Below are 57,187 nucleotides of genomic sequence, written 5' to 3'. Positions count from 1 at the left end.
AAGCCAAAACCCTTGGTTTCGTTGAACCATTTTACCTGGCCGGTGCGAATGTCAGACATGTGCTAAATCCTATCAATAACAAAATGAAACTAAGCCCGTGCTGGGCTGCATTTGCCTTGCAAGCAGGGGTTGGCTCATGACTGACCACGTCTCTTTGTCCCAGTAGCACGTAGAACAATCCCTGTCTAAAGCACAAACGATTGTACGTTAGCGCCGATCCTTGTCAATTTGACCCCTTTCGTTTTTTGAACAAGCTAAAAATATTGTGAAGTCAGTAGCTTATTTGAAGATATTTGACTGAAAAAAACGGGAGGCCAGCGCCTCCCGTTTTTGTTATTCCTTGAGGGCGAACCCTTCTCCCTGCCTGTCGTAGCGGTAAACCGCCTGACCGTAGGAGCGGATCTCCACCCGCTGGATGCGGCGGGTGTCGTCCACCAGGATGAAGATAGAGCGGCCCGATTGCAGGCGGGTCAGGGGGCGATCCGGCCCCTCGATGGCGATCAGGCGGCTCAGCTCGGCACCCGGCAACTCGAATTTACGCCAGATGGAGTAGAGGGTCTCACCCGCCTGCACATCGTGTTGCAGCCAGGTGCCGTTGACCTTCTCTTCGACCGGCTTGGCTGCCACGGGCGCACCGCCTGCCGCGCCATTACCGACAGTTAGAGCTTGAGCAGGTACGGCCAGCGGCACTTCCAGCGAGCCGGAAGGGGCTGCTTTGGGAGCGGATGGTGCCGGCTCCCAGGCCAGTACCAGCAACCAGAGCGGGATCAGGATCAGCAGACCTATGGTGTTTTTGTGGGGCAGCGGGCTGGACAGCTTGAATTTGCCTGCTTTGGCATCCTGGCGACGTTGGCCGAGGTTGCTCATCCCTTGGCCAAAACGTTGGCGCAGGGACAGGGTCGCGGCATTGATGCGATGGAGCAGGGATCCTTGTGATTCGTCTTGGCGACGCTGCTGGGCTCGTCTGTTATGGCCTCGTGGGCGACGGTCCGGGGTGGGCACGGCATTTACCTCTCACTACATTGCCTGCCATCAGGCAAATTCGTCGCCTATGGTAAACGGACTCGCCCCCGAGGGGGAGAGTCCTGAGGCGGAAAATTATCAACTGAGACGAAATTGACCCAATAATTGCTGCAATTTGTCGGCAGCCTGACGCAAAGCCTGACTGGCTTTGGCCGTTTCGGTCGCATCCTGAGCAATGTCGTTGGCCAGTGCGTTGGTTTTTGACAGGTTGCCGGAGACGGTTTCTGAGACAGAGCTCTGCTCTTCGGCGGCGGAGGCGATCTGATAGGTCATGTCGTTGATGGTGGAGATGGCCTGGTAGATGCTGCCGAGCGCTTCTTCCGCCAGATCCGCTTCGCTCACCGCCTGATGGGTCAGCTGCTGGCTCTGGGTGATGGCGTTGACTGCATTGGTGGAGCTCAAGCGGATTTTCTCGATCAGCTCCTGGGTGTTCTGTACCGCCTGCTGGGTGTTGCCCGCCAGTTTGCGCACCTCGTCGGCAACCACCGCGAAACCGCGTCCCTGCTCACCGGCCCGCGCTGCCTCGATGGCGGCGTTGAGGGCAAGCAGGTTGGTCTGATCGGCAATCCCCTGAATGACGGTGAGGATGCTGGTGATCTGGGCGCTGTCGTGGGCCAGCCCTTCCACCACTTCGGCCCCTTTACCGGCTTCTGCCGCGACCTTGTGCATCGACTGGATCACCTGCTGGAAGCGCTCCTTGCCCTGATCGGCAGCGCTTTGCGCCTGTTTAGCCGAGTCGGCGGTATTGTTGGCGTGGGTGGCGACCTCCTGACTGACGTAGGACATCTCCTGTACCGCGGTCAGCATCTGCTCCATCTCGGCCTGATGATGCTGCAGATTGTTGTCGGTCTGACCGGCAATGCGATCGGTGTCACCGGCGTAGCGGTTCACCTCGCTGGCAGTCTTGAGCACATCCCCGAGCAACCCTTGCAGCTTGTCGATAAAGCGGTTGATCCCCTTGGCGAGATCCCCCAGCTCGTCCACCGAGCGAGTGTTGAGGCGCTTGGTGAGATCCCCTTCGCCATCAGCGATATCATCCACCAGGCTGACCATCTGACGGATGGGGCCAGTGATGCTGCGGGCAATCATCAGCATGGTGACCAGCGCCAGCACCAATACGATAAAGGCACCCACCAATTGCTGGGTCACCGCGGCCCGGTTCATCTCATTGAGCTGGCTCTCCAGCTGATCGGCCCCCGCCAGTACCACCTTGTAGGGCAGGGTGACGATGATGGCCCAGTTGCGGCTCATTCCCGGCACCATGATGGGGACGGAAATACGGAATGACTCGTCCAGCTCCTGACGCTGAACTTCCGGTTTCAGATACTGCTGCCACTGGCTGCCCAGCACCTTCTCGGCGCTGCTGCCAAGCAGGCTGGCATCGCCGCTGGTACCGGTGATAACGCCGGCGGCGCTGACGATCAGGGTTTCGCCCTTGCCGTCATAGATGTTGCTGTTGAGGCTCTTGGCCTGACGGCTGATGGAGTCCACCGCCAGATCCAGTGCGGCGATCCCCTTGAACTGACCATCCACCAGAATGGGGGTGGTGATGGTGCTCACCAGCACCTGTTGGCCGTTGATATCCACCTTGAAGGGATCGATCAGACAAGAGCGCCCTTCCCGTTTCGGGCAGGCGTAGTAGTCGTTGGCGGGATTGCCGAATTCGTCCGGGTCTGTTTTTTCGATGGAGAGCAGCAGATCGGTACCGATTTGATCCTTGTCGCGATAGAAGTAGGGCACGAAGCGCCCTTTGTCGTCACTGCCCAGCGCACTCTGGCCAGCAAAGCTGGCATCCTGACCGTCGAAACCGTTGGGCTCGAAGCCGGCGAAGGCGCCATAGAGCTGGGGCTCCAGCGCCAGTTGTGCCTTGAGCAGGTCGGTGGCCTGCTGGCGATCCAGCGGCAGTTTGCCCTGTTGTTGCAGGGCGAGGGCGCTGGCCATCTGCTGGGTGTAGGAGAGCCCTTTTTGCAGCAGCTGGGTGATGGTGGCCGCCTCGGCGCGGGCATTGGCGCTGACCTTCTGCCATGCCTCCTGCTGCAGCGCTTCACGGCTGGAGCTGATGGTCAGTTGTTGGGTCTGTTGGCCGGAGTATTGGTTGAGCAGGATCAGGATGACCAGGGCTGCGGTCATGGCGATCCCGGCCATCACTAGAATGCGATTCTGGATAGAACGGAACTGCATCGTCTCTTCCTTGTTCGTGAGAAGTGTGGTGAGCGTTATCTGGGTATCGACCGGAGGAGGCAGCTCTCCAGTATTGTGCATAGCAAATCGGAAACGGGGCTTCTGTTTTGCGATCCTCTTCAAATATCGGGCTACAGATGCAAATGGCGACAGATTTAACCCCCTACTTTAGCCCGCAATGGCGTCATGGTTTTCCCATCCGTGATTGTCGGTGCTAAAATGCGACGGTTTTTTCTAACGAATTGGCCCAAGGCCCTCTACACAAGGCTTAAAGATGAAAGTCAAAACCCGTTTTGCTCCCAGCCCGACCGGCTTTTTGCATGTCGGCGGTGCCCGTACCGCACTCTATTCCTGGTTGTTTGCAAAGAACCAGGGCGGTGAGTTCGTGCTGCGTATTGAGGATACCGATCTGGAACGTTCCACTCAGGAGGCAATCGACGCCATCATTGAGGGCATGGAATGGCTGGAGCTGAACTGGGATGAGGGCCCCTACTACCAGACCAAGCGCTTCGATCGCTACAACGGTCTGATCGACGAGATGCTGGCCGATGGCCGCGCCTACAAGTGCTACTGCTCCAAAGAGCGTCTGGAAGCACTGCGCGAAGGCCAGATGGCCAACGGCGAGAAGCCACGTTACGACGGCAAGTGCCGCGACCACGCCCACGATCACCCGGCCGATGCGCCGCACGTGATTCGCTTCCGCAACCCGACCGAAGGTTCCGTGGTGTTCGATGACCACGTCCGTGGCCGCATCGAGTTCGCCAACACCGAGCTGGACGATCTGATTATCCGCCGTACCGACGGCGCGCCGACCTACAACTTCTGCGTAGTGGTCGATGACTGGGATATGGAGATCACCCACGTGGTGCGTGGTGAAGACCACATCAACAATACCCCGCGCCAGATCAACATCTACAAGGCGCTGAACGCGCCGGTACCTGAGTTTGCCCACGTATCCATGATCCTGGGTGACGATGGCGCCAAGCTCTCCAAGCGCCACGGTGCAGTCTCCGTGATGCAGTACCGCGACGACGGCTACCTGCCGGAAGCGCTGTTGAACTATCTGGTGCGTCTGGGCTGGTCCCACGGCGATCAGGAGATCTTCAGCCTGGACGAGATGATCAAGCTGTTCAGTCTGGATGCCATCTCCAAGTCCGCCTCTGCCTTCAACACCGACAAGCTGCTGTGGCTGAACAACCACTACATGCGCAGCCTGGATCCGGCCTATGTGGCCAAGCATCTGGCATGGCACATGGAAAACCAGAAGATCGACACCAGCAATGGCCCGGCACTGGCCGAGGTAGTCACCCTGCTGGCCGAGCGCTGCAACACCCTGGTCGAGATGGCCGCCCAGAGCCGCTACCTGTTCGAAGAGTACGAGGCCATCGACGAAGCAGCTGCCAAGAAGCACCTGCGTGGCGTCGCTGCCGAGCCGCTGGCTCTGGCCAAAACCAAGCTGGCTGCACTGGATAGCTGGACTACCGAAGCGCTGCACGAGCTGATTGAAGCCACTGCCGCCGAGCTGGGTCAGGGCATGGGCAAGGTTGGTATGCCGCTGCGTGTGGCCGTCACCGGTCTGGGCCAATCCCCTGCCATCGACGCCGTAATGGCGCTGGTGGGTAAGGAGCGTGTTCTGGCGCGTATCGACCGCGCACTGGCTTACATCGAAGCCCGCATGGCTGCCGAGTAAGCTCTGCCGATGTGGCAGGCGAGGGGATAACCCCGCTTTGCCACATGCTGAATAGCAAAAATCCGAAACCACTGGTTTCGGATTTTTTTATGGCCGGGAGCGGCGGCAGGGCACAACGCGGTCATGCCCGACCAGGGCGAGCAGTCAGGCGAGCTTGAAGGAGTGGATCTGGCTGTCGAGCTCCTTGCTGTGCTGTTCGACCAGCTCGGAGGCCTCTTGCAGCTCGCGCAGCACCACGACGGAGCCTTCGGCAATCTGCTTGACCTGTTCCAGATTGCCGCGCATCTCTTCGGCGACCGAGCTCTGCTGCTCGGAGGCGGCGGCGATGTGGCGGTTCATGTCGGCGACACCCTGTACCCGCTGCACTATGGTGGCGAGCTGGGTACCGGCCTGGGTCACCTGTTCCACCCCCTTGTCGGCCTGGCGCACGCTCTGGGCCATCAGTTCGGCGGCCTGACCGGCATTGCCCTGCAGCTGTTCGATCATCTTCTGGATCTCGACGGTGGCGGCCTGAGCCCGGTTGGCCAGCTCGCGCACTTCGGAGGCCACCACGGCAAAGCCACGACCCGCTTCACCGGCGCGAGCCGCTTCGATGGCGGCGTTCAGTGCCAGCAGGTTGGTCTGCTCCGAGATGCCGCGAATGGTGTCGACCACAGAGCCAATGCGCTCGACCCCCTGCTCCACCTCGTTGACCACGGTGGCGGAGCGCTGGATGTTGCCGGAGAGGGTGTCGATGGTGCTGACGGTATCGGCGACGCAGCGGCTTCCCTCTTCCGCCAGCTGGCTGGTTTCGGCGGTGGCGTGAGAGGCCTGATCCGCATGGGCAGCCACTTCGCGAATGGCGCCGACCATCTGGCTCATGGCGCTCGCCAGCTGTTCGATCTGGGTGAACTCTTCGTTGATCGCTTCGTTGGCCTCCTCCATGCAGAGGGTGACCTGAGAGGCGATGTCGTTGAGCTCCTTGCAGGCGGCGCGCTGGTTGTTAAACACTGCTTTGAGGTTCTCCTGCGAGTGGGAGACCGCCTTGGCGATGTCACCGAATTCATCCCGAGATTTGAGCAACACCTTGTGACTGAGATCCCGCTTGGCGAAGCGCTCCAGCAGATCCACCAGATAGTGCACCTGCTTGACCATCAGGCGGGAACCGGTCATCAGCAGGATCACGAACAGCAGCCCCATGATGGTGGTCTCCATCAGGCCGCTCCAGAGCAGGCGGTCGGCAATGGCGTTGGCTTTGTCCGGATCAAGCCCCTCGCTGAGCAGGGTGGTCTCCAGATTGTTGGTATCAAACCAGAGTTTGGTCAGTAGCAAAATGGTACTCACCACCATCAGCAACACCACTTTCGGCACCAGCCGAATGTTGCTCATCCGCTTCTCCAGCAGGTTCAACTGCATCGTAAAATCTCCTTTGAATATCGCTTTTCCTTTGCCCTCAAGGCTATCGGCATTATCTTCTCTTTTATTAATTCGCACTGTGCTTAAAGTTGGAAAATGTATGCGACATCACTTAACTCATCTACGGGCGATGGATCTGCTGATGGCATTTCTGTCGATTGTCTCGGTTCTGCTGGTGACGGCCCGCTGGTGGGGCCACGAAACCCTGACTCCCCAGACCCTGCAGCTCTTCTATGACCTGGACAGTCTGATCTGCTACTTCTTCCTCGCGCATTTTGCTTATGGCTGGATCCGTGCTCCAGACCGCAAAGCCTACTTCAAGGCAAACTGGTTCTATCTGCCGGGTAGTCTGCCGATGGTGGAGCAGCTGCGTTGGGCCCGACTGCTCCAGTTGTGGCGGGTCTATCAACTGTTCAAGGAGCACCCGGATCTCTGGGCCATGTTCCGTCGCGAGCGCAACGAGACCACCCTCTCCGGCATCCTCTTCCTCTTCGTCCTGCTGCTGGGATTGGGCTCCGGCGTCATGTACTGGATTGAGTCGGGCCAGCCCGGCAGCCAGATTGAGACCCCCTATGACGCCTTCTGGTGGACGCTGGTGACCCTGTCGACCGTGGGCTATGGCGATCTGGTACCCAAGACCGAGGAGGGGCGTTTTGTCGCCAGCCTGCTGATCCTGTTCGGGGTCGGTCTGTTTGGTGCCATAAGCGGTTTTATGGCCAGCATCTTTTTGCAGCCTGCCAAGGAGAGCGAGACCGACAAGTGGCGTCATCACTACAACAACCAGCAAGAGGAGTTGCTGCGAGAGATCCGCGCCCTGCGCAGCGAGGTGCGGGAGCTGAAAAACAAGTGAGGCCAAGGGCGGGCAAGTTGCGAGGTGACTCGCAACTCCGCGCTTTATATCCGGGGGGAGCTGCTTTTTCTTTGCTTGTCCTTTAGCCTGCTGGCGGCTTAACATTCAACCTCTTGTCCACACCAGAAAAAGAGAACCGATCGACCATGCGCGCCCTTCTCGGGATTTTGATCTGCTTGTGTGCCCAACAGGCACTGGCCGATACCCGTTATGTTTCAGACAACATCTTTACCTATATCCACAATGGCCCGGGTACCCAGTACCGGATCCTTGGCAGCGTCAAGGCTGGTGAACCGCTGGAGGTAAAGGCGGTGAACGGCGAGGCCGGTTTCACCCAGGTGGTGGACGGTCGTGGCCGCGAGGGGTGGATCAAGAACAGCGAACTGCAGAGCCAGATCAGCCTGCGCGAGCGTCTGCCCCAGGTGGAAAAAGAACGCGATGAGCTTAAAGATCGCCTGCAGAACCTCAACGGTGACAACGAGAAACGCTTCACCGAGAAGGATGGCCAGATCGCTGCCCAGAGCAAGGAGATCGCCGCCCTCAAGGCCCAGCTGGTCAGTCAGGGTGAGGAGATGAGCAATCTCAAAGAGCAGAATGATGCCCTGACCCAGAGCTACGACAACCAGGAGCACGACATGCAGATGGACTGGTTTATCCGTGGTGGTGCCATGGTGGGGGCCGGTATCCTGCTTGGCATCCTGTTGCCCATGCTGCCCCGTCGTCGCAGCCGTGGCGATCGCTGGATGAACTGACAGCATCTGGCTGAATGAATTGTTGAGAAGGGTCGCCGTGGCGGCCCTTCTTTTTTGGGGCGCATTGGCGACATCCGGTATTGGGCGGAATGCGTGGCTGCTTTGCGATAGAGCGGCGGCAGATCGTATACAAAATGAAGTCAGATGACCCTCACGCTTGCTGGCGTATTGGCTTCAAAAGGGAATTCATAGGGGGAATGAGCGATCTTTGTTAAAGATTGGCAACAAATTCATTTCATATAGGGTGCAACATTGTATACATTATCGGCGTTTCGGCGGCGCGTCCGCCTTCGTCGATATCAGCCCTAGGGCGTACAGGAAGACCCCATATGTTCAAAGCTACCCAAGTGCTTGCCGCTGACTATGTTCCCTCCGATCTGGCCGCCCTGCGCGAAGCCATCACACAGAACTACGTGGTGGATGAAAATGCCTATCTGGCCGAGCTGTCGGCCATGCTGCCGGGGGACGGCGCCTCGCTGGAACGGGTGACCCAGCGTGCCCGCACCCTGGTGACCAAGGTGCGCAAGGAGAGCGGCTCCGGCGACGGCATCGACGCCTTCTTGCAGGAGTACAGCCTGGATACCCAGGAGGGGATCATCCTGATGTGCCTGGCGGAGGCGCTGCTGCGCATTCCCGATGCCGAGACTGCCGATGCCCTGATCAAGGACAAGCTCTCCGGCGCCAACTGGTCGTCCCATTTTCGCAAGAGCGATTCCACCCTGGTGAACGCCTCCACCTGGGGGCTGATGCTGACCGGCAAGATCATCAAGCTGGACAAGAAGCTGGACGGCAACCCGGCCAACCTGCTGGGCCGCATGGTCAACAAGCTGGGGGAGCCGGTGGTGCGCTCCGCCATGTACGCCGCCATGAAGATCATGGGCAAGCAGTTCGTGCTGGGGCGCGACATGAAGGAAGCCCTCAAGGCGAGCCGCAAGTCCCGCGAGAAGGGTTACACCCACACCTACGACATGCTGGGGGAGTCCGCCCTGACCCTGGCCGATGCCGACAAGTATTTCGGTGACTACCAGCGCGCCATCGAGGCGGTGGGCAACGAGCGCATCAGCGACGGCGGCCCGGCCCCTTCCATCTCCATCAAGCTGTCGGCGCTGCATCCGCGCTATGACGTAGCCAACCGCGAGCGGGTGCTCGGCGAGATGTGCGAGCGGCTGGTGGGGCTGGTGCGCCTCGCCCGCGACAAGGACGTGGCCATCAGCATCGACGCCGAAGAGATGGACCGCCTCGAGTTGTCGCTGGACTTGTTCGAGCAGCTCTATCGCTCCGAGGCGAACCGCGGCTGGGGCAAGCTCGGTATGGTGGTGCAGGCCTACTCCAAGCGCGCCCTGCCGGTGCTCTGCTGGCTGACCGGGCTGGCCCGCGAGCAGGGCGATCTCATTCCGGTTCGCTTGGTAAAAGGCGCCTACTGGGACAGCGAGCTCAAATATGCCCAGCAGGCAGGCCTGCCCGGCTACCCGCTGTTTACCCGCAAGGCGGGCACCGACATCTCCTACCTTGCCTGCGCCCGCTACCTGCTGAGCGAGCCGACCCGCGGCTTCATCTCGCCCCAGTTTGCCACCCACAACGCCAATACCGTGGTCAGCATTCTGGAGATGGCTGGCGATCGCCAGTTTGAATTCCAGCGTCTGCACGGCATGGGGGAGGAGCTGCACAACGCCGTACTGAACGAACATCCCGGCCTGCACTGTCGCATCTATGCGCCGGTGGGAGCCCACAAGGATCTGCTGCCCTATCTGGTGCGCCGCCTGCTGGAGAACGGGGCCAACACCTCCTTCGTCCACAAGCTGGTGGATCCCAATACCCCGGTCGACTCTTTGGCCGAGCACCCGCTGCGCACCCTCAAGCGCTATTCCAGCCTGGCAAACGATCGCATTCCGCAGCCGGTGAACCTGTTCAGCGACCGCAAGAACTCCAGCGGCGTCAACATGAACATCGTCTCCATCCAGCGCCCCTTCTTCGCCAAGCTGAAGGAGCTGGAGAGCAAGCAGTGGCTGGCAGGCCCCATCGTCGATGGCGAGACCCTCAAGCGCAACGAAGCCCGCGTGGTGCTGAGCCCGCAGGATGTGAGCCAGCTAGTGGGCAAGATCCACTGGGCTGACGAGCAGGCGGTGGAGCAGGCGCTGGCCTCGGCCCATGCCGCCTTCCCGCGCTGGCGCGAGACCCCGGTGAGCGAGCGTGCCGCCGCCCTTGAGAAACTGGCGGATCTGCTGGAAGCGAACCGCGAGCAGTTCATCTCCCTCTGTACCCGCGAGGCGGGCAAGCTGTTGCAGGACGGCATCGACGAGGTGCGCGAGGCGGTGGACTTCTGCCGCTACTACGCGGTGCAGGCTCGTAGCCTGATGGGGCAGGCGACCCTGCTGCCCGGTTACACCGGCGAGATGAACGAGCTGTTCCTGCAGGGGCGCGGCGTGTTCGTCTGCATCAGCCCGTGGAACTTCCCGCTGGCGATTTTCCTGGGACAAGTCGCCGCGGCGCTGGCTACCGGCAACACCGTCATCGCCAAGCCGGCCGAGCAGACCGGTCTCATCGCCCACCTGGCGGTGACCCTGGCCCATCAGGCCGGCATTCCGGGCGACGTGCTGCAACTGTTGCCGGGTGACGGTGCCACCGTCGGTGCCAAGCTGACGGCGGATGCCCGCATCGGCGGCGTCTGCTTCACCGGCTCCACCGAGACCGCCAAGCTCATCAACATGACCCTGGCCCAGCGCGATGGCGCCATCCTGCCGCTCATCGCCGAGACCGGCGGCCAGAACGCCATGATCGTCGACTCCACCGCCCTGCCGGAGCAGGTTGTGCGCGACGTGGTGAGCGCCGCCTTCCAGAGCGCCGGCCAGCGCTGCTCCGCCCTGCGGGTGCTCTACCTGCAGGAGGAGATTGCAGAGCGGGTGCTGGAGATCCTCACCGGCGCCATGCAGGAGCTGAAAGTGGGCAACCCGGCCGAGCACAACACCGACGTAGGCCCGGTGATCGATGCCGATGCCAAATCCGGTCTCGATGCCCACCTCGCCTACATGATCCCTCGTGCTCGCCTGATCGCGCAGGCGCCGATGCCGGCCGCGACCATGGAGGGACACTTCGTTCAGCCGACCGCACTGGAGATCGGCTCCATCCGCGAGCTGGTGAAGGAGCAGTTCGGTCCCATCCTGCACGTGGTGCGCTACGCCACCCGGGATCTGGACAAGGTGATCAGCGACATCAACGGCACCGGCTACGGCCTGACGCTGGGGATCCACAGCCGCAACGAATCCCACGCCGAGGAGCTGGCGAGCCGCATCAACGTCGGCAACGTCTACATCAACCGCAACCAGATCGGCGCCATGGTCGGGGTGCAGCCGTTCGGCGGCCAGGGGCTCTCCGGCACCGGCCCCAAGGCGGGTGGCCCCCACTATCTCGGGCGGTTTGTCACCGAGAAGACCCGCACCATCAACACCACTGCGGTGGGCGGCAACGCCTCCCTGCTGGCGATGGGTGATGCCTGATCCGCGTCGATAGAGGCCGGATACTGGATGCCGGATAACAGCGGGCCGCCTTCGGGCGGCCTCTTTATTTGCACCATCCGTTTTTTACGAATGGGACAATCGGCCACGGCGGGGTCGTCAGCGACCCGTGCTGGTCGTAAGATGGGAGCCATTCGCGCGGCGTTTGCCCCTTGCTCGGCCAGCCGTGGTCAGGGTTCTGTTTTAACGAGAGTGTTTATCTGATGTCATTAACCGAACAAGCCCGCTGGTTCGTGCTGGGGGGCGATCATCTGGTACTGCTCGATCAGCAGGGAGAGGTGCCACAGGGCAGTAAAGCGTGCCTGCCCGCAGCGCTGGCTGACGCCCATTTCGAGCGTTTCGACGAGTGGCAGGGGCTGCCCTGCTATCTGCTGGATCTGGGGGCTGAGGCCGACACGAGCGCCATGAGCCCGCTGCGCCAGCTGATGGTGGCGGGTGACGAAGAGGGCTTTCGTCTCGCCGGTCGCGCCTGGCAGCTCGCCACCTTCCGCCGCACCCACCGTTTCTGCGGCGAGTGCGGCGCCCCCATGACCCCGAAGGCGGGGGAGTGGGCGCAGGTGTGCCACCACGGCCATACGGCCTATCCGCGCATCTCCCCCTGCATTATCGTGGCGGTGCGCAAGGGGCCGGAGATCCTGCTGGCGGCCCATCGCCGTCACTATCAGGCGGACGATCCCATGTATACCGTGCTGGCCGGCTTTGTGGAGGCGGGAGAGAACCTTGAGCAGTGCGTGGCACGGGAGGTGTTCGAGGAGAGCGGCATCCGGGTGCGCAATGTGCGCTATGTGGCGAGCCAGCCCTGGCCCTTCCCCCACAGCCTGATGATGGGCTTTACCGCCGACTACGAGAGCGGCGAGATCAAGGTGCAAGATGACGAACTGGTGGCCGCCGCTTTCTTTGCCGCCGACTGGCTGCCGCGCTTGCCGCCCCACGGCACCATTGCCAGGCGGCTGATCGAGTTGTCACTGGCTGGCGAGGGGTAACGGCGCTTATCTTTTCGCCAACCTTTTTGCACTTCTTTTTAAAAACGGGGCGCTCTGGTTTGCGCCCCTTCACATCTTTGCAACCGATCACCCATTTGCCACGTTTTGGGCAGTCCGATCCGGTGGGCAAAGTGGTATTATGGCCGCCATTTTATGCGTGATACGAACTCGGGAACTGGGATGAAAGAGCTGAAGAACGATCGATACCTGCGCGCTTTGCTGCGTCAGGATGTAGACATGACGCCGGTATGGATGATGCGCCAGGCTGGCCGTTATCTGCCGGAATACAAGGCGACTCGCGCCAAGGCGGGGGATTTCATGTCCCTGTGCCGCAACGCCGAGCTGGCCTGTGAAGTCACCCTGCAGCCGCTGCGCCGCTACCCGCTCGATGCCGCCATCCTCTTCTCCGACATCCTCACCGTGCCCGATGCCATGGGGCTGGGGCTCTACTTCGAGCAGGGGGAAGGCCCGCGCTTCGAGCGTCCGATCACCACCATGGTCGACGTGCAGGCGCTGCCCATTCCGGATCCGGAAGATGAGCTGGGCTACGTGATGAACGCGGTGCGCACCATCCGCCGTGAGCTCAAGGGCGAAGTGCCGCTCATCGGCTTCTCCGGCAGCCCCTGGACCCTGGCCACCTACATGGTGGAGGGGGGCAGCTCCAAGGCATTTACCAAGATCAAGCAGATGATGTACGCAGAGCCGCAAACCCTGCACCTGCTGCTCGACAAGCTGGCCGACAGCGTGATTGCTTACCTCAACGCCCAGATCAAGGCGGGTGCGCAGGCGGTCATGGTGTTCGACACCTGGGGCGGCGTGCTCACCCCGCGCGATTACCGCGACTTCTCCCTGCAGTACATGCACAAGATTGTCGATGGCCTGATCCGCGAGCACGACGGTCGCCGCGTGCCGGTCACCCTGTTCACCAAGAACGGCGGTCAGTGGTTGGAGCAGATCGCCGCCACCGGTTGCGATGCGCTGGGTCTGGACTGGACCACCGACATCGCCGACGCCAAGCGTCGGGTCGGCGACAAGGTGGCGCTGCAGGGCAACATGGATCCCTCCATGCTCTACGCCACGCCGGCTCGCATCTGTGAAGAGGTGGCCTCCATTCTGGCCGGTTTCGGCCACGGCAATGGTCACGTATTCAACCTCGGCCACGGCATCCATCAGGATGTGAACCCGGAACACGCTGGCGTGTTCGTCAACGCGGTACACGAGCTCTCTGCCCAGTACCACGGCCGCTAAGGCCGGGGCGAGAGAAGAAGAGTTTGTTTGATATCCGGGGCCGCAAGGCCCCGTTTTACATTAAAAAATGGCGCTGCGACGACGAGCGCGTGGCGTCAGTGCAGGAGGCAAGATGAGCAGCAAGTCACTGGATTGGGGTATCGATCTTGGCGGTACCAAGTGTGAATGCGTGGTGCTGGATGGCGACGAGGTGCTGCTGCGCCACCGCATCCCCACCGAACGGGCGGGCGGTTATGAGCATATGATCGGCCAGATCGCCAAGCTGGTAGCTGAGTGCGCCGAGAAGATTGGCCAGCGCCCGATCGTCATCGGCATGGGCACGCCGGGGGCGCGGGATCCGCAGACCGGTCTGATGAAGAACTGCAACACCACCGAGCTCAATGGCAAGCCGTTCAAGGAAGATCTGGAGCGCCGGCTCGGCGTGCCGGTACTGATTGCCAACGACGCCAACTGCTTCGCGCTGGCAGAAACCCATCTGGGGGCGGTGCGCCAGCACCATCCCAATGCGAAAGTGGTGTTCGGCATCATCATGGGCACCGGGGTCGGCTCCGGCATCGTCATCAACGGCCAGATCCTCAACGGCCATCACGGCATCGCCGGTGAGTGGGGCCATAACGTGCTTTCCCCTGATGGCCCCGAGTGCTACTGCGGCAAGCGTGGCTGCGTCGAGACCCTGATCAGCGGTCCAGCGCTGGAGGCTTGGTACGAAGCCAAGGCCAAGCGCCACCTCTCGCTTGCCCAAATCGCGGCTGCCACCGCCCACGATCACATCGCCAAGCTCACCATCGACCGGCTGCACCTGCTGTTTGGTCAGGCGCTGGCCAATGTGGTCAACATTCTCGACCCGGATGTGATCGTCATCGGTGGTGGAGTGGGCAATGTGCAGAGCCTTTACAGCGCCGGACGACAGACAATTTTGCCCTTCCTCTTTAATCCCCGCTTCGCAACCCCCATTATTGCTCCTGCCCTTGGTGACAGTGCCGGGGTATTCGGGGCCGCACTGCTGGCCCGCGGTGAATTCAAGGAGGCCCTGCTGTCGTAGCCGGGGCTCCCGGGCGGCCGGTGCGCCGCCCTGTTGCTGGTTCAAGGAAACGGATTCTCGATGATCAAGATTGCCATCAATGGTTACGGGCGGATCGGTCGCAACGTGTTGCGAGCCCTCTATGAAAGCGGGCGCGACAAGACCATCAAGATCGTCGCCATCAACGAGCTGGCGGCCCCCGAGGCCATGGTGCACCTGACCCGTTACGATACCAGTCACGGTCGCTTCCACCATCCGGTGCAACTGGCGGGTAACAGCATGCTGGTGGGGGAGGATCTCATCTCTCTGTTTGCCGAGCGGGATCCGTCAAAGCTGCCGTGGCGGGCGCTGGGGGTGGATGTGGTGCTCGATTGCACCGGGGTATTCGGCTCGCGGGCCGATGCCGAGCTGCATCTGGCGGCGGGGGCGGGCAAGGTGCTTTTCTCCCACCCGGCGGATGCGGATGTGGATGCCACCGTGGTCTACGGGGTCAACCATCATACCCTCACCGGAGCGGAGCGGATCGTCTCCAACGCCTCCTGTACCACCAACTGCGTGGTGCCGGTGATTGAAACATTGCATCGAGAATTTGAGATAAATTGTGGTACTATTACGACAATTCATTCGGCCATGCATGATCAGCAAGTCATCGATGCCTACCACAGTGACTTGCGCCGAACCCGCGCTGCCAGTCAGTCCATCATTCCGGTGGACACCAAGCTGGCAAAGGGGCTGGAGCGTATCCTGCCCCACTTCGCCGGCAAGTTCGAGGCGATCGCGGTGCGGGTGCCGACCATCAATGTAACAGCGATGGATCTCAGTATTACTGTTCGTAAAAAAGTGACAGTTACTGACGTAAATCAAGCCCTGCAACGGGCATCCAGAGGTACATTACACGGTATTCTGGATTACACGGAAGAACCGCTGGTCTCCGTAGACTTCAATCATGATGCACACTCCTGCATCATTGATGGTACCCAGACCCGGGTGAGCGATGCCAACCTCGTCAAGATGTTGATGTGGTGCGATAACGAATGGGGCTTCGCGAACCGGATGCTGGATACCACCCGGGCCATGATGGCCGCAGGCTGAGCCTGCCCCGGGCGAAAGGTTACTGTTTTTAACATTACCTGGAAAATATAGAGGACTGAATATGTCTGTTATCAAGATGACTGACCTGGATCTGGCGGGTAAACGCGTTCTGATCCGTGCTGACCTGAACGTACCGGTAAAAGACGGCAAGGTCACCTCCGATGCACGTATCGTTGCGACTCTGCCGACCATCAAGCTGGCTCTGGAAAAGGGTGCCAAGCTGATGATCACCTCCCACCTGGGTCGTCCGACCGAGGGTGAATACAACGAAGAATTCTCCCTGGCTCCGGTTGTCAACTATCTGAAAGACGCTCTGTCCTGCCCGGTTCGCCTGGCCAAGGATTACCTGGATGGCGTAGAAGTCGCTGCCGGTGAGCTGGTTGTACTGGAAAACTGCCGTTTCAACAAAGGCGAGAAGAAGAACACCGAAGAGCTGGCCAAAAAATACGCCGCCCTGTGTGACGTCTTTGTAATGGACGCGTTCGGTACTGCTCACCGCGCCGAAGGCTCCACTTACGGTGTGGCTCAGTTCGCTCCGGTCGCCTGTGCCGGTCCGCTGCTGGCGGGTGAACTGGAAGCGCTGGGCAAAGCCATGCTGAAGCCCGAGCGCCCGATGGTTGCCATCGTTGGCGGCTCCAAGGTCTCCACCAAGCTGACCGTTCTGGAATCCCTCTCCAAAATCGCTGACCAGCTGGTTGTCGGTGGTGGCATCGCCAACACCTTCATCGCTGCTGCCGGTCACAACGTCGGCAAGTCCCTGTGCGAGCACGATCTGATCGACACCGCCAAGAAACTGGCTGCCGAGACCAACATTCCTGTGACCACCGACGTGGTTGTAGGTGCCGAGTTCTCCGAGTCCACTCCGGCCACCATCAAGTCTGTTAACGATGTGACCGACGGCGACATGATCTTCGACATCGGCCCGGATTCTGCCAAGGCTCTGGCTGACATCATCATGAACGCCAAGACCATCCTGTGGAACGGCCCGGTTGGTGTGTTCGAGTTCGACCAGTTCGCTGAAGGCACCAAGGTTATCGCTGAAGCCATCGCTGCTTCTCCGGCCTTCTCCATCGCTGGCGGTGGTGACACCCTGGCTGCCATCGACAAGTTCGGCATCGCTGACAAAGTCTCCTACATCTCCACTGGCGGCGGCGCCTTCCTGGAGTTCGTAGAAGGCAAGGTACTGCCGGCTGTTGCGATTCTGGAACAGCGCGCTAAAGCCTAATTGACCCGGAACGGGGGGCAAAAGCCTCCCGTTTCGTTTATCATGTGCCCGCTGTGCCGGTTCATGATGAACCCCCCATTTTTTATTAACGGCATACGAGACAGGACGATTAAACATGTCTAAGAAAATTTTCGACTTCGTAAAACCCGGCGTGATCACTGGTGATGACGTTCAGAAAGTGTTCGCCATCGCTAAAGAGAACGGCTTTGCTCTGCCGGCCGTAAACTGCGTTGGTACCGACTCCGTTAACGCCGTACTGGAAGCTGCCGCCAAGGTTAAAGCGCCGGTTATCGTTCAGTTCTCCAACGGTGGTGCCGTGTTCACCGCCGGTAAGGGTCTGAAGCTGGAAGGTCAGAAAGCTGCCATCCTGGGTGCCATCTCTGGTGCCAAGCACGTTCACGCTGTTGCCGAAGCTTACGGCGTGCCGGTAATCCTGCACACCGACCACGCTGCCAAGAAGCTGCTGCCGTGGATCGACGGTCTGCTGGAAGCGGGCGAGAAGCACTTTGCTGAAACCGGCAAGCCGCTGTTCTCCTCCCACATGCTGGATCTGTCCGAAGAGTCTCTGGAAGAGAACATCGACATCTGCTGCGAGTACCTGACCCGCATGGCCAAGATGAACATGACTCTGGAGCTGGAACTGGGTTGCACCGGTGGCGAAGAAGACGGCGTCGACAACAGCCACATGGATCAGTCCGCTCTGTACACCCAGCCGGAAGATGTTGCCTACGCTTACGAGCGTCTGTCCAAGATCAGCCCGCGTTTCACCATCGCAGCCTCCTTCGGCAACGTACACGGTGTATACAAGCCGGGTAACGTCAAACTGACCCCGTCCATTCTGGACGCTTCCCAGAAGTACGTTTCCGAGAAGTTCGGCGTTCCAGCCAAGTCTCTGGACTTCGTATTCCACGGTGGTTCAGGTTCCACTCTGGAAGAGATCCGCGAGTCCATCTCCTACGGCGTAGTGAAGATGAACATCGACACCGACACCCAGTGGGCAACTTGGGAAGGTCTGCTGAACTTCTACAAGAAGAACGAAGCTTACCTGCAAGGCCAGCTGGGCAACCCGGAAGGCGCCGACAAGCCGAACAAGAAGTACTACGATCCGCGCGTATGGCTGCGTGAAGGTCAGACTTCCATGATCGCTCGTCTGGAGAAAGCATTCTCCGACCTGAACGCCATCGACGTACTGTAATTCGTTACAGCACCTTGATTGCATGAAAAGGCGCCCTTCGGGGCGCCTTTTGCATTTCTGTGATCCGCACAGGTTGGTGAGTGGAGGAGGAACTGGGTATTATCGAAACAACTTTGCTTATTTTATTAAACAATTTGCAACCAAGGCAGGATGCTGAGTATGCAGGCAGGAAAGCACAACGGATATCAGGAGCACGTCGCCTCCTACTACGCGGCCACCCGTAACGACCCGCAACAGTGGCCCGAGCTGGAGGGGGAGCACAAGGCTGACGTCTGCATTATCGGCGGCGGTTTTACTGGCCTCAACACCGCCATCAATCTGGCTGATGCGGGCTACAAGGTGGTGCTGCTGGAGGCCAACCGCATCGGCTGGGGGGCGTCGGGGCGCAACGGCGGTCAGCTTATTCGCGGTATCGGCCACGATACCAGCCAGTTTGCCCGCTGGATTGGTGAGGATGGGGTGCGCGAACTCGACCTGATGGGGCTGGAGGCGGTGCAGCTGGTGCGCGAGCGGGTCGAACGCTTCAATATCGACTGCGATCTTACCTGGGGCTACTGCGACCTCGCGACCCGTCAGCGTCATCTGGCCGGCTTCGAAGAGGAGCTCGACCATCTGGCGAGTCTGGGGTATGAGCACGAGTTGAAGCTGGTGCCGCGTGAAGATATCCATAGCGTGGTGGGGTCGGATCGCTATATCGGCGGCCTCATCGACATGGGCTCCGGCCATCTCCATCCCCTCAATCTGGCGCTCGGCGAGGCACGTGCCGCCGCCAGCCTCGGGGTCTCCCTGTTTGAACACTCCAGAGTGACCCATATCGAGTACGGCAAGCAGGTGGAGGTGACCACCGCCCACGGCCGGGTCACTGCCGATTATCTGGTGATCGGCTGCAACGCCTATCTCAACGACCTCAATCCGGAGCTGGGGGGGCGGGTGCTGCCGGCCGGCTCCTATATCCTCGCCACCGAGGTGCTCGATCGCCGCTTGCGCCAGCGCCTGCTGCCGCAAAACATGGCGGTGTGCGATCAGAACGTGGCGCTCGACTACTACCGTCTCTCCGCCGATGGTCGTCTGCTGTTTGGCGGCGCCTGCAACTATTCGGGGCGAGACCCGAAGGATATCAAGGCCTTTATGTTGCCCAAGCTGCTGCGGGTATTCCCCGAGCTGGCTGGCACCGCCATCGAGTTTCAGTGGGGCGGGATGATCGGGATTGGCGCCAACCGGCTGCCGCAGATTGGCCGCTTGAAGGCTCACCCCAACGTGCTCTATGCCCAGGCCTACTCGGGGCATGGCCTCAACGCCACCCATATGGCGGGCAAGCTGGTAGCCGAGGCGATCCGCGGCGAGAGCCGGGGTTTCGATCTCTTTGCCAGCGTGCCTCACATCACTTTCCCGGGTGGCCCGGCGCTGCGCTCTCCGCTGCTGGCACTGGGAATGTTGTGGCACCGGATGAAGGATATCTTCTGACTCCGATTGTCAGCCTGTGCAGTGATGGCTGAACTAAGCCCCCTTGCCAGCCCTTGTTTATAGCGGGTTAGCACTATCGTTCCGCCCGATAGACCAAAAGATGCATTCGCGCCAATCTCGTCCGGTTGGCGCTATCTTTTAGGTGTGAGAGCGGTTATCTGCCAAGGGGCAAGGGGTTGTCAGATTGCCGGAATATTTGCCGAGAAAGGGCCGAGGACGGGGAGAGGAGGGCCAAGATGGAGATAAATGTGGTCGCGTCAGGCGGGCTCAGCCCGCTGGCGCAACGGCAGGGTTCTCCCGCCGTGCAGGCACTGGAGCGGGCTGTGACCTCACCATCAACGGGCAGTGACAGCCGTATGGTGCGCGACCTTGGCGCTGTGCTGGACGAATTGGGGCTGTCACCGCAAGGGGAGAGCCGCGGCGGGGGCACTGTTTCAATCAGGGATTCGCTGGAAGCGTTCATCAACACCATGATGGGCTCCCTGCAACAGCAGCAGGAGCAACAGTTGGCATTGCAGCAACAACAGCGGCAAGAGCAGGAACAGCGTAAACTCGCCATCGCCGACAGCAGCGAAAACCCGCTCAAGCGGGATCTGGAGCGCCTGCTGGAGATGCTGGATCAGCAGGGCGGACAGGAAAAAGAGAGCGAGCAAGGGGCCGAAAGCGAAGCGGTGAACCCCTTGCAGAGCCAGCTGACCAAGCTGCTGGAGAGCAGTGGTGCGGCAGAGAGCGGGGTCACCCTCAAGGAGGTGCTGTCAGGGTTGGCCAGCAAGTTGCCGAGCGACCCCGACGAGCGAAAAGGGTATCGGGTCGATACCCAAGTCTGAGGTGGTTGGCAACGGCAGTCCAGTCGTTGCAGTGCGTAAGGGGCGGGCAGCCCTTTATTGGGCCGGTTCCGCCAGCCGCCACCCCTGTTCGTCCTTCATCATCCACACCTCTGCCTCTTGCGGCAGCACCTGGCCGGCCTCGAACTCGCCATATTTGCGCTCGAGTTCCATCAGCCCCATCTCCTGCTGGAAGGGGCCAACCCGGTCGTAGACCAGGTCCTCGTCGTGCAACACCTGCAACTGATCGAGCCCCTGCTTGAAGTGGAGCTGGTAACTCACCTTGACCAGATAGACCCCCTCCATCCGCTCCTCCTTGCCGAGGATGGTGAAGTCGCTGATATCGAACAGGTTGGCGTCTGTCTCGGCCAGTAGCTTGGCGGTGACCTGCTGGCGGATATCCTCTTCACCGGGCCCTGCACTGCAGCCATAAAGCCAGAGGGCTAGCAGGGGGATGAACCACTTTTTCATCAAAACTCCGGACAAGTGCAAAACGAGAGGGGCGATTGTGCCACGCGAATGCGCGGCGGCAAACCTCGGCTCACGGTTCCAGTGAACGTTCCAGCACGATGGCCTCGGCCCGATAATCAGCAAGCTCGCGGCGATAGCACTCGGTGAAGCCTCTGCGCAGCCAGAAGGATAGAGCACTCTCATTGCTGGCAATCACTGACAGGCGAAGCCGGGTAGCCCCCCATGAGCTTGCCAGCGTGCAGGCGTGAAGATAGAGCGACTGACCACGGCCACTCCCTTGCCAGGGTTCCCCCACCAGTAACAGACCCAGATAGGCGGTGTCTGGATTGGGGTAGCCGCGCAGCAGATCAATGACAGCGGTGAGCTCTCCCTGCTCCCAGCGGCCGATGAGATGTTTGTCGGAGAGAGGCAGGCCGGGTGGGCAGGCGACAAGTTCCTCTTCTCCTGCCTGTGCAGAGAGAGGGTCATTGCTCACCGCCGCCTGATAGGAGGGGGCCTGCTCGAACAGCCGCTGCAAGGCAGGTGCATCGCTTGTCTGCAGCCGACGCAACTCAGTGTGCATCACTTACCATCTCGAGATGTTTGGCAAAGGGGATAGGCCCCATAAAACCGGTGACCCGCTGCCCTGTCAGCTCCTTGCCCTCGCGGTCGAAGAAGATCAGGGTCGGCAGCCCCAGCACATTGAGACTGTTGAGCAGCTCCACATCGGCATCGTCGTTGGCGGTGACATCCGCCTGCAGCAGCACCATCTGGCCGAAGCGCACCCTCACCGCCGGGTCGCTGAAGGTCTTGTGCTCGAACTCCTTGCAGGCGACGCACCAGTCGGCGTAGAGGTCGAGCAGCACCGGCTTGCCGCGGGCGGCGGCCAGCTGCACCTTGAGATCATCCAGCGTCTTGACGCGGATAAACTGCGGCGCCGTTTGACTGGCATCCGCCGTGGCGGCAGCAGGACCGGCCGGTTGCAGCAGATCCTTGCCCACCACCACGGCGCTGATCATCGCCAGCAACAGCACGAAGCCGCGCACACTTCTGGCCACCGAGTGGGGCTGGTGCTGGTTGTGGTGATAGAGATAGCCGCACAGCAGCAGCCCCCAGCCGAGCCAAGCGAGAGTAGCAATCTGATCGCTCCAGAGCCGTGACAGCAGCAGGATCGGCACTGCCAGCAGGGCAAAGCCAAACAGCTGCTTGATCACATCCATCCAGGCGCCCGCTTTTGGCAGCAGCTTGCCACCCGAGGTGCCGAGCAGCAGCAGCGGCAGACCCATCCCCAGTGACAGCGCATAGAGCGCCGCCCCGCCGAGCCAGAGATCGCCGCTCTGGGCCACGTAGATCAGCGCCCCCGAGAGCGGCGCCGTGGTGCAGGGGGAGCAGACCAGCCCGGAGATCATCCCCATGATGGCGACCCCGACTACAGAGCCGCCCTGCTGGCGGTTGGAGAGACCGGAGAGCCGGGTTTGCAAACTGCTCGGCAGTTGCAGGGTGTAGAGGCCGAACATGGAGAGGGCCAGCAGCACGAACATCACCGAGAGGGCGATCAGCACATAGGGATGTTGCAGCGCCGCCTGGAATTTCAGCCCTGCCGAGGCCACTACCAGCCCCAGCAAGGTGTAGGTGACCGCCATCCCCTGCACATAGACAAAGGAGAGCAGGAAGGCGCGACTGGTGGAAAGGCGATGGCCGGCACCGGCGATGATGCCGGTCAGAATGGGATACATGGGGAAGACGCAGGGGGTGAAGGCGAGCCCCAGCCCCAGCGCGAAGAAGGCGACGATGCTGAGCCAGAATCCCTGATGGCCGAGGGCGGAGGCCAGCTGATCCTGCTGGCTAACCGGTGCGACGCTTTGTGCCGTTTCAGCAGCGGATGCGGTGGTTGCCGTGACCAGCGGAGCCACATCGATCAGTTTGTCGGTCGGTGGATAGCAGAGGCCGTCGGTACAGCCCTGATAGCGCACCCGCAGGGTGGCATTTTCCCCCACCTCCTTTAGCGGCACCGCGATGCTCACCTGCTGGTAGTAGACCCGGGTCTTGCCGAAGAAGTCATCCTCGTGCTCTGTGCCTTCCGGCAGGGTCGGCTCGCTGAAGGTGAGGTTGTTCCCCTTGAAGCGCAGGCTGTGGCGATAGAGGTAGTAATCGTCGGCGATATGGAGGGTCAGCAGCAGCTGATCGCCACGCTGTTCGCTCTCGATCTGAAAGGCCTCATCGACCTGCAAAAATTTGGGTTTGGCATTGGCCTCAATGCCCAGCGAGCTGAGCAGATCGGCGCCGCTGGCGTGGGCAGGGGCGCTGCCCGCCGCTGTCGTCAACAGGGCACAGAGCAGCAACAGGGGAGAGAGCAAGCGGTTGAACGTCATGCGGTCTCCCCATTGAGCCAGTCGAGATAGGCGGGTAGTCCGGCACTTACCGGCAGGGCCAGCAGCTCGGGCACCTCATAGGGGTGATGGGCTTGAATACATGCCTGCAACTCGGCAAAGAGTGGCTGGCGGGATTTGATGATGAGCTGGATCTCGGTGGCGCGCTCCACCTTGCCTTGCCAACGATAGACGGAGGTGACGCCCGGCAGTTGATTGATGCAGGCGGCCAGTCGCTGGTTCAGCAGCTGTTCGCAGAGAAGGTCGGCACTGGTTTGATCTGGGCAGGTGCAGAGCACCACAATGGCGTCGGTCATAAAGCGGATCTTCACCTCGTTGGGGTAAACCGGGCAGGCGCCCTTGCCGTCTCATCCCTGTTTGCGGATGAGGGTGAAAAAAGCGCCTGAAAATCAGCGGCTACTATACCCCAGAGCCACTTCAAATAGCATCTGTAGCCATTTGTGAGCCAGCGCCAAAAATTTGTGGGGGGCATGAGATAGACGCTGTCATGGGGACAGGGCAGAATGAGCGGGCTTGTTCCCAATTGACGTAAGGAAATGTATGACCCAACAGAATGAGCAGCAGAGAAACCGCATGTTGAGCCTGCTGCGCGAAGGTGAGCGCCGCATGTTGGTTCAATTGGCCGGGCTGCTGCGCACGACCGCCGATGAAATCAATGCCGAGCTGGAGAAAGAGGAGCTGATGGCCACCCTGGAGCAGCCCATCACGGTGGAGTATCTCAACGGCGTGGTGCAGCACCATCTGTTCGAGCGCAAACACAAGGGAGATATGGCGGTTGCCCAGCAGATCCTGAGCGATTATCAGAGCGAGCTAGAAGCGCTGCAGGCCGCTCAGGCACAGCCTGAAGAGGCTGCCGCTGCCGACGAGAGCGGCGAAGAGCTCAAAGCCCAGGCTTGAGCGACGGGCAGGCCTGAATCCTTACCTCTGAATCAGCCGGCCTGCCAGCGCTGATCCCTGTTGCGGCCCCATCATGTCTGCCATGGTGGGGCCGTGTCGTTTCTTCTGTTGCCTTCCCTCGTTGACCTTCACTTCTCGGTTTCAATCCAACTGATTCGTGCCTTAGCGCGCCTCTTGTGGCATGCCGTGCGGCACTTCGCCGGGGATGGGGAACACCTTGTCATAACCCCAGTTGTAGACGAAGGCATAGATCAGATAGAAGACGACGAAGCCCAGATCCAGCACCAGCGCCTCCAGCAGGCTGACGCTCAGCCACCAGGACATGACCGGCAGCGCGACGATCAGCAGACCGCCCTCAAAGCCGAAGGTATGCAGCACCCGTTGCCACAGGGTTTTGTGGGTATGGCCCTGATATTTGAGCAGCAGCTTGTCGACCCCGATGTTGTAGATGTAGTTCCAGACCGTGGCCAGCACCGAGAAGAACAGTGCCAGCGGGCCCATATGGTTGAGCCCGACCCCGGTAACCCAGCTGGCCAGCGGGGCGGCAATCAGCAGGCCAATGAATTCAAAGCCAATGGCATGGCGCAGGCGATCGTTACGGGTACGCATAAGTCACTCTCTCAATCAGATTTATTCACGGATTGCTGGTTAATCTATAGATCTTTAGCGATAGATTCATGTTGGTATCCATCGCTAAAATAGATGGATGAGAGAGCTTGCCGGAGGGCCATAAGATGACGCCATCACTGGAACAACTGAGGATCTTGCTGGCGGCCGCCGAAACCGGCTCGTTTTCCGCTGCCGCCCGCAAGCTGGGCAAGGCGCAGTCGGTAGTGAGCAGCGCTATCGCCAATCTGGAGATCGATCTGGCGCTCACCCTGTTTGACCGCAGCGGCCGCTATCCGCAGCTGACGGAGGCGGGGGCCCGCATGGTGCAGGAGGCGGGGATCCTGCTGGCGCAGAGTGAACGATTGCAATCTATTGCCGGGGAGCTGGCGGCCGGGGTGGAGACGCGGCTCACTCTGGCCATCGATGATGACTCCCACCTCCCCTGGCTCGGCACCCTGCTGGAGGAGTTCGCCACTCGTTACCCGACCGTGGAGCTGGAGCTGCTCTTCCCGCTGATGGAGGATGTGACCGAGATGCTGGTGACCGGCCGGGCCCAGCTCGGCATCAGTTATCAGAAGGTGCACCCCCAGAGAGAGATTGTCGCCCATTCGCTGGGGGAGGTGACCATGCCGCTGGTGGTGTCACCGGATCATCCGCTGGCCCGCAAGCAGCCGCTGCGGGAGGTCGATCTGCAGGGGGCACGCCAGCTGATGGTCACCGGCCGACGGGAAGGGAGCGAGCGCCAGCGTTTTCGCATCTCGGCTCAGGTGTGGTGGGTCGAGGGGGATCTCGGGGTGCTGGAGCTGGTCAAGCGGGGTCTTGGCTGGTCCGCGATTCCGGAATTTCTGCTGCATCAACCGCTGAAGCGGGGCGAAGTGGTGGTGCTGGAGCCCGATTTTATCGCCAGCCATGCGTTGGCGCTGGAGCTGCAGTGGCATCGCGCCCGCCCGCTGGGGCAGGCGGGGCGCTGGCTGAAGGAGGCCCTGCTGGCGCGGGGGCCTCGCTAGCCGACCTTACTCGGTCAGTTCGTAGGGGAGGGGTTGCAGGGTGAGCTGGGAGCTCTCCTCCTGCTTGAGGCGAAAACGGGCGTCAGCCTCGGTGTCTTTCGGCAGTACGGCGGTGAGCCACACCTGACCCTGATGTTGCCAAGCGTTGAGCACCATGCCGCTGCGACGCCAGTTGTCACCGAGCTGGATCTCCAGGGTATCGCCCGCATTGACCGGCTCACTGGCAGTGCCCGCCAGCAGGAACAGGGCGCGGTTGTTGGCGCCGCGATATTTGGCGCGAGCCACCGTCTCCTGCCCCATGTAGCAGCCCTTGTTGAAGCAGATGCCATCGAGCGCCTGCAGGTTGAGCATCTGCGGGATGAACTCCCCCTGATGCACCGCCTCCATGTGCGGCAGGCCGGCCTTGATCTCGAGCCCCCACCAGAGGGATTCGTCACCCGCCGGCAGCGCGTCGGCTTGCTCACTGCTTACCAGCAGCCAGCGATCCTGTTCGATCTTCACCGCCATGCCGTCAGCGATAAGGCCGCTCTGCTCCAGACCAAACTGCGCGGCGAGCCACGCATCTGTGCCCTTGCCTGCCAGACCGGTGGCGTGGCGTTCGTCGGCAGCAATCTCCACCTTGGAGAAGACGGCAAATTTTTTCAGCTCCGGCAGCTGGCGATCCAGCACCGAAGGGGTAGTCAGCAGCAGCAGGCTTTCTTCAAGGCAGAGCAGGCGAAAATCGCTCCACAGCTTGCCCTTGGGATCACAGTGACCACCCAGCGTGCTCTGCCCCGGTTGCAGGGCGTTGACGTCGCAGGTGACCTGACCTTGCAGATATTTGACGCGATCCTGACCACTCAGTCGGGTGATGGCTATCTTGGTCAGGGCGAAGCGGGTCGGCTCGGCAGGAAAAACAGGGGGTTGCAGGCTCACGATGGTATTCCAGAGAGAAAGTATGTGACCTGCATGGTAAAGACGTAACTAATGTTTGTCAGCCGGAAAATCCAGCTGGTACCATCCTCGGGTCTTTGTAAGGAGAGTTCCATGTTGAGCCCAGTTGAAAAATCCCGCCTGAAGTGGGCCTGCCGCCGTGGCATGCTCGAGCTGGATGTTGTTTTTATGCCCTTTTTCGAACACGAGTTCGACTCCCTGAGCGAAGCCGATCAGCAGACCTTTATCCGCCTGCTGGCGAGCGACGATCCGGATCTGTTCAAATGGTGCATGGGTCATGGTGTCCCTGCCGATCCCGCATTTGCCGCCATGATCCCGATGATCCTGGAGCGCAATCAGGCGCGCCACGACCGCCAGGGGTAATACCGTGGAGCGGGTGATCATGACGGTTCACCCCTCCCGCCATCAGCAATGTTTGCTGGTGGCCCTCTTTTTGTTGCTGCTCTGGCCGGTGGCTGGCCTGATTGCCGGTTGGCAGTGGGCACTGTGGCTGCCCGTCTGGCTGGCGGCGCTCTGGTTGAGCTGGCGGGCGCTCGCCGAGCCCCCGTTCGAGCTTGTTTGGGATGGTCAGTGGTTGCAGTGGCAAGGTTGCCGCTATCAGCTCGACAAGAAAAGCCGCATTCTGCCCGGCGTGCTCAGGCTGGTGCTTTGTCCCGATCCGCAAGAGAGTGGAGCCGTGTCGCCACGGCAACTGTGGCTCTTCTCCGATGCCCTTCCCCCCGAACATTACCGCCTGCTGGCGCGAGCCATCCACTTTCTGCCGTCTCGGCGCTGACACCTGCTTCCCTGATAACCATGCGCTGAGTTATCGCGATAAGCTGTTGCCATGTGGCTGGCGACACTCTTTTTGTGGCTGAAAAGCGGCTGAAAACAAGTGACCCCGCCATGGCGGGGTCACTGATTGCTGCAAAGCTTTACGGGACGGGGGATTAATCCCGCTCCGGGGTCAGCACGGTCGGTTTGGAGTCCGGCAGCATATCCGGATAATCCAGGTTGTAGTGCAGGCCGCGGGACTCCTTGCGCTGCAGGGCGCAGTTGACGATAAGCTCGGCCACCTGCAGCAGGTTGCGCAGCTCCAGCAGGTTGTTGGAGACACGGAAGTTGGCGTAGTACTCCTGCACCTCCTGCTTGAGCAGGTCGATGCGGCGTTTGGCGCGGGCCAGGCGCTTGTTGGTACGCACTATCCCCACGTAGTCCCACATCATCAACCGCAGCTCGTGCCAGTTGTGCTGGATCACCACCAGTTCGTCGGAGTCTTCCACCTTGCTCTCGTCCCACACCGGCAGGCGCGGCGGCTCCACACTCATCGGCAGCTTGGCCAGAATGTCGGCCCCCGCCTGATGGGCATAGACCACACATTCCAGCAGGGAGTTGGAGGCCATGCGGTTGGCGCCGTGCAGACCGGTGTAGGTCACTTCGCCGATGGCATAGAGGCCGGGGATATCGGTCTGGCCGTTGTTATCGATCATCACGCCGCCACAGGTGTAGTGGGCGGCCGGCACTATGGGCATCGGCTCCTTGGTGATGTCGATGCCGACCGCGAGGCAGCGCTCATAAATGGTCGGGAAGTGCTTGATGATGAAATCGGCCGGTTTGTGGCTGATATCCAGATACATGCAGTCGGCGCCGAGTCGCTTCATCTCGTGGTCGATGGCGCGGGCGACGATATCCCGCGGTGCCAGCTCGGCCCGCTCGTCAAACTCCGGCATAAAGCGGCTGCCGTCCGGGCGGCGCAGATAGGCCCCTTCGCCACGCAGCGCTTCGGTCAGCAGGAAGTTGGGATCGTCCGGGTGGAACAGACTGGTGGGGTGGAACTGGTTGAACTCCAGGTTCGCCACCCGGCAGCCGGCCCGCCATGCCATGGCGATGCCATCGCCAGAACTCACATCCGGGTTGGAGGTGTACTGGTAGACCTTGGAGGCACCTCCGGTCGCCAGCGCCACGAAACGGGCGCGGATCACTTCGACCTGCTCGGCGTTGCGGTTCCAGACGTAGGCGCCAAGCACCTTGTTGCCCGGCAGGTTGAGCTTGCGGGTGGTGATGAGGTCGACCGCGTTGAAGCGCTCCATCAGCTGGATATTGGGGTGGGCACGAACCTGATCGATCAGGGTGAGCTGCACCGCCTTGCCGGTGGCATCCGCCGCGTGGAAGATGCGGCGATGGCTGTGGCCCCCTTCCCGGGTGAGGTGGTACTGAGACTCGCCGTCGGCGTTCTCCTCCTGATCGAAGGGGACCCCTTGCTGAATGAGCCACTGGATGGACTCGCGGGCGTGGCGAGCGGTGAACTCCACCACTGCCGGGTCACACAACCCGGCGCCCGCGTTGAGCGTGTCGCTCACGTGGGATTCGATGCTGTCGGTTTCGTCGAAAACGGCAGCGATGCCTCCTTGCGCATAGAAAGTGGCCCCTTCACTGATGGGCCCCTTGCTCAGAACCAGGACTTTGGCGTGGTCTGCCAATCGCAACGCGAGGGACAAACCAGCGGCACCGCTGCCAATGATCAGTACATCGCAAAGGTATTCAACACTTGCTTTCATAAGTATCATTGGCCTGGATTAAGAACTGGCACCATGGTAGCCCAAGCGAGGGCGAGGATGCAGCCTGCATCACATTTTTTTCAATTGAAGCGAACTTTCTCTGATTCTCCCTGTCTGAACTTGTGCGCTTAGGAAGGGCCGGAAAAGAAAAACGATAACCTGATGGGGGTTTTACGGCTCTGATGAGCGACCAGAATCTACTGGACGAACAACTGGTTGAACGGGTCCAGCGCGGCGATAAAGCAGCTTTCAACCTGTTGGTAAAAAAATACCAGCAAAAGGTGGTCAACCTGGTTGCCAGGTATGTCAACAATCCCGGCGATGTGCCCGATGTGGCACAAGAGGCCTTCATAAAAGCCTACCGGGCATTGCCGACATTCCGTGGCGAGAGTGCTTTTTACACCTGGTTGTACCGAATTGCCGTGAACACGGCGAAGAATTATCTGACCTCCCAGGGGCGCAGGCCGCCCAGCAGTGATGTGGAGGCTGACGAAGCGGAGTCTTATGGCGGTGGTGAAGCCTTGCAAGAGGTCTCAACCCCCGAAAACCTGGCGCTGACTGACGAGATCAAACGCACCGTGTTTTCAGCCATAGAGGCATTGCCGGAAGACCTGAGGACAGCTATCACTCTTCGCGAACTGGAAGGGCTGAGCTATGAAGAGATTGCCGAAATCATGGATTGCCCTGTGGGTACGGTCAGATCCCGTATCTTCCGGGCGAGGGAAGCAATCGATAAAAAGCTGCAACCTCTGATCGAGAATTAACTGGGGAAAGACGGGTTAACTTATGGCAAATAAAGAGCAAATCTCTGCCCTGATGGATGGTGACCTGAGTGACGCAGAGGTACTGAACGAGCTGGAGATGGACTCCGACTTGCAAGCTACCTGGGGTCGTTACCACCTGATCGGCGATGCCATGCGGGGTGACCTGCCGGTCAATCTGCAACTGGATCTCAGTGACAGCATCATGGCTGCACTGGAAGATGAGCCCACCATACTGGCACCCAAGCCTGTTGAGACTGCGTCGGTGGTACAACCGGTCGTTGCACCGATCAAGACAGATTCCAACAATGTGGTGCCCCTGTTTCGTCGGGTCGGCCAGCAGCTGGGACAATATGCCATCGCAGCCTCTGTGGCCGCGGCCGTGATTTTCGGGGTGCAACAGTACCAGGGTCAGGACGGCGTACCGAACAACCCTGTGCTCAATACCATACCTATCGGTGGCAGTGCTGCGCCAGTGAGCGTCCACTATCCGCAAGAGGGTAACCGCGTTCGGCCGCAACAGGGAATGACCGAACAGCAGATGCAGGAGCAGCGTGAACGTATCAACGCCTTCCTGCGAGATCACCAGTTACAGCAGCGCCTGTTGCAAGACAGACAGATCCAACAATAACGAGTTGTCAGGGATATAAACGTGCGCCAGTACAGCCGTATTTTGCTGGCCTCTCTCCTGCTGATCAGCGCCAAGGCCTCGGCCGACGACAAGTCGGCCGAGGCCTTGTTGCAGCAGATGCAGAGTGCCGTGCAGCAACAGAATTTCGAGTTGTCTATGGTCAAGGCCCGTCAGGGGCGTCTTGAGCCGATCCGGATCAGCCATGCCGTGATTGATGGTAAGGAGGTAGCCCACCTCAGTTACCTTGACGGCAAGGCGATCGAGTATCTCCAGCGTCAGAACGAGTTCACCTTCTTTGAAAACAGCCACGATCCCTACACCCTGAAGGATGCCCGCTTCCCCGGCATCTGGTCGACGTTGGTTAAGATGCCGCTGGCGCAGGTGCTGGAGAGCTATGATCCTGTGCTGGCCGGCCGCAGCCGTGTCGCCGGTGTGGTGGCACAGGTGGTGAGGCTGGTGCCTAAAGAGGCCGATAAATATGGTTTCGTGCTCTGGATTGACGAGCAGAGCCACTTGCTGTTGCGGATCGACATGGTCGAGCGGGAAGGCAATCTGGTGGAGCAGGTACTCGGTGTCGAGCTGGATCTGCAGAGCAAACCGGCCCCCTGGCTGGTGAAGCTGGCCAACAGCAAGCAGCCACCGGCGCTGGCGCTGGAGGATGCCTATCCGGCGCCGCAACAGCAGTTGAACTGGCAGATCACCTGGTTGCCCGATGGCTTCAAGGTGCTCTCGCAAGACCGGCACCAGCTGGTGACCACCAGTATGCCGGTGGACTATATGATGCTCTCCGACGGGCTGGTGGATCTCTCGGTCTACGTCTCCCGGGTCGATCCCAAGCAGGCGGTGCGCCAGCAGCTGATCCGCCAGGGGGCGACTTCGCTGGTGAGCTATGTCAACGAGGTGGGGGTCGAGATCACCGTGGTCGGTGAGGTGCCTGCCGAAACCGCCAAGCGCATCGCCGAGTCGGTCCAGCCGCTGGCCCGCAACGAAGCGGTGCAGTAACGGGGGATGCGGGGTTGTTTCCCGCTTGCCGAGCGTGGCGAGTCGTGGTCAGATCCCCTGATTGTGTGAACCCGAGGTGTTGCCGTGAATGAGATGAGTGAAGAGCTGGCGACCGTGGTGGCCATTGAGGGTGACCATGCCTGGGTGGAGTGTGAGCGTCGCTCCGCCTGCAGTGGTTGTCAGCAGCAATCCAACTGCGGTACCGGCACCGTGGCCAAGGCGTTTCCCCTGAAAGCTCCCCGCTTGCGAGTCAGGCTGACCGCCGAGGTGCGGGTTGGCCAGCAAGTGAGGCTCGGTATCCCGCAGGAGAGTCTGCTGCGCGGGGCGGCGCTGGTCTATGTGCTGCCGCTTTTCTGTCTGTTGGCCGGCGCCTTGCTGGGGCAGCTCTGGCTGGCGCCGCTGCTCTCGGGCGGGGAGGGGATTACCATTCTCTGCTGCCTGCTGGGAGGCGTGCTGGGCTTTTTACTGGTTCGTTACTTTTCCAACCGCCTGGATCAGGGGCGCTACGGCCCGCAGATGCTCGGCGTGGTCGTCCCTGTCCGCATCCTCCCCTGACTGAACAGGCGCTATTTCACTGGCGCTGGCGACTAAAGAATGGCCGTCAGCCGGGTTATCCAGTAAAATCGCGCCTCCATAACTGACCTTAACTAATTTTGAGTGACTCTTGCTCGATGAAACACATTCGTAACTTTTCGATTATTGCGCACATCGACCACGGTAAATCGACCCTGTCGGACCGTCTGATCCAGACTTGCGGTGGCTTGTCCGACCGCGAGATGCAGGCTCAGGTGCTTGACTCCATGGATCTGGAGCGCGAGCGCGGCATTACCATCAAAGCACAGAGTGTGACCCTGAACTACCAGGCACAAGACGGTAACACCTACCAGCTGAACTTTATCGACACCCCGGGCCACGTGGATTTCTCCTACGAGGTCTCCCGCTCTTTGGCGGCCTGTGAAGGGGCGCTGCTGGTGGTGGATGCCGGCCAGGGGGTTGAGGCACAGACTCTGGCAAACTGCTATACCGCCATGGAAATGGATTTGGAAGTGGTGCCGGTGCTGAACAAGATTGACCTGCCGGCCGCAGAACCCGAGCGGGTTGCCGAGGAGATCGAAGACATCGTCGGTATCGACGCGGTCGATGCGGTGCGCTGCTCCGCCAAGACGGGTCTGGGTGTTGATCTGGTGCTGGAAGAGATCGTCGCCAAGATCCCGGCGCCGGAAGGTGACCCGGATGCCCCGCTGCAGGCGCTGATCATCGACTCCTGGTTCGACTCCTATCTGGGCGTTGTCTCTTTGGTGCGGATCAAGAACGGTTCCCTGAAGAAGAACGACAAGATCAAGGTGATGAGCACCGGTCAGGTGTGGGGTGTCGATCGTATCGGTATCTTCACGCCCAAGCAGGTGGATACCCAGGGTCTGGGTTGCGGCGAGGTAGGTTGGGTTGTCTGCGGTATCAAGGACATCCACGGCGCGCCGGTGGGCGATACCCTGACTCAGGCCAAGAACGGTGCCGACAAGGCGCTGGCCGGCTTCAAGAAGGTGAAGCCGCAGGTTTATGCGGGTCTGTTCCCCATCTCCAGCGATGACTACGAGTCGTTCCGTGACGCCCTCGACAAGCTCTCCCTGAACGATGCCTCCCTGTTCTTCGAACCAGAGAGCTCCACTGCGCTGGGCTTCGGCTTCCGTTGCGGCTTCCTCGGCATGCTGCACATGGAGATCATTCAGGAGCGTCTGGAGCGTGAATACGATCTGGATCTGATCACCACGGCGCCGACCGTAGTGTACGAGATCGAGCTGACCGACGGCTCCACCATCCACATCGACAGCCCGGCCCAGATGCCTGCCATCACCAGCATCAAGGAGATGCGCGAGCCGATCGCCGAGTGTCATATCCTGCTGCCGCAGGAGTACATGGGCAACGTGATCACCCTCTGTATCGAGAAGCGTGGCGTACAGACCAACATGGTCTACCACGGCAAGCAGGTGGCACTGACCTATGAAATCCCGATGGCGGAAGTGGTGCTCGACTTCTTCGACCGTCTGAAATCCACCAGTCGCGGTTACGCCTCGCTGGACTATGGCTTCAAGCGTTTCGAAACCTCCGACATGGTCCGTCTGGACATCATGATCAACGGTGAGCGGGTTGATGCCCTGGCCATCATCACCCACAAGGACAACGCCCAGTATCGCGGTCGTCAGGTGGTGGAGAAGATGCGCGAGCTGATCCCGCGCCAGATGTTCGATATCGCCATTCAGGCGGCCATCGGCAACCAGATCATCGCACGCAGCACCGTCAAGGCACTGCGTAAAGACGTAACCGCCAAGTGTTACGGTGGTGACGTGAGTCGTAAGAAGAAACTGCTGAACAAGCAGAAAGAAGGTAAGAAGCGGATGAAGTCTCTCGGCCGTGTCGACGTGCCGCAGGAAGCCTTCCTCGCGATTCTCCACGTCGGAAAGGATTAATAGATGGCAAGCACGTTTTCCCTGATCCTGGTGGTGGTCTGCGCGATCACCGGTGTTATCTGGTGTCTGGACAAGATGATTTGGTCCAAGCAGCGCGCCGCCAAGATTGCCGTGGCTCGTGCCCATGGCGGTGCCCACCTGGATGAGAAGACCCTGGCCAAGGTCGCCCCCGTGCCGGTCTGGATTGAGCAGACCGCCGGGGTGTTCCCGGTCATCACCTTTGTGCTGATCCTGCGTTCGTTCATTTTTGAACCGTTCCAGATCCCGTCAGGTTCCATGATGCCCACCCTGCTGGTGGGCGACTTCATCCTGGTGGAAAAATTTGCCTATGGTCTGCGGGACCCGGTGACCAACACCAAGTTCCTCGATACTGGCGAGCCCAAGCGTGGCGACGTGGTGGTGTTCAAGTATCCCCTTGAACCGCGCGTTGACTACATCAAGCGGGTGGTCGGCATGCCGGGTGATCGGGTCATCTATCGCAACAAGGAACTTATGATCCGGCCCAAGTGCGAAGAGCAGGAAGGGAAAACGTGCCCGGGCTTCAAGAAGCTCGACGTCAAGTTTGAACAAAGAGGCGAATTTACCCAGATGGGGATCCCCCTTGACCGCTATACCGAGCAGTTGGGTGATGTCTCCCACGAGACCCTGCGCAATCCGCTGATGCCCGACATGGTTGGCCGTTACTATCGCCAGCCCGGCACCTACCCCGACGAGTGGGTGGTACCGGAAGGTCAGTATTTCGTGATGGGCGACAACCGCGACAACAGCACCGACAGCCGCTTCTGGGGCTTTGTGCCCGAGCAGAATCTGGTCGGCAAGGCGGTCGCTATCTGGATAAGTTTTGAATTCGAGCGCGAAGAAGGCTCCCTGCTGCCAAGTTGGGTACCGACAGGTGTGCGCTTCAACCGCATTGGCGGAATCAAGTAAATGAATATCAAGATGAACAGACTGCAGTCCCGTCTCGGGCATGTCTTTGCGGATCTGGAACTGCTGACCCGTGCGCTGACTCACCGCAGCGCCGGTTCCCGTCACAATGAGCGACTGGAATTTCTGGGTGACTCCATTTTGAGTCTGGTGATTGCCGACGATCTGTTCCACCGCTTCCCGCAAGCGGCGGAAGGGGATCTCAGCCGGATGCGCGCCACCCTGGTGCGCGAGAAGACCCTGGCCGAACTGGGCCGGGAGTTCGACCTCGGGGATCACTTGATCCTCGGTCCCGGCGAACTCAAGAGCGGCGGTTTTCGCCGCGAATCCATCCTGGCCGACACGGTCGAGGCGGTGATCGGTGCCGTCTATCTGGATACCAATCTTGAGACGGTGCGGACACTGCTGCTGAGCTGGTATGCCAGCCGCCTGGAAGAGATCAAGCCGGGCATCGAGCAGAAAGATCCCAAGACCCGTCTGCAAGAAATTTTGCAGGGAAGCCGCAAATCCCTGCCGACCTACACCGTGACCAACGTCAAGGGCGAGGCCCACAACCAGGAGTTCACCGTCCAGTGTGACGTGGAAGGTCTGGATGGTCCCCTCGTCGGGGTCGGCACCAGCCGTCGCAAGGCCGAACAGGCCGCGGCGCAGCAAGCATTGGAAAAACTGTCATGACAGATACTACCTACTGCGGCTTTGTCGCCATCGTGGGCCGCCCGAATGTGGGCAAGTCCACCCTGCTCAACAAGCTGCTTGGCCAGAAGGTCAGCATCACCTCGAAGAAGCCCCAGACCACCCGTCACCGGATTTTGGGGATCGACACCGAGGATAACTACCAGACCATCTATGTCGATACCCCGGGTCTGCACATTGAAGAGAAACGGGCCATCAACCGCCTGATGAACCGTGCCGCCACCAGTTCGCTGGGGGACGTGGCCATGGTGGTGTTCATGGTCGACGGTACCCACTGGACCAAAGATGACGAGATGGTGCTGGGCAAGCTGCGCAATCTCAAGTGCCCCGTGGTGCTGGCGGTCAACAAGATCGACAACGTCAAAGAGAAAGAAGATCTGCTGCCGCACCTCGAGTGGCTGGGCCAACAGATGAACTTCGCCCATATTCTGCCCATCAGTGCCGAAAAGGGCACCAACGTGGAGAAGATCCGCGAGTGGGCCAAGGATCTGCTGCCGGAAAACGTCCACTTCTTCCCGGAAGATTACGTGACCGACCGCTCCTCCCGCTTTATGGCCTCCGAAATCATCCGCGAGAAGCTGATGCGCTTCACCGGTGAGGAGCTGCCCTACTCGGTGACGGTGGAGATCGAGCGCTTCAAGGTGGAAGAGAACGGCCTCTACCACATCCATGGCCTCATTCTGGTGGAGCGCGATGGCCAGAAGAAGATGGTCATCGGCAACAAGGGCGAGAAGATCAAGACCATCGGCACCGAGGCGCGCCTCGACATGGAGCGGCTGTTCCAGAACAAGGTGCACCTGGAGCTGTGGGTCAAGGTCAAATCCGGTTGGGCTGACGACGAGCGCGCCCTGCGCAGTCTCGGCTACGGTGACGACTGATTGCTGACCCCGGCTTTCGTCATCCACAGTCGGCCCTATCGGGAGACCAGCCAGCTGGTCGAGGTTTTCACCCAGGATAGTGGCCGTTTTACTCTGGTGGCTCGCGGTTCCCGCGGGCCACGCTCGCCTCTGAAGGGGCTATTGCAACCCTTTACCCTGCTCACCATCGCCTGGCGCGGCAAGGGCGATCTCAAGAATCTCACCCAGGTCGAGTGCCCGGATCACTCCCTGCGCCTCGGCGGCGATCGCCTCTTCTACGGCCTCTATCTCAACGAGCTGGTCTACTACCTGCTGGAAGCCCACACCCCGTTCCCCGAAGTGTTTGACGCCTATGCCCGCGCCATCATGGCGCTGGCCGACGGCGAGACGCCGGAGCTGCCGCTGCGCCGCTTCGAATTCCTGCTGCTGCAGGCGCTCGGCTACGCGGTGGACTTCGAATATGCCGCCGACGACGAGTCGCCGATCCAGCCCGAGCTGCTGTACGGCTTCGAGCGTGAATTGGGCTTTGTCGCTTGCGAGCGGGCGCCGGATCCCCGTACCCTGTTTCTCGGCGCGCACCTGCTGGCCTTTGCCGAGGGGCGCTTCGACAGTGCGCCCCTGCTGCAGGCGGCCAAGCGTTTCAGCCGGCTGGCGCTGCAGCCCTATCTGGGGCGGCGCCAGTTGAAGAGCCGGGAGCTGTTTTTGAAGCGACGAAGCAGTCTGGGCTAACCACTTTTCGGCGTTACCCGACATGGCAAGAATGTTACCTAGGTCCGATTACGCTGCGCTAATCGAACCTACGAGCTGATATATGGATATCCGCGCGGTAGCCGCGCAGTCAACAGATGAAGCCTTTCAAGGAGTTCTCAATGAGTGAAATCTATCTGGGTGTGAACATCGACCATATCGCCACCCTGCGCAACGCCCGTGGCACCCAGTATCCGGATCCGGTACAGGCCGCCTTCGTGGCCGAGCAGGCCGGGGCTGATGGCATTACCGTGCATCTGCGTGAAGATCGCCGCCACATCACTGACCGCGATGTGGAGATCCTGCGCCAGACCATCCAGACCAGAATGAACCTGGAGATGGCGGTGACCGAAGAGATGATCGGCATCGCCTGCCGCATCAAGCCCCACTTCGTCTGTCTGGTGCCGGAGAAGCGCACCGAAGTGACCACCGAGGGCGGTCTGGACGTGGCCGGTCAGCTGGACAAGGTGACTGACGCAGTTGCCCGCCTCTCTGCTGTGGGTGCCCAGGTATCCCTCTTTATCGATGCCGACCCAATCCAGATCGATGCGGCTGCCGAGAGTGGCGCCCCCTTTATCGAGATCCACACTGGCCGTTACGCCGATGCAACTACCGATGCCGAGCGCAACGCCGAGTTCAAGCGCATTGCCGCCGGCGCCTCCTATGCCGCTGGCAAGGGGCTCAAGGTCAATGCCGGCCACGGCCTGCACTACCACAACGTCAAGGCCATCGCCGCCATCCCCGAGCTCTATGAGCTCAACATCGGCCACGCCATCATCGGCCGCGCCGCCTTCGATGGTCTGGCCAAGGCCGTGAGCGATATGCGCCTGCTGATGCAGGAAGCCCGTCAGGGGATCTGATGCTTCTGGCACTGGCAACGCACAGTGGCCATATGAAACAAAAGGGACGCTTTGGCGTCCCTTTTGTTGTTTCTACCGATGGGAATATCGGAAGTCGTCAGGCCTGCTGCTGTGCCCATTTTCCCAGACGTTGCAGCGCCTCGCCGAGCAGCTGGCGGGAGGTGCCTAAGTTGATCCGCACATACTCTTCGCCATCGCTGACGTAGTGGGAGCCATCTTCGATGATGACACCCGCTTCGACCGCCCATCTGTGGGTCACCTCGCTTGCGCTCATTCCGCTCCCTTTGGTATTGACCCAGACCAGATAGGAGGCATCCATCGGCATGACTTGGAAATCGGGCAGGTTCTCCCTGAAGTAGCACGCCAGCAGGGCGTAGTTCTCTCTCAGATAGAGATTCAAGTCGGCCAGCCACTCATCGCACTCGTTATAGGCGGTGATAATTCCCCAGAGCCCGAACACGTTGGGAGAGGTGATGGAGTTCCGCTCAAGACGCGCTCTGAAGCGGCTTCTGATCTGCGGATTTGGAATGATGCTGTAGGAGGTTTTCAATCCGCCCAGATTGAATGCCTTGTTGGGCGAGCTCATCAGCATCATGTTGTTGCGGTAACGCTCCTCCAGCGCCAGAAAGGAGATGAACTCGCCATGGATGATGTGCTCGGCATGCACTTCATCGACCATCATCAACACCTGATGGCGCAGGCAGATGTCGGCAACGGCTTCCAGTTCGGCCTGACTCCAGATCCTGCCCGACGGGTTGTGGGGGGAGCAGAGGAAGTAGATTTTTGGCTTGTGGCCAATGATCTGCTCCTCCAGCTTCGCCAGATCGATCCGGTATCGCCCTTTGCTCAGGGCTAACGGGTTGGCGACAACCTTGACCCCCTGCCTTTCGGCCGCTTTGGCAAAGGGATCATAGACCGGGGTGTTCATGATGATGCTGTCACCCGGCTGGCAGAATGCCTGCACCGTGTAGTGCAGGGTGGAGACGGTGCCATAGGAGAGGGTGATCCACTCCCGCTCCACCGCGACCTTGTGGTGGCGGGCCTGGAAGTTGATGACCGCCTCGTAGAAATCATCGATGCAGTGGGTGTAGCTGAAGGTGCCCCAGCTGATGATTTCGCTGAACTTGCGAGCCACAGCCGGCGGTGATTTGAAATCCATATCGGCAATCCACATGGGAATGCTGTCGGCGGGAACGGGGCCAAAGCGGCTCTCGATCACTTTCATATCCCACTTGCGGCATTTGTCGCTGATGCGATCTGCAAGCTCGTCGAAACGGGAGGGTCGCAAGTCGGTGGAGGGGGTGGGAAGGCGCAGGGCCTCCCGATCTTTACAGGAGAGCATCGAGATTATCCTTCACGGTTTGAACCTGAGCGCCAATAATGACCTGCACGCTGTGCTCGTCGATCTTGACGACGGAGAGGGCGCCAGCCTGTTTCAGGATCTTTTCCTGCAGCTTGCCCATGTCGTGTACCACCAGTCTCAGCCGTGTGACGCAGTTGTCCAGGCTGACGATATTCTCCTTGCCACCGAGGGCACTCAGGATCACGGCCGGGTCGTGCTTCGCAATCTGCATATCATCGACCTCATTCCTGCCGGGGGTCTTGATGTCATATTTCTTGATGTACCAGTAGAAGACGGTGAAATAGATGGCAGACCAGATAAGGCCAATGGGAATTATCAGATACCACTTGGTTTGCCAGCCCTGCATGATGCCGAAAATAAGCAGGTCGAGTGCACTGCCATCGGTATTGCCGATGGTGACGCCACACATGGCCACCACAAAGAGCGCGGCGCCGGTCATAAAGACATGGAACAGATAGAGTACCGGCGCGACAAACAGGAACAGGAATTCGATGGGCTCGGAAATACCGGTCACGATAGAGACCAGTACCCCGGAGATAATCAGGCTCTTGATTCTGGTTCGATTGCCGGGCGTGGCTGCCATATACATGGCCAACGCTGCAGCAGGCAGACCGAATATAAAGGTCGGCATAAACCCTTGCGACAGGAAGGCGGTTGCTGCCGGGCTGATAGGTTCACCCGCTTTCAACTGGGCGAAGAAGATATTGAGCGCGCCGGAAATGGTTTCGCCATTGACCAGCTCGGTACCGCCTGCCGGGGTAAAGCGCACCATGGCCAGCATGATGTGGTGCAGACCGAGCGGTTTGAGCAGGTTGATGGCCACTCCGTAGAGGAAGGCACCAAAAGAGCCGGCAGAGATGATCATGTTGCCGACCGCAGTAATACCGAGCGCCACATAGTGCCAGAAGAGCGGCATGGCGAGACCTATCAGCGACATGACCAGCACGGTGATGATGGGCACGGAGCGCAGGCCGCTGAAGAACGAGAAGGCGTCGTGCAGTTTGAGGTTATAAAAACGGCGATGGATGAAGTAGGTTACGATCCCCGACACTATGCCACCCAGCACACCCATGGAGAGGGTCTGAACCCCCATCACCATGGCTTGCCCCGCCAGTTTGATATTTTCCGGCGAAGCCAGTTGGCTGGTACTGGCGAGATAGAAGTTGATCCCGATATTCATCGCCATATAGCCGACGAAACCGGAATAGGCCGCGACACCCTTGTTCTTTTCGGTCAATCCCATCGGAATACCGATGGCAAACATGATGGGCAGATAGGTGAAGCCGAAGCTGCCTACGGTTGCCACCAGATTGAAGACGAGCTGGGTATATTCTCCACCAAGAAAAGGAAAATTATCTATGGTGGAGGGGCTGGTAATGGATGACCCCACCCCCAGCAGTAGTCCCATGAATGCCATCAGAGAGACGGGAAACATGAATGTTTTCCCCAAACTCTGGGCAAATTCCCATACCTTATTTCGCAAGGATGCGCGAGCCATCATTATTATCTCCCAGACCTGTTACCGTCATTTTATTGTTATCAAATCTTGTTATTGCTCATGCACATACGGATTTTCGCCTCGACAACTTCCTCCATGGCGGCCATGGCGGGCACCAGATACTGGCGCGGGTCGCTGGCATCCGGATGAGAGCCAAGGAAGGCTTTCATCGCATCGGCGAAGGCGATCTTCAGTTCGGTCGCAACGTTGACCTTGCAGATCCCGAGTTCGATGCAGCGGCGCACATCGGCTTCCGGTACGCCGGAGGCGCCGTGCAGCACCAGCGGAATATCCACCTGCTCGCGAATGGCGGCGAGGCGGGCGAAGTCCAGACGGGGCTCCTCCTTGTAGAGGCCGTGGGCGGTGCCGATGGCCACCGCCAGCGAGTCGATACCGGTACGGCGGACAAACTCGGCCGCCTTGAGCGGGTCGGTAAATTTGGCATGAGCGGCATCGACGATGAGGTCATCTTCCTGACCGCCCAGCTGGCCCAGCTCCGCTTCGACGCTGGCGCCCATGCGGTGGCAGAAGGTCACCACGCTGCGCACCTTCTCGATGTTCTCTTCAAACGGCAAGTGCGAGGCATCGATCATGGCTGAGCGAATCCCCGCTTCGACCTTGTTGTGGATATCCTGCTCGTCTTCGTGGTGATCCAGATGCAGCACCAGCGGGATGCGATATTCATGGGCGGCAGCCTGACAGATGGAGACCAGATACTCGACCCCGGCATGGCGATAGGTACCAGGGGTGCCAGCTAAAATCACCGGAGAGCGCATGCGAGCGGCGGTGCGAGCCACCACCTGCACGGTTTCCAGGTTGTGGATGTTGAAAGCCGGTACGGCGTAGCCGCGGCGCTGGGCATCTTTGAGCATTTCATGGGAAGAGATCAGATACATAGTGACTCCTGAGCGTCCTGATTGACGCGAGATCCTGAGAAAAGGGAGGAGAGGTTGGTCGGATTTATCTCCCGGCCAGCCACCCAGATGTGTTGTTGATTGAGTTCAGTGGTGAGAGCGAGCAGGTTGGCCTGTTTGCCAACTGCCAGTGAACCGAGGCGATCGGCAATGCCGAGCATCTTTGCTGGTGCCAGCGAGGCCATTGCGATGGCTTCATCGAGCGGTACGTTCGCCAGCTGCACCATGTTGCGTACGGCGCCAAGCAGGGTGAGGGTGCTGCCCGCCAGACCGCCGGTGTCGGTGCGTACCACGCCGTTTTTCATCTCGACCCGATAGTTGCCAAGCAGATAGTGACCGTCGGGCATACCGGCGGCGCGCATCGCATCGGTGACCAAGAGCAGGCGCTGGCCGGCGCAGCAGTGACAGAGCTTGAGCACGCTCGGGTGGAGATGATGGCCATCGGCGATCAGCTCCAGCCAGGCAGCAGGATGAACAAGGCCCGCACCGACCATGCCGGGTTCGCGGTGGTGCAGGCCGCGCATGCCGTTGAAGCAGTGCACCAGCCCGGAGGCGCCCGCTGCCAGCGCCGCCATGGTGGTGTCGTGATCCGCCGCCGAGTGGCCCAGCATCACCCGCACGCCGTTTGCGGCAAGATGGTGAATGGACGCGATGGCGTTGGGCTTTTCCGGTGCCAGCGCGACCACCTTCAGGGTGCCGCGCGCCAGCTGTTGCAGGTGGTTCAGTTCGGCAATATCCAGCTCCCGAAACAGCGCCTGATCGTGGGCGCCCTTGTTGTCCGGCGTGAAGTAGGGCCCTTCCAGATAGCAGCCGAGCAGCTCGGCGCCCGGCATGCCGCGGACAACGCCATCGGCAATGCGGGCAAGGGCTTGCTCTATCTCGGGGAGTGGGGCGGTGACCGTGGTGGCAAGAAAAGCGCCAACCCCTTCTGCCGCCTTGGCCATCGACAAGGTAGCCAAGGCATTGCTATCGCTATCCATGACATCGACACCGGCACCGCCGTGGACATGACCGTCGATCAGCGCAGGCACCAACAGCTCGACATCTCGCGCCGGCTTTCCATCCGTGATGGGAGCGATGGCGGTGATGATGCCCCCTTCATGGGTCAGCTCCTGATGTTCCAGCCAACCCTGTTCGGTCAGCAGGCGACGGGCACGGATCCTTGAGGCCATTTAGATGCCCTCCTCAACGAGAGCGACATCTGCCTGACGCTCTTTACCCATCTCATCCGCCAGCGAGGTGAGACCCCGGTGGCCGCAATCAAGGGCCTGCTGGCGGAATTCACGGGCGCTGAGGCCATCGCGTTCCAGCGCCATCTCCAGCAGCAGTTGCAGGTTGGTACCGGTAATAACCTCCCGTTCTGGCTGGTGCAGTGAGAGGGTTGAGGCGACCCGAAACGGGGTGCCGCCGAGCAGGTCGGTCAGGAAAACCACGCCATCCCCCTTGTCGACCTCTGCCAGCGCCGCTTCGCACTGTGCCTGCAGCAGGGCGGTGGTGGAGCTCTCGGGAAAGTCGATGGCGATAACCGCTTCCTGTTCGCCGAGGATCTGCCGCATGGCGCGCTCCAGACCGCTGGCGAAACCGCCATGACCACAAATGATGATGCCCAACATAGTCTGTTCCTTTACTGCAAAGGGGGCCGGCTTGCTGCCGGCTCCGGATTAGAGGAAACCGGCGAACTTGCCGACGATACCGAGTACCACCGTGATGACGATGAGGCGCAGCGGGCTCCAGCCTTTGCGGATCAGGGCGTACATCGCCAGGGTGTAGAGCAGCGGCAGGAAGGCGGGCATCAGCTTGTCGAGCACATCCGCCTGCAGTTTGACGACTGCATCACCGGCAGTGATCTCCAGCGTGGTGCCAAGACGCACATAGGTGGCGACCAGTGCGCCGATCACCGTCATACCGACGATGGATGCGGCATGGCCCACCTTGCGGGTGTTGGCCTTAATGACCGGAATGGCCGCTACCCCCATGCGGTAGGCGTAGTGCGCCAGACCAAAACGCAGGCCGAAGTGGACCACGTTGAACAGCAGGAAGAAGACCACGGCACCCATGATGGAACCTTGCAGCGCCAGATCTGCCCCTATGCCGCCGCAGATGGGGAGCAGGGTGAGCCAGAACATGGCATCGCCAATCCCGCCGAGCGGTGCGCCTACGGCAATCTTGGTGCTCTGGATGCTGTTGACGTTCTGCTTGGAGCGCTCCATCGCCAGCACGATCCCCATCACGAAGGTGACCAGGAAGGGGTGGGTGTTGAAGAAGCCCATGTGCCCTTTCATGGCCCGGGAGAGATCCCGCGGATTGGTGTGGATCTTCTGCAGTGCCGGCAGCAATCCATAGAGCCAGCCGGAGGCCTGCATCCGTTCATAGTTGAAGGAGGCCTGCAGCAGCAGGGAGCGCCAGGCAAAGCGGTTGATATCCTGCTTGGTCAGCTCGGCGCCAAGCTGCTGATCTTCATAGGTGTCGTCGGATTGTGGCCGGGTATTGTGCGGTTCGGCGCTGGAGATGATCCGCGCAGCTGTGTTGTTAGATGCCATCTTCGGTTTCCTCCTGAACAGGACGAGCTTGCGGGGTAGTGGTGCGCATGAAGTCGATCAGGGCCATGGCCAGCGCGGCGGCGGCGATGGCCAGCACCGGCAACTGGAGCCAGGCGGCAGCGACGAAACCGAGGATGAAGTAGGGGATATAGACGTTCTTCATCATGATCTTGAGCAGCACGGCAAAACCGATGGCGGGCATGATGCCGCCAGCAACGCCGAGGCCGTCGATGAGGCGGGCAGGTAGCACGTCGATGGCCGCCTTGGCATGTTCGGCCCCGAAGTAGGTGGGCAGGAAGGCACAGAGGAAGTAGAAAGTGCCCAGAGCCAGCAGTGCAAGGTAGTTGACCCGCTCGATACCGCGCACGTCAGCCGCTTCGGCCATGCGATCGCAGCGGGACATCACCCCCGACATCACCGAGAAGAGGAAGGTGATCCCCATCTGCACGGCCACGGCGAAGGGAACGGCAACCCCGACCGCCACATCCGGCTTAACCCCGGTGGTGATGGCGAAGGTGGCGCCGACTATGGTGCCGATAATGACGTTGGGCGGTTGCGCCCCCGCCAGCGGGGCCAACCCCATCCAGACCAGCTCCAGGGTACCGCCCACCAGAATGCCAGTGGGCAGGTCGCCGAGGATGAGGCCAACCAGCGGCCCCAGCACCACGGGACGGTGGAAGTGGGTCAGACCGTTGAACAGGTCGAGTCCGGCGAAAAACGCCAGGATGCCAAGCAGCAGACCTTGTAAAAAACTGATTTCCATCACAATTGTCCTTAATTAGAGCAAATTGAAAATGTCCTGTGCCGGTTCGGTCGGCACGCCCTGGACATAGCACTCGACACGGGCGTCCCGCAGGGCGCGAAATGCGGTGATGTCCTGTTCGTCCACGGATACGGTCTTGTGGATTTGACGCTTGCCGTCGGCGTAATGCATGTTGCCGACGTTGATCCGGGAGATGGGGACACCTCCCTGAACCAGGGTGTTGAAATCGGTCGGGTTTTTGCAGACCAGCAGGATCTTCTGGCGATCCGCCGCCTTGTGGATGTTGTCGATCACCTTCTGGAGCGGCCAGAACCGCACCGCAATGCCTTCGGCCAGCACCATCTCCATCAGGTTCTGCTGGATGGGGTCCTCTGCCACCTCGTCGTTGGCGACCAGCACCAGATTGGCACCGGCAAAGCCGACCCACTGGACACCGACCTGACCGTGGATCAGACGCTCATCGATCCGGCTCAATACGATATTGGGCATCACAGCACTCCTTCTTGGTGGAACGGGTAGATATTGACCCCCTGTACGACCCGGTTGACCTGACCGGTGGGGCAGGGATTGTCCGGGCTGATCCCCAGTCCCAGCGAGGTATGGAAGGCGTAGTACTGGGCATAGAGCAGGTAGCAGAAGGCGAGCTGGGCATCGTCGCCATGCAGGGTGTGGGGCAGGTAGATGTGCTCCCCCTCCTCGATGGCGGGATGGCGCTGGTCAGCGATGGCAACTACCCGGGCAGCCTTGCCATCGCTTCGCAGCTCGCGCAGCAGATCCAGATCGTATTGCCGGGTGTAAGGGTCGTTGGAGATGAGCAGCACAATGAGCGTCTGTTCGTTGACGACCGATTTCGGACCGTGGCGAAAGCCGGTGGGGGAGTCGAACATGGCGACCAGACGGCCGGCGGTCAGCTCCAGCAGTTTGAGTGCTGCCTCCTGCGCAACCCCTTGCAGACTGCCGCTGCCAAGATAGATGACCCGTTCGGGCAACGGCTCGTTCCAGGCCGGTACGCGCTGCACAACCTGCTCCAGAATGGCGTCACTGGTGGTGACCAGCTGCTCGCAGCGCTGGCGGTTAAACCGCTCTGGCAGGAAGAGAGCCAGACAGCTCAGCATCATGCTGGTCAGGCTGCTGGTCATGGCGAAGCTGCGATCATTGGTCTGGGGCGGCATCAGCAGGGCCAGAGAGTGGGCATCTTGCTGGCAGCGACGATAGAGCGCCCCTTCACCGTTACAGGTCAGTACCAGATGGTGGCAGTGGCTGAGCAGCTGGCTGGCCAATTCGACCGCCGCCACGCTCTCGGGGCTGTTGCCGGAGCGGGCAAAGGAGATAAGCAGGGTCGGGCAATCTTCGGCCAGATACTCGGCCGGATCGGTGACGATATCTGTGGTGGCGATCGCCTCGACCCGGGCATGCAGGTGGGCCGAGAGATAGGGGGCGAGCGCCCGACCGGCAAAGGCGGAGGTGCCAGCTCCGGTCAGGATGATGCGCAGCTCTTGCCGGGCGAGCAGGGGGGGCAGAAAACGGGTCAGTGCAGGACGGCACTCTTCGACCATGGCAAGGGTCTCGCGCCAGGTGGCGGGTTGCTGGCGAATTTCACGGGCAGTCGCCAGGCCATTGGCACTGCGCAACATCTCTTCTGAATAACCAAGGATCATGTCTGCAACTCCTTATACAACGGGGTCGAGCTGGGAATGGCGGCGAGAGGCCGCAGTGCAGGCGCTGGCGTAGTGCCGCAGCACCTCCTGCACCTGATCGAGAATGAGGTCATGGGGATTGGCCGAGAGCGTGCCCTGACGCACCTTGCGATACTGCAGGGGCAGATGCTGGCTCAGCAGGGGGAGCGGGATGGGCTCCGCCGCCAGATTGGCCAGCAATCTGGCGTAGCACTCATCGACCCGGCTATCGGGCCAGTAGTAGCGAATGCGATCCGAATAGCTGTAGCCACGGGCCAGTCGGCACTCGTTGGCACTGCCCTGATAGTGGCTACGCCAGAAGTCGGGGCGCTCCAGCATGGTCTCTTCCATCACCTTGCGCAGACCTGAACAGGCCTTGGCAACCACAAGTTCCTCCTCGATGGCGGCAAGGGCAAACAGCGCTTCGCGCAGGGCGAAGGTGAGGGCAGGGCCGACTTTGAGAATGGCAAAGTGGTCGCGTACCAGCTGGCGGTAAGCCTCGGGAGTCTGGTAATCGGTGGAGTGGGCCTCGAATACCATGTGGGGATAGGCTTCGATCATCCGGCTAAGAGGGGCCGCTTTTTCGGGCCGGTAATCGATGACGCGGGTATGGTCAAACTCGACGCCGGGTTGCACCACCAGACCGATCACCCTCGGCCAGATATGGGCCAGCCCCGCCTTGTTGAAGGCCTCTTGATGGGCCTCGAGGGTATGGCGCGCAGCCTCCGGCGTGGTGACCGCCAGCTCGGCAAGATCTTCATGAGCGCCGCCCGGCACCGGCACCTCGGTGCCAATCACATAGACCAGATCGCTCTCGCCAAAAGTGGCCAGACAGGTTTGCTCGGCGATCTGCGCCAGCCATGCCGCCCTTTCAGCGACCAGCTCGTCGGTCAGGGGAACGGGATCGCCCTGACAGGACATGCTGCAGTCGAGGTGGATCTTCTTGAACCCGGCCGCGACATAGCTGGCGATGAGATTCCCGGCATGGGCCATGGCCTGCTCGGCCGGTTCCCCCTGCCAGCGGTTGGGACCCAGATGGTCTCCCCCCAGAATGAGGCGCTGCGCCGGAAAGTGACACTGTGCCGCGAGCTCGTAGAGACGATCGCGAAAGTCGGCGGGGGTCATGCCGGTATAGCCGCCAAACTGATCCACCTGATTGGATGTGGCCTCGACCAGCAGCAGCTCATCTCCTTCGGCGGCCAGCCGCAGCGCGGCCTCCAGCACCAGCGGGTGAGCGGAGCAGACGGCGTAGATCCCGGTCTGTTCTCCCTGTTTATGTCTTTCGACCAGTGCCAGCATGGATTTCATTTTGATGTCCCTTGGTTGCTGCGGATGGAAATGTTCTTTCGATTTCTTTTCTTTACGGTAGTGGGGAGGAAAAGAAAACGAAACAAAAGAGTCGTCAGATCTTGAAAGGGATCACAAAAAGAAAGGTATCGAAAGGCCTTGAATAGTGAGGAAAGATGATGAGAGTGGTGGTAAAGCGTAATGAAGGCTTGATTTGGCACCTTCGCTGAGCGTTAATATGCAAACGTAACGAAGTGAAAGCGATATTTCACTACAGCATTCCGGCAGAAGAACTATGCAAACAAGCGAAAAAGGTGCGCTCGGAACCAGCGAGCGGCGGGAGCGGATTATTCAGCAGCTGCGCAGCAATGGCAGCGTTCAGGTCAACGAGCTGGCGAGTCACTATCAGGTCTCTACCGTGACCATCCGCAACGATCTGGCCTTTCTGGAGAAGCAGGGGGTGGCCGTGCGCGCCTACGGCGGCGCCCTGTTGTGCGAGCCGGGCCAGACGGTGCCGGAGCGCACCATTGCCGACAAGAGTGTGCTCAATACTCCCGTGAAACAGCGGATCGGCGCGCTGGCGGCGACCCTGGTGCCCTCCGGTTGCCGCCTTATCCTCGATTCGGGGACGACAACACTGGAGGTGGCGCGCCATCTGAAGGGACATCAGGAGATCCTGGTGATGACCAACGGCATGAACGTGGCGAATGAACTGCTCGAAGCAGAAGGGGTGGAGCTGCTGATGACAGGCGGACATCTGCGCCGCAAGTCGCTCTCCTTCTACGGTGCGCAAGCGGAGCAGTCCCTGCAAAACTACCACTTTGACATGCTGTTTCTCGGGGTGGATGGCATCGATCTGGAGCGCGGCGTCAGCACCCATCATGAGGATGAGGCACGCCTCAACCGCTGCATGTGTCAGGTGGCCGAGCGGATTGTGGTGGTCACCGACTCCAGCAAGTTTGGCCGGCGCAGCCTGCACAAGATCATCGATACCTTGCGAATTCACACCCTGATCACCGACGATGCCGTGCCTGCCGATATCCTTTCCGGCCTGCGCAATGCCGGTATCGAAGTGCTGCTGGTACCGGCCGATGGCAGCACGGGACAAGAGACGCGGGGGCAATATAATCCAGTGCAATCAGCTATAAGCGGTTGATGACAAACGCGATAGACTGGGTTTCTCACTCACTGATCGAGCCTGTTATGTACCACCCCGATATCACCGAACTTGAACCTGTCGCCCGCGCGGCGGGGGCGGCCATCATGGCCATCTACAGCCAGCCCTTCGCGGTGGAGTACAAGAGCGACGAGAGTCCGCTGACTGCGGCCGACAAGGGGGCTCATGAGGTGATCGTTCAGGCGTTGGCACGGCTGACTCCCGACATCCCTCTATTGTCCGAGGAGTCGGGGCCCGAGGTGATGGCGGCGCGCCACGGCTGGTCCCGTTACTGGCTGGTGGATCCCCTCGATGGCACCAAGGAGTTTGTCTCCCGCAACGGCGAGTTCACCGTCAATATAGCCCTGATTGAAGAGGGTGTGCCGCGCTGGGGACTTGTTTATGCGCCGGTGCTGGACAAGCTCTGGTATGGCGGCAAGGGCGCGGGGGCCTGGCGCATCGCTGGTGGCAAGCGCGAGTCCATCCAGACCCGGCCTCATCGTGAAGGAACTGCATGGCGAGTGGTGGGCAGTCGCAACCACCTGTCGCAGGATACCCTCGATTTCTTGGCTCCTTTTGGTGAAATCGAGCTGGTTTCCATGGGCAGTTCGCTGAAGTTCTGCATCATCGCCGAGGGGGGCGCCGAGCTCTATCCGCGCCTCGCACCCACCTGCGAGTGGGATACCGGCGCTGCGCAGGCGGTGCTGGAGGGGGCGGGGGGCAGCGTCACCCAACTCGATGGCTCACCGCTGCGCTATAACAAGCCCGACATCCTTAACCCTTGGTTTGTCGCCAGGGCGTGAGGCTGATACCGGGATGCAAAAAGACCGGACTGGAGTGAACTTCCAGTCCGGTCTTTTTTATTTCGCTATGCGCTTCGGGTCAGAAGACCTTCTTGAACGGCTTGATGGTCACTTTGGCATAGACGCCAGCTGCCACATAGGGATCGGCATCGGCCCAGGCCTGGGCGTCCGTTTGCGAGGCAAACTCGGCGATGACAGTGCTGCCGGTAAAGCCTGCATCGGCCGGATCCTCTGCATCGATAGCCGGGTTGGGGCCGGCGGTCAGCAGGCGCCCTTCATCCTGCAGGGCTTGCAGGCGAGCCAGATGGGCAGGGCGAACTTGCTTGCGCAGTGGCAGGCTATCGGGGACATCTTCGGAGTAGATGAGATACCACATGAGACAATCCTTTTCTGATGAGGGTTACTTTTTGAGTTCGTCTTTTTGCTGGGACAACTGCTCGGCAGGGATGTGGCGGTAGAGGTAGACGCCGCTCAGCAGGGTAAAGACCAGCGTCATCCCCAGCAGGCCGAACACCTTGAAGTTGACCCACATCTCTTGCGGCATGTTGAATGCCACATAGAGGTTGAGCAGGCCACAGACGGTAAAGAAGCCGACCCAGCCGAGATTGACCTTGTCCCAGACTGCATCGGGTGCCTGCAGTTCCTTGGCCAACATCTGTTTGATCAGATTCTTGCCAAAGCCGTAGCGGCTGATGAGCAGACCCAGTGCGAACAGCACGTTGATGACAGTCACTTTCCACTTGATGAAGGTGTCATCGTGGAAGAAGACGGTGAGGCCGCCGAAGAAGCCGACCAGCAGGAAGGTAAAGAGCTGCATCTTCTCGACTTTGCGATAGCGGATCCAGCTATAGGCGAGCTGCAGACCGGTGACCACCACCAGTGCGCCGGTAGCCATGTAGATGTCGTAGAACTTGTAGACCGCGAAGAAAACGATAAGTGGAATAAATTCAATAAATTGCTTCATGTCTGGCGCCTAGTCCTCAAAGATGGCCTGCAAATTTCGCCCAGTCTACCTGCATGGCGGACAACGGCAAATGAATAAGACCGCTCATTTTTACGCCGGTTCCGTGCCGTCGCCAAACAGTTGGCGTGCAATGGATATCCCCAGTCGCTGCTGATCGGCCAGCAGGTCGCGGAGATGGCGCTCTTCAATCAGAGGGTTGAGCAGCACGGCGCGCAGCAGGGTGAGCGGTTGGGCACCGTAGCGTACCACCGCTCGTTGGGTGCGGGAGACAAAGCTGTGCCCCTCGGCCCGCTGGGCTTTTTGCAGGGACACGTTGAAGTCGTTGATCTGCGCATTGGCCGTCTCATCCAGCACCTTGCCCTGCAGATGGGGCGGGATGCAGCGATAGGAGAGCAGGTTCATCACCGGAGCAGACATCAACTCGAAGGCGGGGTCGCTTTCGATGAGCTCGGCCATCAGTCTGGCTCGGTCGTAGTTGGCTTCGATAAGCTCGGCATAGCCTTGCTGGCCGAAGAGCTGGAAGGCGGCATCCAGATAGAGGGCGTTGGCCGGGCGGGTGCCCTCCAGGGTAAAGCGACCCTGATCGAACGAGGTGGCGCGAATGGCATAGGGCGCCTCCCGCTTGACCGCCATCATCAGGTCGGGCTGGCGGCAGAGCAGCATGCCGGTACCGAGCGGCACCAGAAGTTGCTTGTGACCATCCAGGGTGACGGTGTCGGCCTGCTCTATTCCGGCTAGCAGACCTTGATAGCGGGGGGAGAAGAGGGTCGGGCCACCCCAGGCAGCATCCACGTGGAAGTGGATCTGCTCTCGTTCGGCAATGGCCGCCAGCTCAGGCAGGGGATCGATGGAGCCAAAGTCGGTACTGCCTGCCACGCCGACCAATGCCAGTACTTTCAATTTCTGCTCTTTGCACTGGATCAGCGCCTGTTCCAGCGCAGCCAGACTGAGCCGGTTCTGCTCGTCGGTCTCGAGGCGCCAGACGCTGCGGGCGCCCAGTCCCAGCAGATCCATCCCCTTGTCGAAGGAGTAGTGCATCAGCCGGGAGCCCAGAATGACTGCACCGCGATAGCCTTGCTCATAGAGCGCGAACAGGTTGTCGCCGCAGGCACGGTTGCGGGCTAGCCACAGCGCCGTGACGTTGGCGATGGTGCCGCCGCTGGTCATGACGCCGAGGGCGGCATCCTTGGCATGCATCTGCTCGCCGTAGAAAGCATCGTCCCTGCCATAGATGAGGCGGTGCAGCTTGGCCAGCACCTCCCGCTCCAGAAAGCTGAGCAGTCGGGAGGACTCCATCTTCATCGGATTCTGGTTGAGCATCACCAGCAGGCGCGACAGCTCGGCAGTGAAGGCCGGCAATGGTGCTGTCATATGACCCATGTAGCGTGGCGAGGTGAGATGGGATGCGCCGGGTACCAGGGTGGCCAGCCGCGCCAGATACTCATCGATGGAGAGACCGACCGCAGGCATTCGGGATTGAGCGAGCTGGTGGGTGAACTGGTCGCGCTGGTAGATAGCCTGACTGTCGTCGGAGTGGTGGAAGCTCTCCAGCAAGGTGTTCATCGCCTCGCCAAAGGCGGGATCCGCTTGTGTAAACAGCTCAGTCAACGTCATCAGGTTCTCCAGACCAGGTCACCGGTGTTGGTGTCTATGCCGCTTCTGTCGGGCATCGGCGGCAGAGCATACACCAAAGGGGGGCGGGTGACAGCCACTCCATTTTTTAAGCGAACACTTGTACTCCGAAATGGCGCTGGGTAGAGTGAGCCACAGTTATTGTGGAGTCGATGTTATGAGTGGTGTGATGGATTACTCCCCCCGGGAGGAGCTGGCAAACCGGCTGAGTCACGGTGCGGGATTGTTGCTGGGGATTGTCGGGCTGGTGCTGTTGCTCATCAAGGGATGGGGGCAGGGTACGCAGGCGCTGGTGAGCTACAGCCTTTATGGCGGCAGTCTGGTGCTACTCTATCTTGCCTCGACCCTCTACCACAGCATGGCGGAAGGGCGGGCCAGACGCTGGTGCAAGGTGTTTGATCACTGTGCCATCTATCTGCTGATTGCCGGTACTTATACTCCCTTCCTGCTGGTTGCACTCGACACGCCGCTGGCAAAGGGGTTGATGGTGGTGATCTGGGCCCTGGCGCTGGCTGGCGTGGTGTTCAAGTTGGTATTTATCAACCGCTTCAAGAAGTTGTCGCTCTTTACCTACCTGATGTTGGGCTGGTTGTCGCTGGTGGTCATCTACCAGCTCTATATCCATCTGGCCGGTGAGGGGCTGCTGCTGCTCGGGCTTGGCGGCCTTATCTACAGCCTCGGGGTCATCTTCTATGTGGCCAAGCAGATCCCCTATAACCACGCCATCTGGCATCTCTTTGTGCTGGGTGGCAGCGTTTGTCACTTTATGGCCATTTACGGCTACGTCGCCTAACGTCTTGCAACTAGCCCTTAATTGGTATTTTTAGCGCGTAAAAGGATAAATTCGTGCGGTATCACACAGTTGGCATCAGCGTTTGCTGACAAGCTAGGGCCAGTTCAATTCGCAAAGGATGCACGAAATGAGTGAAATCGCGCTTTCCATCAGCATGTTGTCGCTGGTGGCAGTGCTGGGACTCTGGCTTGGAAACTGGCGAGTCTATGGCGTTGGGTTAGGGATCGGTGGGGTGCTGTTCGGCGGCATCATAGTGGGTCACTTTGCCGGGGTGTCAGAGCTGGCGCTCGATGAGCAAACACTCCATTTTATTCAAGAGTTTGGCCTGATCCTGTTTGTCTATACCATCGGCATTCAGGTCGGCCCCGGTTTTTTCTCGTCATTGCGCAGCTCCGGACTCAAGCTCAATGCCTTTGCTGCTTTGCTGGTTATCCTGGGGTGCATCGTTGCGGCGGCACTTCATCAACTGTTTGATGTGCCGCTACCGGTGATCCTCGGGGTCTTCTCCGGTGCCGTGACCAATACCCCATCTCTTGGTGCGGGTCAGCAGATCCTGGCGGAGCTGGGAGCTCCCCATGGTTCAACCGGGCTGATGGGGATGGGATACGCAGTGGCCTATCCATTCGGCATCTGCGGCATTTTGCTCACCATGTGGCTGGTCAGGGTCTTCTTTCGCATCAAGATCGACGATGAAGCCGCCCAGTTCGAGTTGCAGACAGGTAAAACCAAGGAGAGCTTGCAGACCATCAACATCGCGGTACGCAACCCCAACATGCATGGCTTGATGCTGAGCGAGATCCCGAGTCTCGACGAGTCTGATGTCATCTGCTCACGCCTCAAGCGTGGCGACGAGCTGATGGTGCCGCGCCCTGATTCCCGTATCGAGCTGGGCGACCTGCTGCACCTGGTTGGTGAGCGCCATGCACTGCACAAGGTGTTGCTGGTGCTGGGTGAAGAGGTCGACACCTCCCTATCGACTCGCGGTACCGACCTGAGGGTGGAGCGGGTCGTGGTGACCAACGAGCAGGTGCTGGGCAAGAAGATCCGCGATCTTGACATCAAACAGCGCTATGACGTGGTGATCTCGCGCCTCAACCGGGCCGGTATCGAGCTGGTACCGACCAGCCAGACCAGTCTGCAGTTTGGTGACATCCTCAACCTGGTAGGTCGTCTCGATGCCATCGAGGCCGTGACCAATGTGGTCGGCAACGTGCAACAAAAACTGCAACAGGTGCAGATGTTGCCGGTATTTATCGGGATTGGCCTCGGCGTATTGCTCGGCTCCATCCCCTTCTACCTGCCCGGATTCCCGGCCGCTCTCAAATTGGGTCTGGCGGGGGGGCCGCTGGTGGTGGCGCTGATCCTGTCGCGGATCGGCAGCATCGGCAAGCTCTACTGGTTCATGCCCCCCAGCGCCAACCTCGCGCTGCGGGAGATCGGGATCGTGCTGTTTCTGGCGGTGGTTGGCTTCAAGTCAGGGGCCGGCTTTGTTGATACCCTGATCAACGGTGATGGCCCCTCCTGGATGCTATATGGGGCAGCGATTACCCTGATCCCCTTGCTGGTGGTCGGGGTGCTGGCGCGTCTCTATGGCAAGATGAACTATCTCACCCTCTGTGGCTTGCTGGCTGGCTCCATGACGGATCCTCCCGCATTGGCCTTTGCCAACGCCATGCACCCGACCAGTGGTGCCAGTGCGCTCTCATACGCCACTGTCTACCCGCTGGTGATGTTCTTGCGGATCATCTCGCCACAACTGCTGGCCATCATCCTCTGGGCCGGTGCATAGGGTTAAACCGGACAGGAGCATGCCTTGTCATGCTCCTGCCATTATAATGTAATATATTGATAATTTTAGTTTTTATTTTTCGGTAATCCCCTCATCACCCTTCTGTCTGGCTGAACGGTCCAGCCTCAAATCAGTCTATTCTTTCGAATTTTCGAACTGGTTATTTGCTCTCTCTCTGTGCAGAGTAGGCTGTGGCTTTTTGCATGCAAATCAGGATTCAGGAGAGAACATGATTACCAATTCCGTTACTCTGGAACAGGGCGTAACCGTCACCCAGCTCAAAGGTCAAGTTTATCAGGTGGCTGCAGATGGTAGCCGCAAGTTGCTGGTGGAAGGGGATGTGCTGCCGAAAGGGGCGGTGATCATGTCGCCGGATGGCGCCAGTTTCATGGGCGGCGGACAGTCTTTCAATGTGCAACCTGCCAGCGAGCAGAGTGAGCCTGCCGAAGAGGAAGATGCTCCCCAGCTGGCGCAAAACAGTGCCGCAGGCACACCCGATGATATCAGTGCCCTGCAAGAAGCCATTTTGGGTGGCGCTGACCCGACCCAGGCCTTTGAAGCCTCCGCCGCAGGCGGTGCACCTGCTGCCGGTGGTGGCGGGGTTGGTGGTGTCGCCGGAGCCAGTGGCAACGGCGGTTTTGTCACCATCGACCGTACCGGCTCCGCAACCATTGCCGAAGCGACCTTCGATACCACCTACAACACCAATGGCGAGCCACCGCTGGATGCTGCAGGAGAAGATGAGGTATTTGACCTTACGCCTCCAACCATCTCCGTGGTAGCGCCAGACAATACCAATGACACCACTCCGACCCTGACCGGAACCACGGATGCGCCTGCTGGCAGCACGGTGACCCTGGTGGTGACCGATGCCAACGGCAATCAGCAGACCCTGACCACTATTGTCACACCTAATGGCACCTTCACCGTGGATGTCGCCACACCGCTGGCCGAAGGGGGCTATCAGGTGACGGCTTCCGTGACCGATCCGGCCGGCAACACCGGCACCGCGACCGATGATGGCAGTGTGGATGTAACCGCTCCGGTGATTACTGTTGATGCACCTGACAATACCAATGACACCACCCCGACCATTACGGGCACTACGGATGCACCTGCTGGCAGCACGGTCACTCTGGTCGTGACCGATGCCAATGGCACTCAACAAACGTTGACCGCCATCGTGCAACCGGGTGGTGGTTACAGCGTAGATGTCACTACTCCGCTGGCGGAAGGCAGCTATAAGGTGACGGCCAGCATCACCGATCCGTCTGGCAACACAGGTACCGCTACCGACGATGGCAGTGTTGATAGCAAGGCCCCTGACCTGGCCATCACCCTGGATGCCGACATCACCGCCGACGACGTCATCAACGCCGCTGAAGCGGGTCAGCAGATCCCGGTCAGCGGCACCGTGACGGGCGAGTTCAAGGTAGGGGACACCGTCACCCTGACCGTCAACAACACCGAATACACCGGCAAGGTGGCTGCCGATGGCCGCTTCACCATCCTGGTGGCGGGCAGCGATCTGGCGGCCGATGGCGACCGCACCATCGATGCCAGCGTGACCAGCACCGACGTGGCGGGCAACAGCGCCACCGCGACCGACAGCGAAGGTTATGAAGTGGATACTGACCTGCCGAGCATCGACCTGGCGGCGATTGGCGATGGCAACCTGTCGGTGGCGGAAGCCAAGGCGGTCGAGCTCAAGGGCACGACCAGCAACGTGGAAGATGGCCAGAAAGTCACCCTGACCGTGACCGACGTGAACAACAAGTCGGTGACCTTCGA

55 protein-coding genes (1 of these 55 cut by a window edge) are annotated in these 57,187 nt (G+C 60.1%); 31 read left to right on the top strand and 24 right to left on the bottom strand.

Annotated features, from left to right (window positions below):
- The 3 genes from G5315_RS19445 to G5315_RS19435 all read right to left on the bottom strand — a co-directional run.
- Positions 1-59, bottom strand: the 5' portion of a protein-coding gene (locus tag G5315_RS19445; protein WP_005338972.1) for a cold-shock protein. Its footprint begins 151 nt before the window's first position; 59 of the gene's 210 nt are visible here — the first part of the coding sequence; it begins with the start codon at positions 57-59; its stop codon lies beyond the left edge, outside the window.
- Positions 60-333: 274 nt separating this feature from the next.
- Positions 334-1,002, bottom strand: a complete 669-nt coding sequence (locus G5315_RS19440) for a LysM-like peptidoglycan-binding domain-containing protein (RefSeq protein ID WP_159162970.1) — start codon at positions 1,000-1,002, stop codon at positions 334-336.
- A 99-nt stretch (positions 1,003-1,101) separates the two neighbouring features.
- Complete coding sequence (locus G5315_RS19435) at positions 1,102-3,204, bottom strand: methyl-accepting chemotaxis protein (protein WP_421333779.1); 2,103 nt, start codon at positions 3,202-3,204, stop codon at positions 1,102-1,104.
- Between the two features lie 274 nt (positions 3,205-3,478).
- Here G5315_RS19435 and gltX point away from each other — a divergent pair, with 274 nt between their 5' ends.
- On the top strand, positions 3,479-4,894 hold the full coding sequence (gene gltX / locus G5315_RS19430) for a glutamate--tRNA ligase (RefSeq protein ID WP_139405651.1): 1,416 nt from the start codon (positions 3,479-3,481) through the stop codon (positions 4,892-4,894).
- A 144-nt stretch (positions 4,895-5,038) separates the two neighbouring features.
- Here gltX and G5315_RS19425 read toward each other — a convergent pair whose 3' ends face one another.
- The gene (locus G5315_RS19425; protein ID WP_216952949.1) at positions 5,039-6,289 is read right to left on the bottom strand and encodes a methyl-accepting chemotaxis protein; all 1,251 of its coding nucleotides are present in this window, start codon (positions 6,287-6,289) and stop codon (positions 5,039-5,041) included.
- Between the two features lie 31 nt (positions 6,290-6,320).
- Here G5315_RS19425 and G5315_RS19420 point away from each other — a divergent pair, with 31 nt between their 5' ends.
- The 11 genes from G5315_RS19420 to G5315_RS19370 all read left to right on the top strand — a co-directional run bounded on the left by G5315_RS19420 (position 6,321) and on the right by G5315_RS19370 (position 20,458).
- Entirely contained in the window at positions 6,321-7,139 is an 819-nt protein-coding gene (locus tag G5315_RS19420; protein ID WP_304520555.1) for a potassium channel family protein, read from the top strand.
- A gap of 146 nt (positions 7,140-7,285) precedes the next feature.
- Complete coding sequence (locus G5315_RS19415; protein ID WP_266135365.1) at positions 7,286-7,891, top strand: TIGR04211 family SH3 domain-containing protein; 606 nt, start codon at positions 7,286-7,288, stop codon at positions 7,889-7,891.
- 329 nt (positions 7,892-8,220) lie between these two features.
- A complete protein-coding gene (gene putA, locus G5315_RS19410) occupies positions 8,221-11,385 on the top strand; it encodes a bifunctional proline dehydrogenase/L-glutamate gamma-semialdehyde dehydrogenase PutA (protein ID WP_421333776.1) in 3,165 nt (1,054 codons plus the stop codon).
- Positions 11,386-11,606: 221 nt separating this feature from the next.
- Positions 11,607-12,386, top strand: a complete 780-nt coding sequence (gene nudC, locus G5315_RS19405) for an NAD(+) diphosphatase (RefSeq protein WP_421333774.1) — start codon at positions 11,607-11,609, stop codon at positions 12,384-12,386.
- Between the two features lie 180 nt (positions 12,387-12,566).
- On the top strand, positions 12,567-13,634 hold the full coding sequence (gene hemE, locus G5315_RS19400; protein WP_421333773.1) for a uroporphyrinogen decarboxylase: 1,068 nt from the start codon (positions 12,567-12,569) through the stop codon (positions 13,632-13,634).
- Positions 13,635-13,746: 112 nt separating this feature from the next.
- A complete protein-coding gene (locus G5315_RS19395) occupies positions 13,747-14,676 on the top strand; it encodes an ROK family protein (RefSeq protein ID WP_421333771.1) in 930 nt (309 codons plus the stop codon).
- A gap of 60 nt (positions 14,677-14,736) precedes the next feature.
- Positions 14,737-15,747 carry an erythrose-4-phosphate dehydrogenase gene (epd, locus tag G5315_RS19390; protein ID WP_005335438.1) on the top strand — a complete coding sequence of 337 codons (1,011 nt, stop codon included), beginning with the start codon at positions 14,737-14,739 and terminating at the stop codon, positions 15,745-15,747.
- 61 nt (positions 15,748-15,808) lie between these two features.
- Positions 15,809-16,972, top strand: coding sequence for a phosphoglycerate kinase (locus tag G5315_RS19385; protein ID WP_005340965.1), 1,164 nt, complete (start codon positions 15,809-15,811; stop codon positions 16,970-16,972).
- A gap of 115 nt (positions 16,973-17,087) precedes the next feature.
- Positions 17,088-18,167, top strand: a complete 1,080-nt coding sequence (fbaA, locus tag G5315_RS19380; RefSeq protein ID WP_005340963.1) for a class II fructose-bisphosphate aldolase — start codon at positions 17,088-17,090, stop codon at positions 18,165-18,167.
- A 159-nt stretch (positions 18,168-18,326) separates the two neighbouring features.
- Complete coding sequence (locus tag G5315_RS19375; RefSeq protein ID WP_421333769.1) at positions 18,327-19,631, top strand: NAD(P)/FAD-dependent oxidoreductase; 1,305 nt, start codon at positions 18,327-18,329, stop codon at positions 19,629-19,631.
- Between the two features lie 236 nt (positions 19,632-19,867).
- The gene (locus tag G5315_RS19370; RefSeq protein ID WP_421333767.1) at positions 19,868-20,458 is read left to right on the top strand and encodes a hypothetical protein; all 591 of its coding nucleotides are present in this window, start codon (positions 19,868-19,870) and stop codon (positions 20,456-20,458) included.
- A gap of 54 nt (positions 20,459-20,512) precedes the next feature.
- On the opposite strand, the gene G5315_RS19365 is transcribed toward G5315_RS19370, so the two are convergent.
- From G5315_RS19365 to cutA, 4 genes are all read right to left on the bottom strand, one after another.
- A complete protein-coding gene (locus tag G5315_RS19365; RefSeq protein WP_042080037.1) occupies positions 20,513-20,926 on the bottom strand; it encodes a hypothetical protein in 414 nt (137 codons plus the stop codon).
- A 70-nt stretch (positions 20,927-20,996) separates the two neighbouring features.
- The gene (locus G5315_RS19360; protein ID WP_139477557.1) at positions 20,997-21,488 is read right to left on the bottom strand and encodes a GNAT family N-acetyltransferase; all 492 of its coding nucleotides are present in this window, start codon (positions 21,486-21,488) and stop codon (positions 20,997-20,999) included.
- On the bottom strand, positions 21,478-23,277 hold the full coding sequence (locus G5315_RS19355; RefSeq protein ID WP_421255830.1) for a protein-disulfide reductase DsbD: 1,800 nt from the start codon (positions 23,275-23,277) through the stop codon (positions 21,478-21,480). The genes G5315_RS19360 and G5315_RS19355 overlap by 11 nt, the downstream gene beginning before the upstream one ends.
- Positions 23,274-23,591: a divalent-cation tolerance protein CutA gene (cutA, locus tag G5315_RS19350; protein WP_193861441.1), complete on the bottom strand. Its 318-nt coding sequence runs from the start codon at positions 23,589-23,591 to the stop codon at positions 23,274-23,276. Before cutA ends, G5315_RS19355 begins: the two co-directional genes overlap by 4 nt.
- A gap of 244 nt (positions 23,592-23,835) precedes the next feature.
- Between cutA and G5315_RS19345 the strand changes: the two genes are divergently transcribed.
- A complete protein-coding gene (locus G5315_RS19345) occupies positions 23,836-24,192 on the top strand; it encodes a hypothetical protein (RefSeq protein WP_005362699.1) in 357 nt (118 codons plus the stop codon).
- A gap of 162 nt (positions 24,193-24,354) precedes the next feature.
- Here G5315_RS19345 and G5315_RS19340 read toward each other — a convergent pair whose 3' ends face one another.
- A complete protein-coding gene (locus tag G5315_RS19340) occupies positions 24,355-24,801 on the bottom strand; it encodes a PACE efflux transporter (protein ID WP_216961077.1) in 447 nt (148 codons plus the stop codon).
- A gap of 125 nt (positions 24,802-24,926) precedes the next feature.
- On the opposite strand from G5315_RS19340, the gene G5315_RS19335 reads away from it, so the two are divergent.
- The gene (locus tag G5315_RS19335; RefSeq protein WP_421333764.1) at positions 24,927-25,808 is read left to right on the top strand and encodes a LysR family transcriptional regulator; all 882 of its coding nucleotides are present in this window, start codon (positions 24,927-24,929) and stop codon (positions 25,806-25,808) included.
- Positions 25,809-25,814: 6 nt separating this feature from the next.
- Here G5315_RS19335 and ygfZ read toward each other — a convergent pair whose 3' ends face one another.
- Entirely contained in the window at positions 25,815-26,723 is a 909-nt protein-coding gene (gene ygfZ / locus G5315_RS19330) for a tRNA-modifying protein YgfZ (RefSeq protein ID WP_421333763.1), read from the bottom strand.
- Between the two features lie 111 nt (positions 26,724-26,834).
- Between ygfZ and G5315_RS19325 the strand changes: the two genes are divergently transcribed.
- Positions 26,835-27,104 (top strand): succinate dehydrogenase assembly factor 2, encoded by a 270-nt coding sequence (locus tag G5315_RS19325; RefSeq protein ID WP_421333761.1) that lies wholly within the window; start codon positions 26,835-26,837, stop codon positions 27,102-27,104.
- A gap of 19 nt (positions 27,105-27,123) precedes the next feature.
- Complete coding sequence (locus G5315_RS19320) at positions 27,124-27,516, top strand: protein YgfX (RefSeq protein ID WP_421333759.1); 393 nt, start codon at positions 27,124-27,126, stop codon at positions 27,514-27,516.
- Between the two features lie 154 nt (positions 27,517-27,670).
- Here the strand turns inward: G5315_RS19320 and nadB are convergent, their stop codons facing one another.
- Complete coding sequence (nadB, locus tag G5315_RS19315; protein WP_005354382.1) at positions 27,671-29,278, bottom strand: L-aspartate oxidase; 1,608 nt, start codon at positions 29,276-29,278, stop codon at positions 27,671-27,673.
- A gap of 182 nt (positions 29,279-29,460) precedes the next feature.
- Between nadB and rpoE the strand changes: the two genes are divergently transcribed.
- From rpoE to pdxJ, 10 genes are all read left to right on the top strand, one after another.
- Positions 29,461-30,042: an RNA polymerase sigma factor RpoE gene (rpoE, locus tag G5315_RS19310; protein WP_042062096.1), complete on the top strand. Its 582-nt coding sequence runs from the start codon at positions 29,461-29,463 to the stop codon at positions 30,040-30,042.
- A 22-nt stretch (positions 30,043-30,064) separates the two neighbouring features.
- On the top strand, positions 30,065-30,670 hold the full coding sequence (locus G5315_RS19305; protein WP_005340931.1) for a sigma-E factor negative regulatory protein: 606 nt from the start codon (positions 30,065-30,067) through the stop codon (positions 30,668-30,670).
- 21 nt (positions 30,671-30,691) lie between these two features.
- Entirely contained in the window at positions 30,692-31,672 is a 981-nt protein-coding gene (locus G5315_RS19300; RefSeq protein WP_421333757.1) for a MucB/RseB C-terminal domain-containing protein, read from the top strand.
- A gap of 93 nt (positions 31,673-31,765) precedes the next feature.
- On the top strand, positions 31,766-32,227 hold the full coding sequence (locus G5315_RS19295) for a SoxR reducing system RseC family protein (protein WP_040068038.1): 462 nt from the start codon (positions 31,766-31,768) through the stop codon (positions 32,225-32,227).
- Between the two features lie 116 nt (positions 32,228-32,343).
- Complete coding sequence (gene lepA, locus G5315_RS19290) at positions 32,344-34,137, top strand: translation elongation factor 4 (RefSeq protein ID WP_005335396.1); 1,794 nt, start codon at positions 32,344-32,346, stop codon at positions 34,135-34,137.
- A 3-nt stretch (positions 34,138-34,140) separates the two neighbouring features.
- Positions 34,141-35,064 carry a signal peptidase I gene (gene lepB, locus G5315_RS19285; protein WP_421333755.1) on the top strand — a complete coding sequence of 308 codons (924 nt, stop codon included), beginning with the start codon at positions 34,141-34,143 and terminating at the stop codon, positions 35,062-35,064.
- Positions 35,065-35,736: a ribonuclease III gene (gene rnc, locus G5315_RS19280; protein WP_005335394.1), complete on the top strand. Its 672-nt coding sequence runs from the start codon at positions 35,065-35,067 to the stop codon at positions 35,734-35,736.
- Positions 35,733-36,632 (top strand): GTPase Era, encoded by a 900-nt coding sequence (gene era, locus G5315_RS19275; RefSeq protein WP_005335393.1) that lies wholly within the window; start codon positions 35,733-35,735, stop codon positions 36,630-36,632. The genes rnc and era overlap by 4 nt, the downstream gene beginning before the upstream one ends.
- Entirely contained in the window at positions 36,633-37,340 is a 708-nt protein-coding gene (gene recO / locus G5315_RS19270) for a DNA repair protein RecO (protein ID WP_421333753.1), read from the top strand.
- A 140-nt stretch (positions 37,341-37,480) separates the two neighbouring features.
- Positions 37,481-38,218: a pyridoxine 5'-phosphate synthase gene (pdxJ, locus tag G5315_RS19265; RefSeq protein WP_005335389.1), complete on the top strand. Its 738-nt coding sequence runs from the start codon at positions 37,481-37,483 to the stop codon at positions 38,216-38,218.
- Between the two features lie 97 nt (positions 38,219-38,315).
- Here pdxJ and G5315_RS19260 read toward each other — a convergent pair whose 3' ends face one another.
- The 10 genes from G5315_RS19260 to kbaZ form a co-directional block, all read right to left on the bottom strand.
- Positions 38,316-39,560 (bottom strand): MalY/PatB family protein, encoded by a 1,245-nt coding sequence (locus G5315_RS19260; RefSeq protein ID WP_421333751.1) that lies wholly within the window; start codon positions 39,558-39,560, stop codon positions 38,316-38,318.
- Positions 39,547-41,016, bottom strand: coding sequence for a maltose/glucose-specific PTS transporter subunit IIBC (gene malX, locus G5315_RS19255; RefSeq protein ID WP_421333750.1), 1,470 nt, complete (start codon positions 41,014-41,016; stop codon positions 39,547-39,549). Before malX ends, G5315_RS19260 begins: the two co-directional genes overlap by 14 nt.
- 104 nt (positions 41,017-41,120) lie before the next feature.
- A complete protein-coding gene (locus G5315_RS19250; protein ID WP_421333749.1) occupies positions 41,121-41,975 on the bottom strand; it encodes a tagatose bisphosphate family class II aldolase in 855 nt (284 codons plus the stop codon).
- A complete protein-coding gene (gene nagA / locus G5315_RS19245) occupies positions 41,966-43,165 on the bottom strand; it encodes an N-acetylglucosamine-6-phosphate deacetylase (protein WP_421333747.1) in 1,200 nt (399 codons plus the stop codon). Before nagA ends, G5315_RS19250 begins: the two co-directional genes overlap by 10 nt.
- Complete coding sequence (gene agaF / locus G5315_RS19240) at positions 43,166-43,606, bottom strand: PTS galactosamine/N-acetylgalactosamine transporter subunit IIA (RefSeq protein ID WP_421333745.1); 441 nt, start codon at positions 43,604-43,606, stop codon at positions 43,166-43,168. It abuts the gene before it with no gap.
- A gap of 48 nt (positions 43,607-43,654) precedes the next feature.
- Positions 43,655-44,533 carry a PTS N-acetylgalactosamine transporter subunit IID gene (agaE, locus tag G5315_RS19235; protein ID WP_005354370.1) on the bottom strand — a complete coding sequence of 293 codons (879 nt, stop codon included), beginning with the start codon at positions 44,531-44,533 and terminating at the stop codon, positions 43,655-43,657.
- On the bottom strand, positions 44,523-45,296 hold the full coding sequence (agaW, locus tag G5315_RS19230) for a PTS N-acetylgalactosamine transporter subunit IIC (RefSeq protein ID WP_058053249.1): 774 nt from the start codon (positions 45,294-45,296) through the stop codon (positions 44,523-44,525). Before agaW ends, agaE begins: the two co-directional genes overlap by 11 nt.
- 15 nt (positions 45,297-45,311) lie before the next feature.
- Positions 45,312-45,785: a PTS N-acetylgalactosamine transporter subunit IIB gene (gene agaV / locus G5315_RS19225; RefSeq protein WP_005335358.1), complete on the bottom strand. Its 474-nt coding sequence runs from the start codon at positions 45,783-45,785 to the stop codon at positions 45,312-45,314.
- On the bottom strand, positions 45,785-46,954 hold the full coding sequence (locus tag G5315_RS19220; RefSeq protein WP_421333744.1) for an SIS domain-containing protein: 1,170 nt from the start codon (positions 46,952-46,954) through the stop codon (positions 45,785-45,787). The genes agaV and G5315_RS19220 overlap by 1 nt, the downstream gene beginning before the upstream one ends.
- 12 nt (positions 46,955-46,966) lie before the next feature.
- Entirely contained in the window at positions 46,967-48,280 is a 1,314-nt protein-coding gene (gene kbaZ, locus G5315_RS19215) for a tagatose-bisphosphate aldolase subunit KbaZ (RefSeq protein ID WP_421333742.1), read from the bottom strand.
- 274 nt (positions 48,281-48,554) lie between these two features.
- On the opposite strand from kbaZ, the gene G5315_RS19210 reads away from it, so the two are divergent.
- Both G5315_RS19210 and cysQ read left to right on the top strand, forming a co-directional pair.
- Positions 48,555-49,415 (top strand): DeoR family transcriptional regulator, encoded by an 861-nt coding sequence (locus G5315_RS19210; RefSeq protein ID WP_421210076.1) that lies wholly within the window; start codon positions 48,555-48,557, stop codon positions 49,413-49,415.
- Positions 49,416-49,462: 47 nt separating this feature from the next.
- Entirely contained in the window at positions 49,463-50,218 is a 756-nt protein-coding gene (gene cysQ / locus G5315_RS19205; protein ID WP_421333741.1) for a 3'(2'),5'-bisphosphate nucleotidase CysQ, read from the top strand.
- A gap of 79 nt (positions 50,219-50,297) precedes the next feature.
- Here cysQ and G5315_RS19200 read toward each other — a convergent pair whose 3' ends face one another.
- The 3 genes from G5315_RS19200 to G5315_RS19190 all read right to left on the bottom strand — a co-directional run bounded on the left by G5315_RS19200 (position 50,298) and on the right by G5315_RS19190 (position 52,796).
- Positions 50,298-50,594 carry a YciI family protein gene (locus tag G5315_RS19200; protein WP_421333739.1) on the bottom strand — a complete coding sequence of 99 codons (297 nt, stop codon included), beginning with the start codon at positions 50,592-50,594 and terminating at the stop codon, positions 50,298-50,300.
- Between the two features lie 24 nt (positions 50,595-50,618).
- Complete coding sequence (locus G5315_RS19195; protein WP_216952963.1) at positions 50,619-51,182, bottom strand: septation protein A; 564 nt, start codon at positions 51,180-51,182, stop codon at positions 50,619-50,621.
- A 90-nt stretch (positions 51,183-51,272) separates the two neighbouring features.
- Positions 51,273-52,796 carry an aminotransferase class V-fold PLP-dependent enzyme gene (locus G5315_RS19190; protein ID WP_421333737.1) on the bottom strand — a complete coding sequence of 508 codons (1,524 nt, stop codon included), beginning with the start codon at positions 52,794-52,796 and terminating at the stop codon, positions 51,273-51,275.
- A 175-nt stretch (positions 52,797-52,971) separates the two neighbouring features.
- On the opposite strand from G5315_RS19190, the gene trhA reads away from it, so the two are divergent.
- From trhA to G5315_RS19175, 3 genes are all read left to right on the top strand, one after another.
- Complete coding sequence (gene trhA / locus G5315_RS19185; protein WP_005335337.1) at positions 52,972-53,607, top strand: PAQR family membrane homeostasis protein TrhA; 636 nt, start codon at positions 52,972-52,974, stop codon at positions 53,605-53,607.
- Positions 53,608-53,734: 127 nt separating this feature from the next.
- A complete protein-coding gene (locus G5315_RS19180; RefSeq protein WP_216952965.1) occupies positions 53,735-55,396 on the top strand; it encodes a putative transporter in 1,662 nt (553 codons plus the stop codon).
- A 229-nt stretch (positions 55,397-55,625) separates the two neighbouring features.
- The coding region (locus G5315_RS19175) for a retention module-containing protein (protein WP_421333736.1) at positions 55,626-57,187 on the top strand (1,562 nt) is incomplete at its 3' end.

It is taken from the genome of Aeromonas sp. 603607 (assembly GCF_049171595.1).
Lineage (GTDB): Bacteria > Pseudomonadota > Gammaproteobacteria > Enterobacterales > Aeromonadaceae > Aeromonas > Aeromonas veronii.
This window is presented reverse-complemented; position numbering and strand designations above follow the sequence as displayed.

Bases quoted from the DNA above. Each gene is read 5' to 3' on its own strand.
- nadB (WP_005354382.1), bottom strand. From the start codon at position 29,278: ATGAAAGCAAGTGTTGAATACCTTTGCGATGTACTGATCATTGGCAGC.
- G5315_RS19320 (WP_421333759.1), top strand. From the start codon at position 27,124: ATGACGGTTCACCCCTCCCGCCATCAGCAATGTTTGCTGGTGGCCCTC.
- G5315_RS19260 (WP_421333751.1), bottom strand. From the start codon at position 39,560: ATGCTCTCCTGTAAAGATCGGGAGGCCCTGCGCCTTCCCACCCCCTCC.
- rnc (WP_005335394.1), top strand. From the start codon at position 35,065: ATGAATATCAAGATGAACAGACTGCAGTCCCGTCTCGGGCATGTCTTT.
- G5315_RS19200 (WP_421333739.1), bottom strand. From the start codon at position 50,594: ATGTGGTATCTCATCTACTCCGAAGATGTCCCCGATAGCCTGCCACTG.
- pdxJ (WP_005335389.1), top strand. From the start codon at position 37,481: ATGAGTGAAATCTATCTGGGTGTGAACATCGACCATATCGCCACCCTG.
- G5315_RS19250 (WP_421333749.1), bottom strand. From the start codon at position 41,975: ATGTATCTGATCTCTTCCCATGAAATGCTCAAAGATGCCCAGCGCCGC.
- agaW (WP_058053249.1), bottom strand. From the start codon at position 45,296: ATGGAAATCAGTTTTTTACAAGGTCTGCTGCTTGGCATCCTGGCGTTT.
- G5315_RS19180 (WP_216952965.1), top strand. From the start codon at position 53,735: ATGAGTGAAATCGCGCTTTCCATCAGCATGTTGTCGCTGGTGGCAGTG.
- G5315_RS19345 (WP_005362699.1), top strand. From the start codon at position 23,836: ATGACCCAACAGAATGAGCAGCAGAGAAACCGCATGTTGAGCCTGCTG.
- G5315_RS19210 (WP_421210076.1), top strand. From the start codon at position 48,555: ATGCAAACAAGCGAAAAAGGTGCGCTCGGAACCAGCGAGCGGCGGGAG.
- agaE (WP_005354370.1), bottom strand. From the start codon at position 44,533: ATGGCATCTAACAACACAGCTGCGCGGATCATCTCCAGCGCCGAACCG.
- agaF (WP_421333745.1), bottom strand. From the start codon at position 43,606: ATGTTGGGCATCATCATTTGTGGTCATGGCGGTTTCGCCAGCGGTCTG.
- G5315_RS19360 (WP_139477557.1), bottom strand. From the start codon at position 21,488: ATGCACACTGAGTTGCGTCGGCTGCAGACAAGCGATGCACCTGCCTTG.
- rpoE (WP_042062096.1), top strand. From the start codon at position 29,461: ATGAGCGACCAGAATCTACTGGACGAACAACTGGTTGAACGGGTCCAG.
- nagA (WP_421333747.1), bottom strand. From the start codon at position 43,165: ATGGCCTCAAGGATCCGTGCCCGTCGCCTGCTGACCGAACAGGGTTGG.
- cutA (WP_193861441.1), bottom strand. From the start codon at position 23,591: ATGACCGACGCCATTGTGGTGCTCTGCACCTGCCCAGATCAAACCAGT.
- G5315_RS19385 (WP_005340965.1), top strand. From the start codon at position 15,809: ATGTCTGTTATCAAGATGACTGACCTGGATCTGGCGGGTAAACGCGTT.
- G5315_RS19365 (WP_042080037.1), bottom strand. From the start codon at position 20,926: ATGAAAAAGTGGTTCATCCCCCTGCTAGCCCTCTGGCTTTATGGCTGC.
- lepA (WP_005335396.1), top strand. From the start codon at position 32,344: ATGAAACACATTCGTAACTTTTCGATTATTGCGCACATCGACCACGGT.
- G5315_RS19305 (WP_005340931.1), top strand. From the start codon at position 30,065: ATGGCAAATAAAGAGCAAATCTCTGCCCTGATGGATGGTGACCTGAGT.
- G5315_RS19220 (WP_421333744.1), bottom strand. From the start codon at position 46,954: ATGATCCTTGGTTATTCAGAAGAGATGTTGCGCAGTGCCAATGGCCTG.
- malX (WP_421333750.1), bottom strand. From the start codon at position 41,016: ATGTTTCCCGTCTCTCTGATGGCATTCATGGGACTACTGCTGGGGGTG.
- G5315_RS19375 (WP_421333769.1), top strand. From the start codon at position 18,327: ATGCAGGCAGGAAAGCACAACGGATATCAGGAGCACGTCGCCTCCTAC.
- era (WP_005335393.1), top strand. From the start codon at position 35,733: ATGACAGATACTACCTACTGCGGCTTTGTCGCCATCGTGGGCCGCCCG.
- agaV (WP_005335358.1), bottom strand. From the start codon at position 45,785: ATGCCCAATATCGTATTGAGCCGGATCGATGAGCGTCTGATCCACGGT.
- lepB (WP_421333755.1), top strand. From the start codon at position 34,141: ATGGCAAGCACGTTTTCCCTGATCCTGGTGGTGGTCTGCGCGATCACC.
- gltX (WP_139405651.1), top strand. From the start codon at position 3,479: ATGAAAGTCAAAACCCGTTTTGCTCCCAGCCCGACCGGCTTTTTGCAT.
- trhA (WP_005335337.1), top strand. From the start codon at position 52,972: ATGAGTGGTGTGATGGATTACTCCCCCCGGGAGGAGCTGGCAAACCGG.
- G5315_RS19325 (WP_421333761.1), top strand. From the start codon at position 26,835: ATGTTGAGCCCAGTTGAAAAATCCCGCCTGAAGTGGGCCTGCCGCCGT.
- G5315_RS19195 (WP_216952963.1), bottom strand. From the start codon at position 51,182: ATGAAGCAATTTATTGAATTTATTCCACTTATCGTTTTCTTCGCGGTC.
- G5315_RS19425 (WP_216952949.1), bottom strand. From the start codon at position 6,289: ATGCAGTTGAACCTGCTGGAGAAGCGGATGAGCAACATTCGGCTGGTG.
- G5315_RS19340 (WP_216961077.1), bottom strand. From the start codon at position 24,801: ATGCGTACCCGTAACGATCGCCTGCGCCATGCCATTGGCTTTGAATTC.
- fbaA (WP_005340963.1), top strand. From the start codon at position 17,088: ATGTCTAAGAAAATTTTCGACTTCGTAAAACCCGGCGTGATCACTGGT.
- G5315_RS19335 (WP_421333764.1), top strand. From the start codon at position 24,927: ATGACGCCATCACTGGAACAACTGAGGATCTTGCTGGCGGCCGCCGAA.
- hemE (WP_421333773.1), top strand. From the start codon at position 12,567: ATGAAAGAGCTGAAGAACGATCGATACCTGCGCGCTTTGCTGCGTCAG.
- G5315_RS19435 (WP_421333779.1), bottom strand. From the start codon at position 3,204: ATGCAGTTCCGTTCTATCCAGAATCGCATTCTAGTGATGGCCGGGATC.
- cysQ (WP_421333741.1), top strand. From the start codon at position 49,463: ATGTACCACCCCGATATCACCGAACTTGAACCTGTCGCCCGCGCGGCG.
- nudC (WP_421333774.1), top strand. From the start codon at position 11,607: ATGTCATTAACCGAACAAGCCCGCTGGTTCGTGCTGGGGGGCGATCAT.
- kbaZ (WP_421333742.1), bottom strand. From the start codon at position 48,280: ATGAAATCCATGCTGGCACTGGTCGAAAGACATAAACAGGGAGAACAG.
- G5315_RS19370 (WP_421333767.1), top strand. From the start codon at position 19,868: ATGGAGATAAATGTGGTCGCGTCAGGCGGGCTCAGCCCGCTGGCGCAA.
- G5315_RS19395 (WP_421333771.1), top strand. From the start codon at position 13,747: ATGAGCAGCAAGTCACTGGATTGGGGTATCGATCTTGGCGGTACCAAG.
- G5315_RS19355 (WP_421255830.1), bottom strand. From the start codon at position 23,277: ATGACGTTCAACCGCTTGCTCTCTCCCCTGTTGCTGCTCTGTGCCCTG.
- G5315_RS19190 (WP_421333737.1), bottom strand. From the start codon at position 52,796: ATGACGTTGACTGAGCTGTTTACACAAGCGGATCCCGCCTTTGGCGAG.
- G5315_RS19415 (WP_266135365.1), top strand. From the start codon at position 7,286: ATGCGCGCCCTTCTCGGGATTTTGATCTGCTTGTGTGCCCAACAGGCA.
- putA (WP_421333776.1), top strand. From the start codon at position 8,221: ATGTTCAAAGCTACCCAAGTGCTTGCCGCTGACTATGTTCCCTCCGAT.
- G5315_RS19295 (WP_040068038.1), top strand. From the start codon at position 31,766: ATGAGTGAAGAGCTGGCGACCGTGGTGGCCATTGAGGGTGACCATGCC.
- epd (WP_005335438.1), top strand. From the start codon at position 14,737: ATGATCAAGATTGCCATCAATGGTTACGGGCGGATCGGTCGCAACGTG.